The 55,545-nt window shown below is 73.1% G+C and carries 58 protein-coding genes (2 of these 58 only partly in view); 28 read left to right on the top strand and 30 right to left on the bottom strand.

Going from position 1 to position 55,545, the window contains the following annotated elements; genetic code table 11:
* Positions 1-485: the final stretch of an alkene reductase gene (locus tag V7S47_RS11965; RefSeq protein ID WP_336561757.1), read on the top strand. 586 nt of this gene lie to the left of the window's left edge; the window shows 485 of its 1,071 coding nt (coding positions 587-1,071); its start codon lies off the left edge, out of view; the stop codon is at positions 483-485.
* A gap of 1 nt (position 486) precedes the next feature.
* On the opposite strand, the gene V7S47_RS11960 is transcribed toward V7S47_RS11965, so the two are convergent.
* On the bottom strand, positions 487-1,398 hold the full coding sequence (locus V7S47_RS11960) for an MBL fold metallo-hydrolase (protein ID WP_336561756.1): 912 nt from the start codon (positions 1,396-1,398) through the stop codon (positions 487-489).
* Between the two features lie 67 nt (positions 1,399-1,465).
* Between V7S47_RS11960 and V7S47_RS11955 the strand changes: the two genes are divergently transcribed.
* From V7S47_RS11955 to V7S47_RS11905, 11 genes are all read left to right on the top strand, one after another.
* Positions 1,466-2,557, top strand: a complete 1,092-nt coding sequence (locus V7S47_RS11955; RefSeq protein ID WP_336561755.1) for an LLM class flavin-dependent oxidoreductase — start codon at positions 1,466-1,468, stop codon at positions 2,555-2,557.
* Positions 2,558-3,066: 509 nt separating this feature from the next.
* Positions 3,067-3,891 carry an amidohydrolase family protein gene (locus V7S47_RS11950; RefSeq protein WP_336561754.1) on the top strand — a complete coding sequence of 275 codons (825 nt, stop codon included), beginning with the start codon at positions 3,067-3,069 and terminating at the stop codon, positions 3,889-3,891.
* Between the two features lie 48 nt (positions 3,892-3,939).
* Entirely contained in the window at positions 3,940-4,464 is a 525-nt protein-coding gene (locus V7S47_RS11945) for an MSMEG_0572/Sll0783 family nitrogen starvation response protein (RefSeq protein WP_090855179.1), read from the top strand.
* A gap of 9 nt (positions 4,465-4,473) precedes the next feature.
* Positions 4,474-5,553: an MSMEG_0568 family radical SAM protein gene (locus V7S47_RS11940; protein WP_336561753.1), complete on the top strand. Its 1,080-nt coding sequence runs from the start codon at positions 4,474-4,476 to the stop codon at positions 5,551-5,553.
* A complete protein-coding gene (locus V7S47_RS11935; protein ID WP_336561752.1) occupies positions 5,550-6,983 on the top strand; it encodes an MSMEG_0567/sll0787 family protein in 1,434 nt (477 codons plus the stop codon). The genes V7S47_RS11940 and V7S47_RS11935 overlap by 4 nt, the downstream gene beginning before the upstream one ends.
* Positions 6,980-7,852 carry a carbon-nitrogen hydrolase family protein gene (locus V7S47_RS11930; protein ID WP_336561751.1) on the top strand — a complete coding sequence of 291 codons (873 nt, stop codon included), beginning with the start codon at positions 6,980-6,982 and terminating at the stop codon, positions 7,850-7,852. The genes V7S47_RS11935 and V7S47_RS11930 overlap by 4 nt, the downstream gene beginning before the upstream one ends.
* Before the next feature lies 1 nt (position 7,853).
* Positions 7,854-8,147, top strand: a complete 294-nt coding sequence (locus V7S47_RS11925) for an MSMEG_0570 family nitrogen starvation response protein (RefSeq protein WP_336561750.1) — start codon at positions 7,854-7,856, stop codon at positions 8,145-8,147.
* Complete coding sequence (locus tag V7S47_RS11920) at positions 8,144-9,418, top strand: MSMEG_0569 family flavin-dependent oxidoreductase (RefSeq protein WP_336561749.1); 1,275 nt, start codon at positions 8,144-8,146, stop codon at positions 9,416-9,418. The genes V7S47_RS11925 and V7S47_RS11920 overlap by 4 nt, the downstream gene beginning before the upstream one ends.
* A 10-nt stretch (positions 9,419-9,428) precedes the next feature.
* Positions 9,429-10,253, top strand: coding sequence for a carbon-nitrogen hydrolase family protein (locus V7S47_RS11915; RefSeq protein WP_336561748.1), 825 nt, complete (start codon positions 9,429-9,431; stop codon positions 10,251-10,253).
* Positions 10,250-11,359, top strand: a complete 1,110-nt coding sequence (locus V7S47_RS11910) for an MSMEG_0565 family glycosyltransferase (RefSeq protein WP_336561747.1) — start codon at positions 10,250-10,252, stop codon at positions 11,357-11,359. The genes V7S47_RS11915 and V7S47_RS11910 overlap by 4 nt, the downstream gene beginning before the upstream one ends.
* Positions 11,360-11,368: 9 nt before the next feature.
* Positions 11,369-11,752 (top strand): VOC family protein, encoded by a 384-nt coding sequence (locus V7S47_RS11905; RefSeq protein WP_336561746.1) that lies wholly within the window; start codon positions 11,369-11,371, stop codon positions 11,750-11,752.
* Position 11,753: 1 nt separating this feature from the next.
* Here the strand turns inward: V7S47_RS11905 and V7S47_RS11900 are convergent, their stop codons facing one another.
* The gene (locus tag V7S47_RS11900; RefSeq protein WP_336561745.1) at positions 11,754-12,677 is read right to left on the bottom strand and encodes a phosphotransferase family protein; all 924 of its coding nucleotides are present in this window, start codon (positions 12,675-12,677) and stop codon (positions 11,754-11,756) included.
* 2 nt (positions 12,678-12,679) lie between these two features.
* Complete coding sequence (locus V7S47_RS11895; RefSeq protein ID WP_336561744.1) at positions 12,680-13,084, bottom strand: VOC family protein; 405 nt, start codon at positions 13,082-13,084, stop codon at positions 12,680-12,682.
* 42 nt (positions 13,085-13,126) lie between these two features.
* On the opposite strand from V7S47_RS11895, the gene V7S47_RS11890 reads away from it, so the two are divergent.
* Positions 13,127-13,738 carry an Atu4866 domain-containing protein gene (locus tag V7S47_RS11890; protein ID WP_336561743.1) on the top strand — a complete coding sequence of 204 codons (612 nt, stop codon included), beginning with the start codon at positions 13,127-13,129 and terminating at the stop codon, positions 13,736-13,738.
* A gap of 10 nt (positions 13,739-13,748) precedes the next feature.
* Here the strand turns inward: V7S47_RS11890 and V7S47_RS11885 are convergent, their stop codons facing one another.
* The 10 genes from V7S47_RS11885 to V7S47_RS11840 all read right to left on the bottom strand — a co-directional run bounded on the left by V7S47_RS11885 (position 13,749) and on the right by V7S47_RS11840 (position 22,237).
* On the bottom strand, positions 13,749-14,153 hold the full coding sequence (locus V7S47_RS11885) for a carboxymuconolactone decarboxylase family protein (protein WP_336561742.1): 405 nt from the start codon (positions 14,151-14,153) through the stop codon (positions 13,749-13,751).
* On the bottom strand, positions 14,150-14,989 hold the full coding sequence (locus V7S47_RS11880) for an NAD(P)-dependent oxidoreductase (RefSeq protein ID WP_336561741.1): 840 nt from the start codon (positions 14,987-14,989) through the stop codon (positions 14,150-14,152). Before V7S47_RS11880 ends, V7S47_RS11885 begins: the two co-directional genes overlap by 4 nt.
* On the bottom strand, positions 14,986-15,720 hold the full coding sequence (locus V7S47_RS11875) for an SDR family oxidoreductase (RefSeq protein WP_336561740.1): 735 nt from the start codon (positions 15,718-15,720) through the stop codon (positions 14,986-14,988). Before V7S47_RS11875 ends, V7S47_RS11880 begins: the two co-directional genes overlap by 4 nt.
* 124 nt (positions 15,721-15,844) lie before the next feature.
* On the bottom strand, positions 15,845-17,296 hold the full coding sequence (locus V7S47_RS11870) for an aldehyde dehydrogenase (RefSeq protein ID WP_336561739.1): 1,452 nt from the start codon (positions 17,294-17,296) through the stop codon (positions 15,845-15,847).
* Complete coding sequence (locus V7S47_RS11865) at positions 17,293-17,913, bottom strand: hypothetical protein (RefSeq protein WP_336561738.1); 621 nt, start codon at positions 17,911-17,913, stop codon at positions 17,293-17,295. Before V7S47_RS11865 ends, V7S47_RS11870 begins: the two co-directional genes overlap by 4 nt.
* 1 nt (position 17,914) lies before the next feature.
* Positions 17,915-18,112 carry a ferredoxin gene (locus tag V7S47_RS11860; RefSeq protein ID WP_336561737.1) on the bottom strand — a complete coding sequence of 66 codons (198 nt, stop codon included), beginning with the start codon at positions 18,110-18,112 and terminating at the stop codon, positions 17,915-17,917.
* A 169-nt stretch (positions 18,113-18,281) separates the two neighbouring features.
* Entirely contained in the window at positions 18,282-19,619 is a 1,338-nt protein-coding gene (locus V7S47_RS11855) for a cytochrome P450 (protein ID WP_336561736.1), read from the bottom strand.
* Positions 19,616-20,401: an SDR family oxidoreductase gene (locus V7S47_RS11850; protein WP_336561735.1), complete on the bottom strand. Its 786-nt coding sequence runs from the start codon at positions 20,399-20,401 to the stop codon at positions 19,616-19,618. Before V7S47_RS11850 ends, V7S47_RS11855 begins: the two co-directional genes overlap by 4 nt.
* Positions 20,402-20,409: 8 nt before the next feature.
* Complete coding sequence (locus tag V7S47_RS11845) at positions 20,410-21,630, bottom strand: cytochrome P450 (RefSeq protein WP_336561734.1); 1,221 nt, start codon at positions 21,628-21,630, stop codon at positions 20,410-20,412.
* Between the two features lie 52 nt (positions 21,631-21,682).
* Positions 21,683-22,237, bottom strand: a complete 555-nt coding sequence (locus V7S47_RS11840) for a TetR/AcrR family transcriptional regulator (protein ID WP_336561733.1) — start codon at positions 22,235-22,237, stop codon at positions 21,683-21,685.
* 325 nt (positions 22,238-22,562) lie between these two features.
* Here V7S47_RS11840 and V7S47_RS11835 point away from each other — a divergent pair, with 325 nt between their 5' ends.
* Positions 22,563-24,077 carry an ATP-dependent DNA ligase gene (locus V7S47_RS11835; RefSeq protein ID WP_336561732.1) on the top strand — a complete coding sequence of 505 codons (1,515 nt, stop codon included), beginning with the start codon at positions 22,563-22,565 and terminating at the stop codon, positions 24,075-24,077.
* Positions 24,078-24,096: 19 nt separating this feature from the next.
* Here the strand turns inward: V7S47_RS11835 and V7S47_RS11830 are convergent, their stop codons facing one another.
* The 3 genes from V7S47_RS11830 to V7S47_RS11820 form a co-directional block, all read right to left on the bottom strand.
* Positions 24,097-24,339: a hypothetical protein gene (locus V7S47_RS11830; RefSeq protein ID WP_336561731.1), complete on the bottom strand. Its 243-nt coding sequence runs from the start codon at positions 24,337-24,339 to the stop codon at positions 24,097-24,099.
* Positions 24,340-24,861: 522 nt separating this feature from the next.
* Positions 24,862-26,499, bottom strand: coding sequence for an ABC-F family ATP-binding cassette domain-containing protein (locus V7S47_RS11825; RefSeq protein WP_336561730.1), 1,638 nt, complete (start codon positions 26,497-26,499; stop codon positions 24,862-24,864).
* 9 nt (positions 26,500-26,508) lie between these two features.
* Positions 26,509-26,979 carry a hypothetical protein gene (locus V7S47_RS11820; protein WP_336561729.1) on the bottom strand — a complete coding sequence of 157 codons (471 nt, stop codon included), beginning with the start codon at positions 26,977-26,979 and terminating at the stop codon, positions 26,509-26,511.
* A 57-nt stretch (positions 26,980-27,036) separates the two neighbouring features.
* Here V7S47_RS11820 and V7S47_RS11815 point away from each other — a divergent pair, with 57 nt between their 5' ends.
* Positions 27,037-27,702 (top strand): TetR/AcrR family transcriptional regulator, encoded by a 666-nt coding sequence (locus V7S47_RS11815; RefSeq protein ID WP_336561728.1) that lies wholly within the window; start codon positions 27,037-27,039, stop codon positions 27,700-27,702.
* A 54-nt stretch (positions 27,703-27,756) separates the two neighbouring features.
* On the opposite strand, the gene V7S47_RS11810 is transcribed toward V7S47_RS11815, so the two are convergent.
* Positions 27,757-29,037 carry an acetyl-CoA C-acetyltransferase gene (locus tag V7S47_RS11810; protein WP_336561727.1) on the bottom strand — a complete coding sequence of 427 codons (1,281 nt, stop codon included), beginning with the start codon at positions 29,035-29,037 and terminating at the stop codon, positions 27,757-27,759.
* 98 nt (positions 29,038-29,135) lie between these two features.
* Here V7S47_RS11810 and V7S47_RS11805 point away from each other — a divergent pair, with 98 nt between their 5' ends.
* The 3 genes from V7S47_RS11805 (at position 29,136) to V7S47_RS11795 (ending at position 32,927) form a co-directional block, all read left to right on the top strand.
* Complete coding sequence (locus V7S47_RS11805; protein ID WP_336561726.1) at positions 29,136-30,482, top strand: 3-oxoacyl-ACP reductase; 1,347 nt, start codon at positions 29,136-29,138, stop codon at positions 30,480-30,482.
* On the top strand, positions 30,479-31,318 hold the full coding sequence (locus V7S47_RS11800; protein ID WP_336561725.1) for a MaoC/PaaZ C-terminal domain-containing protein: 840 nt from the start codon (positions 30,479-30,481) through the stop codon (positions 31,316-31,318). Before V7S47_RS11805 ends, V7S47_RS11800 begins: the two co-directional genes overlap by 4 nt.
* A gap of 85 nt (positions 31,319-31,403) precedes the next feature.
* Complete coding sequence (locus V7S47_RS11795; RefSeq protein WP_336561724.1) at positions 31,404-32,927, top strand: malate:quinone oxidoreductase; 1,524 nt, start codon at positions 31,404-31,406, stop codon at positions 32,925-32,927.
* Here the strand turns inward: V7S47_RS11795 and V7S47_RS11790 are convergent.
* The 4 genes from V7S47_RS11790 to V7S47_RS11775 are packed head-to-tail and all read right to left on the bottom strand — an operon-like array spanning position 32,914 to position 36,052.
* Positions 32,914-33,318 (bottom strand): nitroreductase family deazaflavin-dependent oxidoreductase, encoded by a 405-nt coding sequence (locus V7S47_RS11790; RefSeq protein WP_336561723.1) that lies wholly within the window; start codon positions 33,316-33,318, stop codon positions 32,914-32,916. The two genes, V7S47_RS11795 and V7S47_RS11790, sit on opposite strands and share 14 nt — an antisense overlap.
* A 55-nt stretch (positions 33,319-33,373) precedes the next feature.
* Positions 33,374-34,231, bottom strand: coding sequence for an acyl-CoA thioesterase (locus tag V7S47_RS11785; RefSeq protein WP_336561722.1), 858 nt, complete (start codon positions 34,229-34,231; stop codon positions 33,374-33,376).
* An 11-nt stretch (positions 34,232-34,242) separates the two neighbouring features.
* Positions 34,243-35,121: an acyl-CoA thioesterase gene (locus tag V7S47_RS11780; protein ID WP_336561721.1), complete on the bottom strand. Its 879-nt coding sequence runs from the start codon at positions 35,119-35,121 to the stop codon at positions 34,243-34,245.
* 1 nt (position 35,122) lies between these two features.
* On the bottom strand, positions 35,123-36,052 hold the full coding sequence (locus tag V7S47_RS11775; RefSeq protein WP_336561720.1) for a PAC2 family protein: 930 nt from the start codon (positions 36,050-36,052) through the stop codon (positions 35,123-35,125).
* Positions 36,053-36,220: 168 nt separating this feature from the next.
* Between V7S47_RS11775 and V7S47_RS11770 the strand changes: the two genes are divergently transcribed.
* The 5 genes from V7S47_RS11770 (at position 36,221) to V7S47_RS11750 (ending at position 42,345) form a co-directional block, all read left to right on the top strand.
* On the top strand, positions 36,221-37,420 hold the full coding sequence (locus V7S47_RS11770) for a thiolase family protein (RefSeq protein WP_336561719.1): 1,200 nt from the start codon (positions 36,221-36,223) through the stop codon (positions 37,418-37,420).
* Complete coding sequence (locus tag V7S47_RS11765) at positions 37,420-39,480, top strand: 3-hydroxyacyl-CoA dehydrogenase NAD-binding domain-containing protein (protein WP_336561718.1); 2,061 nt, start codon at positions 37,420-37,422, stop codon at positions 39,478-39,480. Before V7S47_RS11770 ends, V7S47_RS11765 begins: the two co-directional genes overlap by 1 nt.
* Positions 39,481-39,680: 200 nt before the next feature.
* On the top strand, positions 39,681-40,451 hold the full coding sequence (locus tag V7S47_RS11760; RefSeq protein ID WP_336561717.1) for an inositol monophosphatase family protein: 771 nt from the start codon (positions 39,681-39,683) through the stop codon (positions 40,449-40,451).
* A 66-nt stretch (positions 40,452-40,517) separates the two neighbouring features.
* Positions 40,518-41,585 (top strand): hypothetical protein, encoded by a 1,068-nt coding sequence (locus V7S47_RS11755; RefSeq protein WP_336561716.1) that lies wholly within the window; start codon positions 40,518-40,520, stop codon positions 41,583-41,585.
* Positions 41,586-41,610: 25 nt separating this feature from the next.
* Positions 41,611-42,345, top strand: coding sequence for an SDR family oxidoreductase (locus V7S47_RS11750; RefSeq protein ID WP_336561715.1), 735 nt, complete (start codon positions 41,611-41,613; stop codon positions 42,343-42,345).
* 21 nt (positions 42,346-42,366) lie between these two features.
* On the opposite strand, the gene V7S47_RS11745 is transcribed toward V7S47_RS11750, so the two are convergent.
* Positions 42,367-42,618 (bottom strand): hypothetical protein, encoded by a 252-nt coding sequence (locus V7S47_RS11745; protein ID WP_336561714.1) that lies wholly within the window; start codon positions 42,616-42,618, stop codon positions 42,367-42,369.
* Positions 42,619-42,738: 120 nt separating this feature from the next.
* On the opposite strand from V7S47_RS11745, the gene V7S47_RS11740 reads away from it, so the two are divergent.
* Together V7S47_RS11740 and V7S47_RS11735 are read left to right on the top strand one after the other, a co-directional pair.
* Positions 42,739-43,296 (top strand): hypothetical protein, encoded by a 558-nt coding sequence (locus tag V7S47_RS11740; RefSeq protein ID WP_336561713.1) that lies wholly within the window; start codon positions 42,739-42,741, stop codon positions 43,294-43,296.
* A 21-nt stretch (positions 43,297-43,317) separates the two neighbouring features.
* Positions 43,318-44,277 (top strand): hypothetical protein, encoded by a 960-nt coding sequence (locus V7S47_RS11735; RefSeq protein WP_336561712.1) that lies wholly within the window; start codon positions 43,318-43,320, stop codon positions 44,275-44,277.
* Here the strand turns inward: V7S47_RS11735 and V7S47_RS11730 are convergent.
* Genes V7S47_RS11730 through V7S47_RS11720 form a run of 3 tightly spaced genes read right to left on the bottom strand, consistent with a single transcriptional unit; the run spans position 44,260 to position 48,247 of the window.
* Positions 44,260-45,771 carry an amino acid permease gene (locus tag V7S47_RS11730; protein WP_336561711.1) on the bottom strand — a complete coding sequence of 504 codons (1,512 nt, stop codon included), beginning with the start codon at positions 45,769-45,771 and terminating at the stop codon, positions 44,260-44,262. The two genes, V7S47_RS11735 and V7S47_RS11730, sit on opposite strands and share 18 nt — an antisense overlap.
* Positions 45,772-45,816: 45 nt before the next feature.
* Positions 45,817-47,235: a mycothione reductase gene (locus tag V7S47_RS11725; RefSeq protein WP_336561710.1), complete on the bottom strand. Its 1,419-nt coding sequence runs from the start codon at positions 47,233-47,235 to the stop codon at positions 45,817-45,819.
* Positions 47,236-47,263: 28 nt separating this feature from the next.
* Entirely contained in the window at positions 47,264-48,247 is a 984-nt protein-coding gene (locus V7S47_RS11720) for an AraC family transcriptional regulator (protein WP_336561709.1), read from the bottom strand.
* 149 nt (positions 48,248-48,396) lie between these two features.
* Here V7S47_RS11720 and V7S47_RS11715 point away from each other — a divergent pair, with 149 nt between their 5' ends.
* The gene (locus V7S47_RS11715; RefSeq protein WP_336561708.1) at positions 48,397-49,218 is read left to right on the top strand and encodes an alpha/beta hydrolase; all 822 of its coding nucleotides are present in this window, start codon (positions 48,397-48,399) and stop codon (positions 49,216-49,218) included.
* On the opposite strand, the gene V7S47_RS11710 is transcribed toward V7S47_RS11715, so the two are convergent.
* From V7S47_RS11710 to V7S47_RS11695, 4 genes are all read right to left on the bottom strand, one after another.
* On the bottom strand, positions 49,202-50,545 hold the full coding sequence (locus V7S47_RS11710) for a hypothetical protein (protein ID WP_336561707.1): 1,344 nt from the start codon (positions 50,543-50,545) through the stop codon (positions 49,202-49,204). The two genes, V7S47_RS11715 and V7S47_RS11710, sit on opposite strands and share 17 nt — an antisense overlap.
* Positions 50,526-52,430: a 1-deoxy-D-xylulose-5-phosphate synthase gene (gene dxs / locus V7S47_RS11705; protein WP_336561706.1), complete on the bottom strand. Its 1,905-nt coding sequence runs from the start codon at positions 52,428-52,430 to the stop codon at positions 50,526-50,528. Before dxs ends, V7S47_RS11710 begins: the two co-directional genes overlap by 20 nt.
* 168 nt (positions 52,431-52,598) lie before the next feature.
* Entirely contained in the window at positions 52,599-52,871 is a 273-nt protein-coding gene (locus tag V7S47_RS11700) for a hypothetical protein (protein WP_336561705.1), read from the bottom strand.
* Complete coding sequence (locus V7S47_RS11695) at positions 52,871-53,806, bottom strand: SMP-30/gluconolactonase/LRE family protein (protein WP_336561704.1); 936 nt, start codon at positions 53,804-53,806, stop codon at positions 52,871-52,873. The genes V7S47_RS11700 and V7S47_RS11695 overlap by 1 nt, the downstream gene beginning before the upstream one ends.
* Before the next feature lie 49 nt (positions 53,807-53,855).
* On the opposite strand from V7S47_RS11695, the gene V7S47_RS11690 reads away from it, so the two are divergent.
* Entirely contained in the window at positions 53,856-54,848 is a 993-nt protein-coding gene (locus V7S47_RS11690) for a glycosyl hydrolase family 18 protein (protein ID WP_336561703.1), read from the top strand.
* Positions 54,845-55,363 carry a GNAT family N-acetyltransferase gene (locus V7S47_RS11685; protein ID WP_336561702.1) on the top strand — a complete coding sequence of 173 codons (519 nt, stop codon included), beginning with the start codon at positions 54,845-54,847 and terminating at the stop codon, positions 55,361-55,363. Before V7S47_RS11690 ends, V7S47_RS11685 begins: the two co-directional genes overlap by 4 nt.
* Here V7S47_RS11685 and V7S47_RS11680 read toward each other — a convergent pair.
* Positions 55,360-55,545, bottom strand: the 3' end of a protein-coding gene (locus V7S47_RS11680; RefSeq protein ID WP_336561701.1) for a hypothetical protein. It continues 357 nt past the right edge of the window; only the last 186 of its 543 coding nucleotides appear in the window; its start codon lies off the right edge, out of view; its stop codon occupies positions 55,360-55,362. The two genes, V7S47_RS11685 and V7S47_RS11680, sit on opposite strands and share 4 nt — an antisense overlap.

Below are 55,545 nucleotides of genomic sequence, written 5' to 3'. Positions count from 1 at the left end.
GCTCGCCCGAGAACCGCGCCCGCTTCGCGATCGAGGTGACCCGGGCGGTCGCCGAGGCGATCGGCCCGGACCGGGTCGGCCTGCGGATCTCCCCCGCCCACAACATCCAGGGCGCCACCGAGGACGAGCCCGCGGACGTCGCGGCGACGTACACGACCTTCCTGGAGGCGGTGGCGCCGCTCGGCCTCGCCTACCTCAGCATCCTGGCCGACCCGAAGGCCGACCTCACCCAGGACCTGCGCCGCACCTTCGGCGGCGTCACGATCCTCAACAGCGGCTTCGGCGAGCTCACCACCCGCGAGTCGGCCCAGGAGATCCTCGACAAGGACCTGGCCGACGCCGTCGCCGTCGGGCGGCTCTTCCTGGCCAACCCCGACCTGCCGAAGCGGTGGCAGACCGGTGCGGAGCTCAACGAGCCGAACCCGGACACCTTCTACGGCGGCGGCGCCGAGGGCTACACCGACTACCCGGCCCTCGACGACTGACTCACGACCACGGATCCTCGCGCCGCCACAGCGTGGGGAACCGGACCCGGACCCCGTCACGGTGCGCCAGCTCGTCGAGCAGGCGCACCGTGACGTCGAGGTCGTCGCCCAGGTAGGGCAGGGCGCGCAACGGACGGTCGAGCGGGCGGAAGAAGTCGTCCCAGTGGACGAGCACCACCTCGCGGGCACCGACCGTCGCCACCGTCTCGTCCCAGTAGGTCCGCACGTAGTCCTCGTCCTGGACCCCGAGCTGGCCGACGCCCAGATAGGCCACCTCGGCGCGCCGTCCGGCGAGCGAGCCGGGCACGAAGCCGGCGCTGCCCTGGACCAGCGCGGTCCGGCCGCCGGCGTGCGCGACGAGGATCGACCACGCCTCCCCGCAGCGGTAGGCCCGTGCGCGAACCGGTGGTACGACGGGCGCCTCGATCGCCCCCGGGAACCGGTCCGGCGGGCAGTGGTGGGACTCGACGAACGTGAGCGCGAGGTCGCCGTACGTGACGGTGTCGCCGTCCGTCAGCACGCGGATCCGGTCGGCGGCCAGCCCGTGGCCGCGGCCGACGTTCGCCGCCGACCCGCCACCCAGCAGGTCGGCCCCGGTCAGGTCGGCCACCACGGCGGAGTCCAGCGCGTGGTCGAAGTGCGTATGCACCGGCGCCACCGCGGCCAGGCGGTCGATGCCCGCGCGAGCGAGCGCGGCGTCGATCCGGGCCCGGTCGGGGGCCACCTTGCCGAGGCCGACCTGCAGCAGCGGCGGTCGCGAGAAGAACCCGTCGGTCAGGACGGCCGTCGTCCCGTCGTCGACCAGCAGGCTGGCCACGCCCAGGAAGGTGACCGAGAGGCCGCCGGTCGCCTCGGGCACGTCGAAACGGTCGGCGTAGCGGCCCAGGTCGGGCCGTCCCAGCTTGAGTCGCATGCCGGGGACAGTAGTGGCCCTAGGAACCATTTATTTCTACTGAATTAGTAGCCTATGGTGGATCGGCATGAGCGCCGACCACCTCTGGTACCTGCCCAACGACGCGACGTCCGGCCACCGTGGCGACACCACCACGGTCAGCGACGGCTGGGGCACCCTCGACTACTCGACGGACCTCGCGCAGCGCTGCGAGCGCTCCGGCTGGGGCGGGGCGCTGATCGGGACCGGCTGGGGCCGCCCGGACACGCTGACCGTCGCCACCGCGCTGGCCGCCCGCACCTCGACCTTCCGGCCGCTGGTCGCCGCCCGGCCGGGCTACTGGTCGCCGGCGCAGTTCGCGGCCGCGGGCGCCACGCTCGACGCGCTCAGCGGCGGGCGGATGCTGGTCAACGTGGTCTCCGGGCAGGACGACCCCGCGGCGTACGGTGACGCGCAGGTCGACCAGCCGACCCGCTACGCCCGCACCGCGGAGTTCATGCAGCTGGTCCGGCGGCTCTGGACCGAGGAGGACGTCACCTTCCACGGCGAGCACTACCGGGTCGACCACGCGAGCGTCGTACCGCGCCCGCACACGGAGGGTGAGCGCCGACACCCGACCCTCTACTTCGGCGGCGCCTCCCCGGCCGCCGAGCGCACCGCGGCCGCGCACGCCGACGTCCAGCTGTTCTGGGGCGAGCCGTTGGCCGACATCGCCGAGCGGATCTCGAGGCTGCGCACCCTGGAGCGCGACCACGACCGGGTCGCGCCGCTGCGCTTCGGGCTGCGGATCACCACCGTGGTCCGGGAGACCACCGAGGAGGCCTGGCGCGACGCCGAGGCCAAGGTCGACGCGCTCGCCGGGCGGCCGGGCACCCCGACCAGCGAGCGGCACCGCGGGAAGGCCGTCGGCCAGCAGCGGCTCCTCGACCTGCACGAGCGCGGCGACGTGCTCGACACCTGCCTCTACACCCGCCCGGGCACGGTCGGCGGGGGCGGCGCCGGGACGACCTGGCTGGTCGGCTCGCCCGAGGACGTCGCGCTGGCGCTGGCGGCCTACCACCGGCTCGGCGTCGAGCAGTTCATCCCCTCCGACACGCCGTACCGCGAGGAGGTCGAGCGGGTCGGGCGCACGCTGCTGCCGCGGCTGCGCGAGCTGACGGGCGACCCGGTGACCGTCTGACGCAGCCGTCGACCACCGCCGGTGGTGGAGCAGGTCGCGCAGCAACCTTGACGGCACTCCCGCACCCGGGAGGCCTTGACCCGGGCCGACTCCCGGCTCACCGGGTTTCGAGGCTCGTCGCTAGCGCTCCTCACACCTCAACCAGCGCGTCCGCCGGCTCACCGGGTTTCGAGGCTCGTCGCTAGCGCTCCTCACACCTCAACCAGCGCGTCCGCCGGCTCACCGGGTTTCGAGGCTCGTCGCTAGCGCTCCTCACACCTCAACCAGCGCACAGCCCCACCCACGCTGGTTGAGGTGCGAGCGAAGCGAGCCTCGAAACCCGTCTTGTCGACAGACCACCCCGACCCGGGCCGACTCCCGGCTCACGGGTTTCGAGGCTCGTCGCTAGCGCTCCTCGCACCTCAACCAGCGGAGGGGCGCCGTCGGGTAACAGGATCCTTACGCGCTGGGTCGCACATCGCATTCCTGCCGTAACCAGTCGGAAACGACACCGGCGGAGCGTTGCCGCCATGCCCGTCTCCCCTCACGACGCCCACCGCCACATCGGCGTGCTGCCGGCGTACGCCTTCTACGGCGGGCCGCCGGTGAGTCCGGACACCACCGCGACCGCGACGGTGCAGGAGTTCCTGGCGACGCTGGACGCCGAGGGCGTGGGGCGGACGCTGGTGCTGCCGAACTACGGCGTGCCGGACCCGGACCTGGCCTTCGGGTTCAACCACCTGGCCGTCGAGGCCGCGCAGGCCGACGACCGGGTGCGGTGCGGGCTGTGGGTGAGCCCGAAGGCGTCCGACGGGGCCCGCAACGACGAGGCGCTGGCGCTGGCCGGCGAGGACGGGGTCCGGGCCCTGAAGACCAGCTTCCTGCTGGGCGGCAGCCCGACCGACCCCGACTGCGCCGAGCAGCTGGACCGGATCTTCACCACCGCCGCCGAGCGGGACCTGGTCGTGCACGTGCACACCTCCCCCGGCGCGGCGTCCGACCTGGACCAGGTCGGCCAGCTCGTCGAGAGGTACGGCGACGCCACCAAGATCCACCTGGTCCATCTGGGCGGCGGCATGAGCGGCCACCTGAAGCTGATCGGCCACCGGCTCTTCGACTGGATCGAGTCCGGCAAACGCGTCTACACCGACACCAGCTGGGCGATCGGCTTCGCGCCGACCTGGCTGGTCGCCGAGATCGAGCGCCGCGGGATCGGCCACGACCGCGTGCTCTTCGCCACCGACACCCCGTGGGGCGACTTCGAGGGCGAGCACGCCCGGCTCCGCGCCGCCGCCGGCGACGGCGACCTGGCCGCCGCCTTCTTCCACCAGAACTTCGAGGCCCTCTACGGCTGAGAGACGCACCACCCGAGAGCGACACCCACCACCACACCAGGAGATGCGATGCCCGCGTTCGACGACGAGATCCTCGCCAACATGCAGAAGTCGGTCAGCGAGATCCCCCACCCCTCGCAGGCCAAGGGGACCAACCTCTACGGCTCCACCAAGCTCTTCCCGGACTACCAGGCCAGCGAGGGCCAGGCGTGGCTGACCCTGGTCCACGGCATCCCGCACGAGTCCTCGGTCAGCTTCGTGGCGGTGCTGCAGACCACCCGCGCGCTGCGCAAGGGCTTCGACGCGACGCTCTACTTCTACGGGCCCGGCGCGCTGGCGTGCGCCGACACCCGCGGCTTCCCGACCACGGGCGACGTGGCCTTCCCGGGCAACCAGAACATGAACGACGCCATCAAGACCTTCATCAAGGAGGGCGGCACGGTGCTGTGCTGCCGCTTCGGGATGGCCCTGCACGGGCAGCGCGAGGAGGACCTGATCGAGGGCGTGATCCCCTGCCACCCGCTGGACGTGCAGGACGCGGTCATCCACTTCGCCAACAAGGGCGCCATCATCAACTCCGTCTACAACCTCTGAGGCCCTGAGATGGCCGCGCCGAACGACAGCACCCGCGTCGATGTCGCCATCCAGGGCATCCGGCTGCTCGACGCCCCCGTCTCGCGCCGCTCCGGCGCGGGTCCCAGCGACGACGGGCACGTCCTCCTGGACGGCGTCGGCGCGGCCATCCCCCTCAACCCGCGCTCGCCGTACTCGGTGCGCGGCGGCAAGCTCCTCCTGGACGGCGCCGACACCGGCATGGGGGTGGAGAGCGTGGCCCGCCCGCGCTTCTACGACCTCTCCACCGCCGACGGCGTCTCCTACGAGAAGATCGCCCGCCTGCACTCGTCGCACGTGCTCGCCACCACCGTCGTCCAGACCTGCGTCCGCTACGACGAGGCCGAGCGCTGCCGCTTCTGCGCGATCGAGGAGTCGCTCAACCAGGGCTCGACGGTCGCGGTGAAGACCCCGGCCCAGATCGCCGAGGTGGCCCAGGCGGCGTACGACCTCGACGGCATCACCCAGATGGTGATGACCACCGGCACCTCCAACGGCCGCGACCGCGGGGCCACCCACCTGGCCCGCTGCGTCCGCGCGGTGCGCGAGGTGCTGCCCGATCTGCCGATCCAGGTGCAGTGCGAGCCGCCCGGCGACCTGGCCACCATCCAGGAGCTGTACGACGCCGGCGCCCGCTCGATCGGCATCCACGTCGAGTCGCTCGACGAGGACGCCCGGCGGCGCTGGATGCCGGGGAAGGGCTCGGTCCCGATGAGCGAGTACCGCGCCGCCTGGGCCGAGGCGGTCCGCGTCTTCGGCTGGAACCAGGTCTCGACGTACCTCCTGGTCGGCCTGGGCGAGGACCCGGACGAGCTGGTCGCCGGCGCGATCGAGCTGATCGCGATGGGCGTCTACCCGTTCGTGGTCCCGTTCCGGCCGCTGGCCGGCACCCTGGCCACCGACGTCGACGGGGCCGAGGCGCCGGCCCGCGAGGTCCTGTACGACGTGACCAGCCGCGTGGCCGCCGCCCTCCGCGCGGCCGGCATGGTGGGCGCCGGTCAGGCCGCGGGCTGTGCCGCGTGCGGGGCGTGCTCGGCCCTCGGCGCCTGCAGCGAGCAGGACGCGTCATGACCGAGCTGCTCGACGACGTGGTCCTGCTCGGCGCCCGCCCCCTCCCCGCACCGAGCCTGGACGCCTTCGTGGTGGTCCGGGCGGACGGCACCGACCTCGCCGACTATCGCGCCCTGCGCCGCGAGGTGTTCGTCCGCGAGCAGGGGATCTTCTCCGGCTCCGACGCCGACGACGTGGACGACGACCCGCGCACGATCGTGCTGGTGGCCCGGGCGACCGACGGCGAGGTGCTCGGCGGGGTCCGCCTCCACCCGGCGCTCCCGGGTCGCGACATCGGCTGGTGGCGCGGCTCGCGGCTGGTGGTCGCTCCCGACGCCCGGGGTTTCGAGGCTCGCTCCGCTCGCACCTCGACCACCGTCGGGGGCGTCGGGGCCGCGCTGATCCGGGCCGCCTGCGCGACGGCCGAGGCCGCGGGGGCCCTCCGCTTCGAGGCCACCGTTCAGGCCCAGAACGAGCGGCTGTTCCGCCGCCTCGGCTGGGTGCCGCGCGAGCGGGTGCACCTGCACGGCCACCCGCACGTCGTGGTCGACTGGCCGGTCGCCCGCGTGCAGCGGCTGGCCGACAGCACCAAGGCCGCCCTCGGCGACCTGGTCGGCACGCTGGTCGACAGCGGCGCCGGGTTCCTCGGCGACGACGGCGCACCCGTCCCCGGCAGCGACCTGGTCGCCGCCTGCGACGCGATCCTGCCGGCCATGGTCGAGCGGGACCCCGAGTGGGCCGGCTGGTGCGCCGCGCTGGTCAACCTCAACGACCTCTCCGCGATGGGCGCCGCCCCGGTCGGGATGCTCGACGCGATCGGCGCGCGCGACGCGTCGTTCGCCCGCCGGATCGTCCGCGGCCTCGGCGAGGCCTCGCGGGCCTGGGGCGTCCCGGTCCTGGGCGGGCACACCCAGCTGGGGGTACCGGCCGCCCTGTCGGTCACCGCCCTCGGTCGCACGTCCGCCCCTGTCCCGGGAGGGGGCGGGCGCGTCGGCCAGGCCGTGCGGCTCACCGCCGACCTCGGCGGCTCCTGGCGCCCGGGCTACACCGGCGCCCAGTGGGACTCGTCCTCGCACCGCACCTCCGCTGAGCTGCGCTCGCTCGCCGGCGTCGTCCCGGGCCTGGCTCCGGCCGCCGCCAAGGACGTCTCCATGAGTGGCCTGGTCGGCACCACCGGGATGCTGGCCGAGGCCAGCGGCTGCCGCGCGGTCCTCGACGTCGCCGACGTGCCCGCGCCCGACGCGGCGTCGTACGGCGACTGGCTCACCTGCTTCCCCGGCTTCGCGATGATCACCACGGAGCGGGCGCCGGCCGAGGCCGAGCTGCCCGGCTTCCTCACCTCGCAGGTCTGCGGGGAGCTCACCCACGGCACCGGGGTCGGCCTGCGCTGGCCGGACGGCGTCGTCACCGAGGCGATCACCTCGCCCGTCACCGGATTGGGAGCAGCATGACCACCACGTCCGTCGCCGCCGTGGGCGGCAACTTCGGCCGGGACGTCGAGGAGAATCTCGCCCGGATCGGCACCCTGATCGACGACGCCCGCGCCCGGGGCGCGGCGCTGCTCGCCCTCCCCGAGGCCTGTCTCGGCGGCTACCTGTCGGTGCTGGGCAGCGGTCGCGACGGGAGCCACGACGAGGAGCCGGCCGACCTGCCCCCGGTCATGGACCTGGGCGGCCCGGAGCTGCGGCGGATCGCCGAGCTGGCGCGGGAGATGACGGTCGTCGTCGGCTTCTGCGAGGGCGACGGGCACGAGCGCTACAACAGCGCAGCGGCGGTCACCGGCGACGGCGTGCTCGGCGTCTACCGCAAGGTGCACCAGCCGCTGGGCGAGAGCCTCTACTACTCCCCGGGCCAGGAGTTCCGGGCCTTCGACAGCCCGATCGGCCGGATGGGCCTGCTGATCTGCTACGACAAGGCCTTCCCCGAGGCGGCCCGCGCGCTCGCCCTCGACGACGCCCGGCTCGTGGCCTGCATCTCCGCGTGGCCCGCCTCCCGGACCGCGAGCGCGACGTCCCTGGCCGACGACCGGTGGACCCACCGGTTCAACATCTTCGACCAGGCCCGCGCGCTGGAGAACCAGCTCGTCTGGGTGGCCGCCAACCAGACCGGCACGTTCGGGTCGCTGCGGTTCGTCGGCAACGCCAAGGTGGTCGGCCCGGGCGGCGACGTCGTGGCGACGACCGGCGTCGACGAGGGCATGGCCGTCGCCTCCTTCGACCTCGAGGAATCGCTCGACACGGCCCGCCGCGCGATGTTCCACCTGCGCGACCGGCGACCCGACCTCTACACCGCGACCGAGCGGGAGAACGTCCATGCCTGAAATGACCTTCTCCGTGCGCTGGCCCGACGGCCGGGTCGAGGACTGCTACTCGCCCTCGCTGGTGGTGCACGACTTCCTGGCCGCGGGCGCGTCGTACTCCGTCGCCGACTTCGCGCACCGCTCCGAGACCGCGCTGGCGATCGCCAGCGCTCGGGTCAAGGAGAAGTTCGGATTCGCCTGCACCTCCGCCGCAGCCACCACCGAGCAGGTACGCCGCTCGGCGGCGTCGTACGACCCCGACGCGCTCGTCCAGGTCCTCTCCCTCCACCCGCCCCTCCCGAAGGACCCGTCATGAGTCTCGACAAGCTCGACCACCGGCGGACGACGGTCGCGATCGTCGGCGGCGGCCAGGCCGGCCTGTCGACCAGCTGGTTCCTCACCCGCGACGGCGTGGACCACGTCGTCCTCGAGGCCCAGACCCTCGGCCACGAGTGGCGGGACCGGCGCTGGGACAACTTCACCCTGGTCACGCCCAACTGGCACTGCCGGCTGCCCGGCTACGCGTACGACGGGCCGGACCCCGACGGCTTCATGGGCCGCGACGAGATCGTCGCGTGGCTGTCCGGCTACGCGCCGACCTTCGACCCGCCCGTCGTCGAGCACACGGCCGTGACCCGGCTGACCGAGCGGGAGGGCGGTGGCTTCGTGCTCACCACCTCCGGCCCCGACGGCGAGAAGACGTGGGAGGCCGACCACGTGGTGCTGGCGACCGGCGGCTACCACCTGCCGATCGTGCCGTCATGGGCCAGCGCGCTGGACCCGTCGATCACCCAGCTGCAGTCGGCCGACTACCGCAACGCCGACCAACTGCCCGAGGGCGCCGTGCTGGTGGTCGGGTCCGGCCAGTCCGGCGCCCAGATCGCCGAGGACCTGCACCTCGCGGGCCGCCAGGTGCACCTCGCGCTCGGCGACGCTCCGCGAGTGGCCCGCTTCCACCGCGGCCGCGACTGCATGACCTGGTTGGCGGACATGGGGCTCTACGACACCCCGGTCGCGCAGTACCCCGGTGGCGTGGCCGCTCGCGAGAAGACCAACCACTACGTCACCGGCCGCGACGGCGGGCGCGACATCGACCTGCGGCAGTTCGCGCTGGAGGGCATGCGGCTCTACGGCCTGCTCGACGGCGGGCGCGACAGCGCGCTGTCGTTCCGGCCGACGCTCACCGCGGCGCTCGACGGCGCGGACGCGGTCTACAACTCGATCTGCCGCGACATCGACCGGCACATCGAGGCGCAGGGCATCGACGCGCCCGCGGGCGCGCCGTACGAGCCGGTCTGGGTGCCGGAGTCGGAGCCCACCTCGCTCGACCTCGCCGCGGAGGGCGTCACCTCGGTGGTGTGGGCGATCGGCTACCGCCCCGACTACCGCTGGGTGCAGGTCGGGGTCTTCGACGGCACCGGTCGACCGACCCATACCCGGGGCGTGACGTCCGTGCCCGGCCTGTACTTCCTCGGGCTCCCCTGGCTGCACACCTGGGGTTCGGGGCGCTTCCACGGCATCGCCCGGGACGCCGAGCACGTCGCGACCGCCATCACCGGCGCCTTCGACCGGGTGGCGGCCGGGTGAGGCGGTGCTCATGAGGTTGGGCGCGGTCGCCGCCCACTTCGGTCGCGACCTGGAACGGGCCCTGGCCAAGGTGGAGGGCATCATCGGCGACGCCCGGACCGCGGGCGTCGACCTGCTGGTGCTGCCCGACGCCACGCTGGGCGGCTACCTGTCCGACCTGCGGCACCCCGATCCCTACGCCCTGCCACCGGCGCTGGCCGAGGACTCGTTCGAGGTCGGCCGGATCGTCGCGATGGCCGGCCCGATGGTGGTCTGCTTCGGGTACGCCGAGGAGGCCGGCCCACTGCTCTACAACTCGGCCCTGTGCGTGTCCGGCGACGGTGTCCTGGGCCGCCACCGCAAGGTGCACCAGCCCGCCGGCGAGTCCCTCGTGTACGCCGCCGGCGACGCGTTCACCGCGTTCGACACCCCCGTCGGTCGGCTGGGCATGCTCATCGACTACGACAAGACCTTCCCCGAGGCGGCCCGGTCGCTGGCCCTGGACGGCGCGACGGTGCTGGCCTGCCTCTCGGCCTGGCCGGCGTCGGTGACCGACCGCGCGTCCCGGCTCCCGCAGGACCGCCAGTCGCGGCTGTTCGACCTCTACGACGCCGCCCGTGCCGCCGAGAACCAGGTCGTCTGGGTCTCCTCCAACCAGACCGGGGTGATGGGCGGGCTGCGGTTCCTCGGCCAGGCCAAGGTGGTCGGGCCGGGCGGCGACATCCTGGCCCGCACGTCGTCCAAGGGCGGGCTGGCCGTTGCGGAGATCGACGTCGTCGCGGAGGTCGCCCGGTCGCGGCGGGTCCTGCACCACCTGGACGAGCTGACGCCGTCGGCGTACCGGGCCCCCTCGTGAGGGTCGCGCTCCTCACCTACTCGACCCGGCCGCGCGGCGGCGTCGTGCACACGCTGGCGCTGGCCGAGGCGCTGGCCGCGCTTGGGGTCGACGTGCACGTGTGGACCCTGGGCCGCGGCGGCGACACGACGTTCTTCCGCCCGGTCGACCCGTCGGTGACCGTGCACGCGGTGCCGTTCGACGCACCCGACGCCGACGTCGGGCAGCGGATCGTCCGCTCGATCGCCGTCCTCCGCGAGGCGTTCGAGCCGCACCGATCGTCGTACGACGTGGTGCACGCGCAGGACTGCATCAGCGCCAACGCGGCGCTCCCGCGCACTCCCGACGAGCACTGCGTGCGCACGATCCACCACCTCGACACCTTCACCACCCCCGAGCTGGCCGCCTGCCACGAGCGCGCCGTGGTCGAGCCGAGCGCGCTGGTCTGCGTCTCGGCCGCGGTGGCGGAGGAGGTCGCGGCCGGGTGGGGGCTCGCGCCGACGGTGATCCCGAACGGCGTCGACGCGGCGCGCTTCGCCGCGGGCGCCTCGGACGTCGCCGGACGGGCGCGCTGGGCGGGTCAGCTCGGCCCCTACGTCCTCGCGCTCGGCGGCATCGAGCCGCGCAAGGGCAGCCTCGACCTGCTGGACGCGTTCGCCCGCCTCCGCTCCGCGCACCCCGACCTGGCCCTGGTCATCGGCGGCGGCGAGACGCTCTTCGACTACCGCGACTACCGGGCGGCGTACGACGCCCGCGCGGCCGAGCTCGGCATCGCGCCGGTCGTGCTCGGGACGCGCGCCGAGGACGAGCTGCCGTCGCTGGTGGCCCAGGCGTCAGCGCTGGCCATGGTCTCGACCAAGGAGGGCTTCGGGCTGGCGGCGATGGAGGCGCTCGCCGCCGGCGTCCCGGTCGTCGCCCGCGACCTGCCGGTGCTGCGCGAGGTGCTCGGAGCCTGCGTCGCGTTCGGCTCCGACCCCGCCTCGCTCGCGGCCGCGCTCGGCGCCGTGCTGGACGACCCGCCCGACCCCGGGCCGGGTCGCGCGCTGGCGGCGTCGTACACCTGGGAGCGCGCGGCGCGGGCGCACCTGGAGTTCTACGCCGCACTCCCCGTCGGCGGACGCGGCTAGCCTCCGGCCATGGCCACGCTCTGGACCCTGGGCTGCGACGCCCGCGACCCGCACGCCCTGGCCGCCTTCTGGGCGGCCGCGCTGGGCTACGTCCCCGAGCCCGGGTACGACGAGCCGCACGGCGCCTCGATCGTCGACCCGGACGGCCGCGGGCCGGCGATCGGCTTCCTGCGGGTGCCGGAGCCGAAGACCGCCAAGAACCGCGTCCACGTCGACGTCCGTCCGGCCGGGGAGCCGCCCTGGGACCTCGCCGAGCGGGCCCGCCTGATCCGGGCCAAGGCCGACGCGCTGGTCGTGCTCGGCGCCACCGAGGTGCGCGAGGAGCGGTACGACGACGAGCTCGGCCACGTCGTGATGCTCGACCCGGAGGGCAACGAGTTCTGCGTGGGGTGAGTCAGAGGCCGAGCACGTCGGCGGTGGCCGGGTCGGTCAGCTGGTCGACGCACCAGCGGAAGTGGCCGTCGTCCAGGTCCCGCCCGAAGAGCGTGCTGGTGGCGACCGCGTAGGCGGCCCGGTGCAGGACCAGGACGGCGGGGTCGTCGCCCAGCTGGCGGGCCAGCTCGGCGGTCAACAGGCGGGTGACCTGGGCCGCGTGCGGGCCGTACATGTCCATGATCCCGGCCGTGACGCCCGCGTCGAAGCGCGGGTCGCCGGCGGTGGTGAGGAAGCCGAAGTCGAGGACCGCGACCGCCCGGCCGTCAGGGTCGACGTGGAGGTTGGCGCCGAAGAGGTCGCCGTGCACCACCGTCTCGGCGGTCGGCCCGAGCCCGGCCAGCCGCGCCCCCAGGGCCTCGAGCCGCACGTCGAGGTCCGGCACGGCCGTCACCAGCTCCGGCACCGACGCCGCGGCCCGGCGCTCGACGAGCCCGGCCAGCGCACCTGGGAAGTCGTCGCCCGGGCTGCGGAACGGGGTGCGCTCGCCCAGCACCGGCAGGGCGCGGAGCGCCGCGGTCGACCCGACGGTCCGCAGCGCGGCCAGGGTCGCGACCACCGCGTCCACGGCCCAGCCGGGCAGCTCGTCCGCCGCGGGATCGAGCCGCTCCTGGAGCGACCTGCCGGGCAGCTCGTCCTCGACGGTCACCGTGCGGCCGTCCAGCACCAGGACGTCACGCACCATCGGGGTGCGGACCGCCGGCCGGGCCGCGGCGACGTCGTCGTACGCCCGGCGGAGCGGGGCGAGCTCCTCCGGGGTCCGGTCGTGCCAGACCTTGGCGACCACGCCGGGACGGAGGCGGTAGACGGCGCCCTCGGTCCCGCCGCCGAGCCGCTCGACGTGCCCGGCGGCGAGGTGCGCGAGGGCCTGCGGCCACGGGTCCACGGCTACCGCCCCGACGGCGGACCCAGCAGGTCCCAGGTGTTGCCGGCGACGTCGCGGAAGACCACGACGGTGCCGTACTCCTCGTGCCGCGGCTGCTCCAGGAAATCCACGCCGTGGGCGCTCATCCGGTCGTACGTCGCGGCGAAGTCGTCGACCTGCAGGAAGAACCCGACCCGCCCGCCGGCCTGCCGGCCGACCGCGGCCGCCTGGTCGTCGCCGTCCGCCCGCGCCAGCAGCAGCCCGGCGCCGCCACCGGGCGGCCGGACCACCACCCAGCGCTTGGGGCTGCCGTCGGACGCCGTCCCCCGCGGGGTGTCCTCGGCCAGCTCGAAGCCGAGCGCGTCGACGAAGAAGGCGATGGCGGGGTCGTAGTCCGGCACGACGAGGGTCACGAGATCGAGGCGCACCGCGCGAACCTACCGTGCGGCCGGGGCTGCCAGGATGGTGCGGTGGACGTCCGCGGCGGTTGGGTGCACCGAGCTCCCGGTGAGGAGGAGCGGGGGGACCTCGGGGTCAGCGAGGGCCTCGTCGTGGCCGGGTCCGGCGCACCCGGCCCTTCGATCGACGCCACGGGCGCGTCGGTCGTCCCGCTCCTGGTGGAGAGCGCCGTCGCCGAGCTCCCGCCCGACCGCACGGACGCGTGGCACCTCGTTCCCGGTCGCCCGGCCACGTTCGCCGTGGTCAGGGGTCGGGTGAGCGCCGACCAGGTCCGCCGGATGCTGGTCGTGCAGCCGCGCGACCTGATCGCCGCGGTGGTGGACGGCCGGGTCGTGGCCCGCGACGGCCGCCCGGTGCGCCCGGCCGACCCCGGGACGGAAGACGCCCCCGAGCACGCCGCCCGCCGGGTCGACTGGGTCGACCACCGGCGCGACATGGTCCAGCACCTGCGGGCCGACGGGCACTACAGCGAGACCCGGCAGGGCCGGCGCGACGCCTGGACCGGGTCGTACTGGCTGGACGGCGACCGGATCACCTACCTCGACGACTCCGGCTTCTGGGCCTTTGGGCAGTGGCTGGGCGAGCGGCTCCACCACGCCGGCTTCGTGCTGGAGCGACGCTGAGGCTCAGCCCTCAGTCCTCGGCCCTGGCCCGCTTGCGCGCCGCCTTGGCGATGGTGTCCTCGACGATCGCGTTGATCCGCGAGCCCATCGGCCAGCCGGCGTAGTGGCACATCAGGATGGTGATCTCGCGCAGCGCGTCGTCGTCCAGCTCGCCGGCGGCGTGCGCGGCGGGGATCTGGATGGTCAGCACGTCCTGGCCGCCGGAGCCGGCGAGCAGCCCGATGAGCAGCAGCCGGCGGTCCCGGTTGGAGAGGCCGGGCCGGTTCCAGATGTCGGCGAAGAGGTGGTCGGCGGTGTAGCGGAAGAAGTCGCCCACGCCGTCGGTCATCTCGAACCCGTAGACCTCCTCCATCTTCTCCAGCCCGCGCCGGCGGGTCTCGGGGAGGTCGTCGAACTTGCCGGCTCCGTCGGTCACAGACCGAGTCCTTTCGCGAGGTCGGCACGCGCGCGGCGCGCCAGGGGTACGTCGACGCCGAGCTCGTCGGCCAGTTCGAGGGCGAAGCCCAGGTCCTTGTCGCCGAGCGCGACCACGTGGGTCATCACGCCGTGCCAGAAGTCGGTCGGGTCGATCGGGTCCGTGGTGGTGCGCAGGATGATCGCGCCCGGGCCGCCGGTGATGGCGTCGGTGTGGCGGACCACGTCGCCCAGGTCCTTCAGCGACAGCCCGGAGGCCTCGGCCAGCCGCATCGCCTCGGTCGCCGCCGTGAAGGACACGAAATGCATCATGTTGCGCGCCAGCTTGAACCTGGTGCCGGAGCCGATCGGCCCGGCGTGCACGACCTTGGCCCCGAGTACGTCGAGCGCCGGCCGGGCGGCCGCGAACGCATCGTCGGTGCCGCCGACCATGATGGCCAGCGTCCCGTCGGCCGCCCCGGTCGGACCGCCGCTGACCGGCGCGTCGACCACGCGGACGCCGTGCCGGGCCGCGGTGTCCTCCAGCTGCGCGGGCGTCCCCGGGGCGACGGTCGAGTGGATGACCACCGTCAGCCGGTCCCCCGCCACACCCAGCACCTCGCCCAGCACCTCGCGGACCTGGTCGTCGTCGCGCACCATCACGCACAGCACGTCGACCGCCGCGGCCAGCTCGGCGACGGACCCGACCGCCGTGGCCCCGGCCGCCTCGAGCTCGGCGACCGGCTCCGGCGCCACGTCGTACACGAGGAGGTCGAGGTCGGAGCGCGCCAGGGTGAGGGCCATGGGCCTGCCGATCATGCCCAGGCCGACGAAGCCGACCGTCACGGGGGTGCTCATGCGCGGAAGGTCTGGCCGCCGTCGACCGCGATGATCTGGCCGGTCACCCACGACGACTCGCCGGAGAGCAGGAACAGGCAGGCGCCGACCATGTCCTCGGGCTGGCCCATCCGCTTCAGCGCGAGGTTCTTGACCAGCTCCTTCGACGCGTCGCCGGCCTGCGTGCGGGTGGCCGGGGTGTCGGTGGGGCCGGGGGCGATGGCGTTGACCCGGATGCCCAGGCCGCCGAGCTCGTGGGCCAGCTGCTGGGTCAGCCCGTTCACGCCGACCTTGGCCAGGCCGTAGAAGCCGGAGTAGAGGTAGGCCGCGGTCGACGACTGGTTGACGATCGAGCCGCCGCCCCGCTTCTGCATCGACCTCCACACGGCCCGGGTCATCACCAGGGCCCCGTCCATGTTGACGCTCATGAACTTCCGGTAGTAGTCCCAGTCGACGCTGATCAGCAGGTCGAACTGCATCTCGCCGTAGATCGCGGCGTTGTTGACGAGCCCGTCGATCCCGCCGTACGTCTCGCTCACCTGCGTGACCAGGGCCTCCGCCGACTCCGCCGACGACACGTCGGTGCGCACGAAGAGCCCGCCGATGTCGGCCGCGACCTTCTCCCCCGCCTCGACGTTGAGATCGGCCACCATGACCGACGCCCCCTCGGCCGCCAGGGCCCGCGCGTAGGCCTCGCCGATCCCCTGCGCCGCGCCCGTGACGACGACGACCTTGTCCTGGAACCTGCTCATCTGCTCTCTCCTGTCGGCCTGCGGGGGTCTCGATACACCGCTCGTTCCTCGCGGCTACTCGACCCACGAGTGCCTCGTCGGTCGAGTAGCCGTCGTGAGGGACGAGCGACGGCGCATCGAGACCTCACGCCGGCTCCGCGATCGTCTTGGTCTCCAGGTACTCCTCGAACCCGGCGACCCCCATCTCCCGGCCCAGGCCGGACTGCTTGTAGCCGCCGAACGGCGCGTCGGGGCTGAACCACACCCCGCCGTTCACCGCCAGCGTGCCGGTACGGATCCGCGCCGCGACCGCCTTGGCGCGCTCCAGCGAGCCGGAGTCGACCGAGCCGGAGAGCCCGTACGCCGAGTCGTTGGCGATCCGGACCGCGTCGTCGTCGCCGTCGTGCGGGATGACCACCAGCACCGGGCCGAAGATCTCCTCCTGGGCCAGCCGGGAGGAGTTGTCGAGGCCGGCGACCACGGTCGGCTGGACCCAGAACCCGTCCTGCTCGATGACCGCCCCGCCGGTGGCGAAGGTGCCGCCCTCCTCGACCGCGACCCGCAGGTAGTCGGCGACCCGGTCCCGCTGGACCTCGGAGATCACCGGTCCGCAGATGGCGCCCGGGTCGGCCGGATCCTTCGCGCCGATCGACTCCATCGTCGTCGCGGCCACCTGCACGGCCTCGTCGTAGCGGTCCCGGGGTACGACGAGCCGCGTGGTGATCGCGCAGCCCTGGCCGGCGTGGATGCAGGCGGTGAACGCCGTCGCGCCCGCCACCGCGGCCACGTCGGCGTCGTCGAGGGCGATGGCCGCCGACTTGCCGCCGAGCTCGAGGAAGACCCGCTTCAGCGTGGGGGCGGCCGCCGCCATGATCGCCCGGCCGGTGTCGGTCGACCCGGTGAACGAGACCATGTCGACCCGCGGATCGGTGGTCAGCTGCGCTGCGACCTCGTTGGACCGCGGCGTCACGACGTTGAACACCCCGGGCGGGATGTCGGTGTGCTCGGCGACCAGCCGTCCGAGCTCGGCGGCCACCCAGGGGGTGTCCGGCGCGGGCTTGAGCACGACCGTGCAGCCGGCGGCCAGCGCCGGGCCGGCCTTGGCCAGGTTGATCTGGGTCGGCACGTTCCACGGCGTGATGGCCGCGACCACGCCGACCGGCTCCCGTCGTACCGTCCGGCGCGACGCGATGCCCATCGGCGACGCGACGCCGAGGTCGGTCTCGAAGGCGTAGGACTCGACCAGGTCGGTGACCCACGCCAGCCCCTCGACCGGTACGTCGAACCCGGCCGCGCCCATCATGAAGCCGGGCATCCCGACCTCGGCCGTGGTCAGGGCGCGGAAGTCGTCGGCCACGTCGAGCAGCGCCGCGTGCAGCTGGCGCAGGCAGCGCACCCGCAGCTCGGTGTTCGTCGACCAGTCGGTCTCGTCGAAGGCCCGGCGGGCCGCGGCGATCGCGGCGTCGACGTCGATCGCCGTCGCGTCCGGCGCCTGCCCGATCTCGGCGCCGGTGGCCGGGTTGAGGATCGGGTACGACGCCCCGTCGCTCGCGCCGGTCAGCTTGCCGTCGATGAGCAGCTGCGCGGGCGCGGTCACCCGGTCACCTCGGGCGCCCGCTGCTGGGTCACGAACTGGCCGGCCTCGACCGGGGGCGGCCACACCGTCGAGGGCAGGTCGGCCGGCCGGTAGTGGCCGGGCACCTCGAGCCCGAAGACCTTCAGCCGCGCGTGCAGCGTGTCGGGCGCCTTCCCGGACTTCAGGACCGCGCCCATGGTGTGCGCCATCGCGCCGAAGTCGAACCAGTCGCGCTGCCAGGAGAACTTCACGTCCCCGTCCGGCTGCCGCTCGACCCCGAACCAGCTGCCACCGAGCCCCGGCACCTCGAACTCGGCGCCGGTCGCGTCGTCGGTGATCCCGGACCGCTGCTTCCAGAAGCCCACGATCATCGCGTTCTTCTCGTCGACGACGGTCGCCTGGTAGTCGTAGTGCCAGCCGTCGAAGCCGTCCATCTCGATGCCGATGGCCCAGTCCCGGATCTGCTCGCGCCCCACGGCCATGAAGTGCTCGTCGGGCGTGAGCATCCAGCCGTACGTCGCGTCCTCGGCGTACCAGTCGGCCATCACCCGCCAGTCGCCCGACTCCTCGGCCCTCCGGTTGATGTCGAGCCAGGTCTCCCAGAACTCGTCGATCTCTGCTCTGGTCAGAGCCGTCATGTCAGTCCTCCTCGATGGCCAGCGCCATGGCTGGGCAGTACGTGACCGCGGCCGCCACCTGGGACCGCAGGGAATCGTCGGGGTGCTCCTGGAGCACCGTCACCAGGTCGGCGTCGTCGTCGAACCCGAAGACCTCGGGGGCCTCGCCCTGGCACATCTGGTGCCCCTGGCACAGCCCCAGGTCGGCCACCACCCTCATGGCTCCCTCCCCGGGGGAACGCTGGTTGAGATGCGAAGCCGCGCTAGCGGGTGAGCCTCGAAACCCGGTGAGCCGTCCGTCGGCCTCAACCGGCGCCGACTCTCGGCAAGACGGGTTTCGAGGCTCGGGCCTAGCGGCCCTCGCGCCTCAACCAGCGGCGGGACGGCGTTCATCGCTGCCGCCGCTTGTAGCGCACCCGGCAGGGCTGCTGGAGCTGGATCACCATCTTCGAGACGTCGTCGCGGTAGTCCTCCGACGGCTGCGCCATCTCGAACTCGTAGTCGCGCAGGATCACCGAGAAGATGGCCTTCATCTGCATCATCGCGAAGGCGTTGCCGACGCAGCGGTGCTTGCCGGCCCCGAAGGGGATCCAGGTCCAGCGGTTCTGCAGGTCCTCCTGGCGCGGGTCGAGGTAGCGGCCCGGGTCGAAGGCGTCGGGCTGCGGGAAGTCCTCGGCGATCCGGTTCGAGACCCGCGGGGACGCGGCGACGACGGTGCCGGGCGGGATGGTGTGCCCCGCCAGCTCGATCGTTTCCTGCACGACCCGCATCAGGATGATCAGCGGCGGGTGCAGCCGCAGCGTCTCCTTCAGCGCGGCCTCCAGCCGCGGGATGGACCGCAGCGCCTGGAACGACACCTCGCTGCCGTCGGCGTACAGGTCGTCGAGCTCGGCGACGACGTCCTTCATCGTCTCCGGGTGGCGCATCAGCTCGATCAGCGCCCAGGACGCCGTACCGGACGACGTGTGGTGCCCGGCGAACATCATCGAGATGAAGATGCCGGTGATGTAGTCGGCGGTCATGTCGATGGAGATCAGGACGTCGAGGAGGTCGCGCTCCTCCTTCGGCACCGTCCCCCGCGTGACGCGCTTGTCGATGATCCCCTGGACCAGTGCGACCAGCTGCTCGCGTGCGGCGTCGCGGATCCGGAACGACTCGATGTCGAGGTAGGGGTCGACGTAGGCGAGGGCGTCGGTGCCGCGCTCGAGGTCGTGGTAGTGGTGGGCGAAGGAGGAGTCGAGCTCCTCGCGGAACGGCTTGCCGATCAGGCAGGCCGAGGTCGTGTAGATGGTCAGCTCCGCGAACCAGTCGAGCAGGTCGATCTCGCCCTCGTCGCCCCAGTCGGCGACCATCCGGTTGATCTCGGCCTCGATCGTCGCCGCGTGGCCGCGCATCATGTCGCCGCGCAGCGCCTGGTTCTTCAGCATCTGCTGGCGCTCCTCGGGCGAGGCGTCGAAGACGACGCCCTTGCCGAAGATCGGCGTCATGAACGGGTACGCCGCGGCCTGGTCGAGGGTCGAGTCCGGGGCCCGGAAGAACTGCTCCTGGGCCTCCGCGCCGTAGACCAGCACCACGTCCTGGTCGGCGAGCCGGAACCGACCGATGTCGCCGCACTCGTCGTACACGCGCTGGAACAGGCCGATCGGGTCGACGCGCATCTCGGCCAGGTGGCCGTGCCCGTCGTCGTCGACGGCGTAGGAGACCTCGGGGATCTGCTCGGTGCTCAACGGTCCTCCAGGGGTGCCTCGGGCGAGACCTCGACGAGGTTCAGGTGGACGCCGCGCGGGACGTTCACCACGGTGGTGATCGCGTCCGCGACGGCGGTGGGCTTCATGAAGTGCGGGTGCCGGGCCAGGCCGAAGCGGACCCACTGGTTCAACACGTGGGCGGCCTCGTCGACGTCCCAGTCGGTGCCCATCTCGCTCCAGGTGGGCCCCGGGCGAACGATCGACGCGCGCACGCCGGTGCCCTCGAGCTCCATCTGCAGGGCGTGGGCCATCCCCTCCAGGCCCCACTTGCCGGCGGCGTACGACGACATGAACGGCCTCGCCCGCACAGCGACGTCGGAGGAGACGAACACGAAGTCGCCGCGCTGACGCTCGACCATGCCCGGCACGAAGGCCCGCACCAGGCGCTGGGCGCCCGTCAGGTTGAGGTCGATCTCGCAGGCGAACCGCTCGGGGTCGACCTCGTAGATGGTGCCGGGCGCGACGGCGCCGGCGTTGCTGACGACCACCTCGACGTCGCCCAGGTCGCCGGTGACGCCCTTCGCGAAGGCCTCGACCGAGTCGCCGTCGGTCAGGTCGAGCGGGTGCACGACCGCCTCTCCCCCGGCCTCGCGGACCGCGGCGGCGACCTCCTCGCACTTCTCGGTACGACGGGCGCCCAGCGCGACCGGATGGCCGGCCGCGGCGAGGGCGAGGGCCGTGGCCGCGCCGATCCCGGAGGAGGCGCCCGTGACGACCGCCGGTCGCCGGGTGGGCTGGGCGTACTTCTCGCGGCTGCTCACGGGGTGATTCATCGGGGCACCACCGTCATCGGGGCGACCGCGAAGCCGCGGACGTTGACCGAGTGCACCCGCCGGCACGCGTCGTGGTCGATCTCGATCGAGCGGGCCCGCTGGACCAGCGCCGTCAGCGCGACCCGCGCCTCCAGCCGGGCCAGGTTGGCGCCCAGGCAGAAGTGCCGGCCGCCGCCGAAGGAGAGGATCTTGGCCAGCTCCTCCGGATCACGCGTGATGTCGTACTCCGTCGGGCGGCTGAAGACCGACTCGTCGCGGTTGGCCGAGCCCAGGCAGAGCAGCAGCTTGGACCCCTGGGGCGCGACCCGGCCGTGCAGCTCGACGTCTCGGAGCAGGTAGCGCGCCAGCAGCTGGCTGGACGTGTCGTAGCGCAGCGTCTCCTCCACCCAGGGCGCCACCAGGTCGGTGTTCCCGTCCCCGCCGAAGACCAGGTCGTGCTGGTCCGGGTGCCGGGTGAGATGGAAGGCGGCGTGGCCGAGCAGCTTGGTGGTCGTCTCGTTGCCGGCGACCACCATCAGGAAGAGGAAGGCGATGACGTCGTCGTCGGTGAGGCGCTCGCCGTCGACCTCGGCCTCGATGAGCGCGCTGGTGAGGTCGTCGCTCGGCTGCCTGCGCCGCTGGGCGACCATGTCCAGGTAGTAGGAGACCAGCCACAGCGAGGCCTCGGCGCCGGCCTGCGGGACGTCGTACACGCCGTCCTCGCGGTGGACGACGACGTCGGCCTGGCGTCGCACCTCGGCCCGGTCCTCCTCGGGGACGCCCATCATCTCGGAGATCACGTCCATCGGGAGCTTGCCGGCGAAGTCGGCGATCCAGTCGAAGCTGCCCCGCTCCAGGCACTCGCCGAGGTAGCGGTCGGTGAGCTCCTGGATGCGCGGGAGCAGGTCGTGAACGCGGCGCGGGGTGAAGCCGCGCGAGACCAGGGAGCGCAGCCGCTTCTGTCGCGGCGGGTCCATGCCAAGGATCGACATCACCTTGTGGGCGTCCGGGCCCCACGCGGACTTCTCGATCGCCACGCCGTAGGAGTTGGAGTAGGTGCCCTCGGTGCGCAGCGCCTCGGCGATGTCCTCGTGCCGGGTGAGCGCCCACAGGTCCAGGTCGGGGTTGTGGTGCAGCGGCTCGTGCTCGCGCAGCCAGGAGTAGACCGCGTAGGGGTCGTTCTGGAACGTGTAGTCGTAGGGGTCCAGCACGGTGGGCGTGCTCTGCAGGACGCTCATGCCGGGGCCCCCGCGGAAGCGCGAGCGCAGCGAGCGGTTTCGTGGGGAAAGCTCATGCATTGCCTCTCATGATGGTGGCGACGACCGCGTCGAGCCGCTCGCCCATCTCGGTGTAGGTCAGCAGGCCCATGCCGGCCTGGAGCAGGGCGCCGGAGAACGCGAGCGCGAGCGTCTCGACGAGGACGTCGTCGGCCGCGTCACCGATGGCCGCGCGGAACCGCGCGGCGAACTCGGCGCCGATCCGCAACCGCAGCCGGGCGACGTCGGCGTCGGTGGCGAGCAGCGCCGCCGTGGTGCCGGCGGCCAGCTCGGGAGACGCGGCCAGCAGCGCGGTCAAGTGCCGGGTCACGCCGCAGACCCGCTCGACCGGGGTCGCGCCGACCGGCGCCGGCTGCGGATCGGTCAGCACCGCGCGCCAGAACAGCTCGGCGAAGAGGTGGTTCTTCGACGCGAAGTAGGTGTACGCCGTCGCCGGGCTGACGCCCGCGCGCCCCGCGACCGTGCGGATCGTCAGCGCCTCCGCCCCCGTCGCGCGCAGCTCCTCGGCGCCGGCCGCGAGCAGCCGCTCGACGGTCTCGGTCTGCCGGGCGGTCATGGAACTGGACACGTGTCCAAGTTAGAACGTGTTCTGGTCGTCGCGCAAGCGTTTCGGACGAACTCCGTCCGAACCGGTGGCTGAGCAGGTTGCGCCAGCACCGTGTCGGGCGAACTCCGTCCGCACCGGTGGTTGAGCAGGCCGCACCAGCAACCACGTCGGGCGAACTCCGTCCGCACCGGTGGTTGAGCAGGTTGCGCTAGCAACCGTGTCGAAACCCCCGCAGCCCACGAGCGACGTCGCTCGAGGTCATGGAGATTTCGCACCCCACGCCCTGCATCGTCGCCGGCCGGAGACGTCGCGGATGGCTGTCGGCGCCTCCGGGCACCATGGGTCCATGCTGCTCGCCGACCTCGTCGCCACCTCCGCGGCCGTGGCCGCGACCCGCTCCCGCAAGGCCAAGGTCGCGGCCATCGCCGAACTGCTCGCCGCGGCCGCGCCCGACGAGCGGCAGGTCGTCACGTCGTACGTCGGGGGCGCGTTGCTGCAGCGCCGCACGGGCCTGGGCTGGCGCGGCCTGACCGACCTGCCCGCGCCGGCCGGGTCGGGCTCGCTGTCCGTGCTCGACGTGCACGAGGCCTTCGACGCGATCGCGGCCATCGCGGGGGCCGGCTCGCAGGCGGCACGCGCGGCGGCGGTCGCCTCGCTCTTCGGGAGGGCGACCGTCGAGGAGCAGCCGTGGCTGCGCGGGGTGGTCACCGGCGAGGTCCGCCAGGGGGCGCTCGACGCCCTGGTGCAGGAGGCGGTGGCCGCGGCGGCCGACGTGCCTCTCGCCGCGGTGCGGCGCGCCGCGATGCTCGCGGGGTCGACCGTGGCGGTCGTCGACCTCGCGTTCGACGGCGGCTCGGACGCCCTGACCGAGGTCGGACTCGAAGTCGGCCGCCCGGTGCTGCCCATGCTCGCCTCGTCGGCGAAGACCCTGGCCGAGGCGATCGAGAAGGCCGGCGGCGGCACGGTCGCGGTCGACACCAAGCTCGACGGCATCCGGATCCAGGTGCACCGCTCGGGCGACTCGGTGCGGATCGCCACCCGCTCCCTCGACGACATCACCGACCGACTGCCCGAGGTGGTCGAGGTCGCCCGCTCCCTGGACGCCACGGACTTCGTGCTCGACGGCGAGGCGCTCGCGCTCGACGACGAGGGCCGCCCGCGGGCGTTCCAGGACACCGCGTCCCGCACGGCCCAGGCCGACGGCGTCCGGGTGACCCCGTTCTTCTTCGACGTCCTCCACGTCGACGGCCGCGACCTGCTCACCATCCCCGGCGACGAGCGGCTGGCCGAGCTGGAGCGTCTCGTCCCCGAGCCGTTCCGCGTCCCCCGCGTCGTCACCGACGACCCCGCCGTCGCCGAGGCCTTCGCCGCCGACGCGCTGACCGCCGGCCACGAGGGCGTGGTGGTCAAGAAGCAGTCCGCGCCGTACGACGCCGGCCGCCGCGGCGCCGCCTGGGTCAAGGTCAAGCCGGTCCACACCCTCGACCTGGTCGTCCTCGCCGTCGAGTGGGGCTCCGGCCGCCGCTCCGGCTGGCTGTCCAACATCCACCTCGGCGCCCGTGACCCCGCCAGCGAGACGGGGTTCGTGATGCTCGGCAAGACCTTCAAGGGCATGACCGACGAGATGCTCGCCTGGCAGACCGAGCGCTTCACCGAGCTCGCCACCTCACCGACCGACCGCTCGTCGTACGTCGTCGAGGTCCGGCCGGAGCAGGTCGTCGAGATCGCGTTCGACGGACTGCAGAGGTCGACCCGCTACCCCGGCGGGCTCGCGCTCCGCTTCGCGCGGGTGCTGCGCTACCGCGACGACAAGACCGCCGACGAGGCGGACACGATCAAGGCGGTGCGTGCCTACCTCTGACTCTCGGCGTCCGGCGGACTCACCGGGCCTCCGTCGGCTCCACGGCCCGGGCCCGACAGACCGCCCGGGTCTGCACCAGACCCAGCGCCCAGCAGGTCGGACAGCCGCGAAGCAGGACCACCCCCACCAACGCGAGCAGCAGCGTCAGCGGACCCCAGACCGGGATCAACGCGAAACCAGCGACCAGCGCCGCCAGACCGAGCACGCCGCGGACCAGGTGCCGCGGCACCGATCTGCTCGCGAACATCGTGTCGGGATCCATGCGGCCAGTGTGTCGCACGTCCGGGTACGTCCCGCGGCGGAAGGCGACACTCCCGCCTGGCAGGTGTCGGATCTCGTACGCCGGGTCGCGGATCCGCCGATGACGTCGCGGCAGCCGTCCGGTCGTCACGCCGATGCTCCCGCCGGGGTGCCCGAGGTGGAGGGGTCCGACCACCGGCTCTCGCCTCAGGTCCTCCAAGCCGATCGCCAGGACGACGAACTCGACGAACGCCCGGCACGGGCGAGAATCGTGGAGCGGGACACGTGCCTGATGCGTGCTGGACTCCACGATCAGGCAGGGCCCAAGCCGCCACCCGGCCGCACGCCCACGGACCTCACCCCATAGCCGGCCGAGACGGCGAGCCGAGCGGACTCGCAGCCCGTCGGACGACAGGACGGCCCACTCGACGCCGTACGTCTTCTCGCCGGGTTTCGAGGCTCAGGCCTGGCGGCCTTCGCACCTCAACCAGCGGGGGCCGAGGTATCGCCCTCGCGCCTCAACCAGCGCGGAGGCGGGAGACGCTCAGAGCTGGGTGACCCGCCCACCCTCGACATGCCAGCGCTGGTCGAGCGCGACGTTCTCGAGCAGCCGGCGGTCGTGAGAGACGAGCAGCAGCGCGCCGTCGTACGACGTGAGCGCCTCCTCGAGCTGCTCGATCGCGGGCAGGTCGAGGTGGTTGGTGGGCTCGTCGAGGACGAGGAGGTTGACGCCGCGGGCCTGCAGCAGGGCCATCGCGGCGCGGGTGCGCTCCCCCGGCGACAGCTTGCCCACCGGTGAGGCGACCTGATCGGCCTTCAGCCCGAACTTGGCGAGCAGGGTGCGGACGTCGGCGGGGGTCCAGGTCGGGACGGCGAGCTCGAAGGCGGTGCCGAGCGGCTGGTCGTCGGGGAGGCCGGTGCGGGCCTGGTCGATCTCGCCCACCGCGACGGAGACGCCGAGGGAGGCGGAGCCGGAGTCGGGCGCGACCCGGCCGAGGAGGAGCGAGAGCAGGGTGGTCTTGCCGGCGCCGTTGGGTCCGGTGATGCCGATCCGGTCCCCCGCGTTGACCTGCAGCGACGCGGGCCCGAAGTCGAACGAGCCACGGCGGACGGCCGCGGAGTTGAGGGTCGCGACCACCGACGACGAGCGCGGAGCGGCCGCGATGGAGAACTGCAGCACCCACTCCTTGCGCGGCTCCTCGACCTCGTCGAGCCGGGCGATCCGCGACTCCATCTGGCGGACCTTCTGGGCCTGCTTCTCCGACGACTCCGACTGCGCGCGACGGCGGATCTTGTCGTTGTCGGGGCTCTTCTTCATCGCGTTGCGGACACCCTGCGAGCTCCACTCCCGCGTGGTCCGGGCCCGCGAGACCAGGTCCGCCTTGGTCGAGGCGAACTCCTCGTAGGCCTCCCTCGCGTGCCGGCGCGCGACGGCCCGGGCGTCGAGGAAGGCGTCGTACCCGCCGTCGTAGACCGCGACCTGGTGCTGGGCCAGGTCGAGCTCGACGATCCGGGTCACGCAGCGGGCCAGGAACTCACGGTCGTGCGAGACCAGGACGACGCCGCTGCGCAACCCGCGGACGAACGACTCCAGCCGGGCCAGCCCGTCGAGGTCGAGATCGTTGGTGGGCTCGTCGAGCACCACCAGGTCGAAGCGGCTGAGCAGCAGCGCGGCCAGCGCGGCGCGGGCGGCCTGGCCGCCGGAGAGGCCGGTCATCAGCGCGTCCGGACCGACGTCGAGGCCGAGCTCGGCCAGCACCGACGGCAGCCGGTCGTCGAGGTCGGCGGCGCCGCTGGCCATCCAGTGGTCGAAGGCGGCGGCGTACGCGTCGTCGGCTCCCGGGACGTCCGAGCCCAGCGCGGCGGCGGTGGACTCCATGGCCTCGGTGGCCGCGGTCGCGCCGGTACGACGGGCGACGTACGCCGCCACCGTCTCGCCCGGGATCCGGTCGTGCTCCTGCGGCAGCCAGCCGACGAACGCGTCCGACGGCGCTCGTGACACGGTCCCGCCCATCGGCTCGGCCTCGCCGGCGAGCAGCCGCAGCAGCGTGGACTTGCCCGCGCCGTTGGCGCCGACCACGCCGACCACGTCGCCGGGGGCGACCGTGAGGTCGAGGTTCTCGAAGAGGATGCGATGCCCGTGGCCGCCGGCCAGGTCCTTCGCCACGAGGGTCGCGGTCACCGGAGGATCCTAGGTGGTCGGCGGGCCCTCCCCGTCCACCAGCGCCTGCAGCCCGAGGACCAGCAGGAGGAGGGCGAGCATCAGCGTCCCGCCGAGCGCCACCACGTTGCCGACGACGTCGATCGCGTCGAAGCCGCCGAGGTGGTGCAGGTGGTAGGTCAGATGCACCGTGGCGAAGGCGGTCCAGGCGCCACCCAGCATCACGGTCGCGGCCGGCTCCTGCCGGACCAGCGCGACCAGTCCCGCGACCGCCAGGGCGAGGTAGAGACCGCCCACGTCGCGGACCAGGTGCTCGTTGAACGGACCGTCGACCCCGACCCACACCCGGTGCAGGCCGGGGAAGGCGTCGTAGAACGAGCGCGGCGCGAAGGCGGCCCACGGTCCGACGTACAGGGCGGACGCGGTGAGCGTCCCGGTGGCGAGGAGGTAGCGGCGACGGTGCACACCCCAGGGACGGGACCGGGCCGCCGTCTGTGACACCGCCCGATCCCGTCACAGTCGTGCAACTCGGAGTTACACCAGGGCTAGCATCGGGCCATGCCCACGCGCGCACCCGAGACCGACGGCCGTCGTTCCGCTGCCGCCGCCCGGCGCCGCAAGCGGGAGGCCGAGATCATCGCGGCCACCCGCGCGCTCTTCGACGAGCGCGGCGTCCGCGACGCCCAGATCGAGGACGTCGCTCGCGCGGTCGGCATCAACCGGGCCATCGTCTACCGGCACTTCTCCGGCAAGGAGGAGCTGTTCGCGCTGGTGCTGGTCGGCTACCTCGACGAGCTGCGCGACGATCTCGACGCCGCCACCGGCGACGACCCCCGCGCGCGGCTGGCCGCGATCGTCGGCGCGTTCGTCGACTACGGCCTGGCGCACCCGGCGTTCGTGGACTGCGCCCAGGCGCTGATGCGTCGCTCGGGGCCGGAGCTGCTCGACGAGATCTCCGAGGGCGCGCTCTTCCGGCTCGGCCGCAGCATCTCCGCCTGCCTGGCCGTGCTCGGCTCGGCCCTGGAGGAGCTCGGCGTCGACGACCCGACCCTGCTGGCGAACACCCTCTACGCGAGCGGGCTCGGCGCGCTCCAGCTCGCCCGGGTCGGCATCCTGGTCAAGGAGGCCTCCCCGGGCATCCCCACCGTCGGGCAGATCTCACCCGAGCAGGTCCGCGACTACCTGGTCACCTCGGCCCTGGCCCTCGCCACCCCCGTCGAGTGACGCCAGATGGCTCGTCAAGACACGTCTTGGCGACCATCTGGCGTCTCTCGACGGTCAACGCTCGAGGATCGCCACCACGCCCTGGCCACCAGCGGCGCAGATGCTGATCAGCCCGCGGCCCGAGCCCTTCTCGGCGAGCAGCTTGGCCAGCGTGGCGATGATCCGCCCGCCCGTGGCGGCGAACGGGTGGCCGGCGGCCAGCGAGGAGCCGTTGACGTTCAGCTTGGAGCGGTCGATCGACCCCAGCGGCGCGTCGAGGCCGAGCCGCTCGCGGCAGAAGACCGGGTCCTCCCAGGCCTTCAGGGTCGAGAGGACCTGCGAGGCGAACGCCTCGTGGATCTCGTAGTAGTCGAAGTCCTGCAGGGTCAGGCCGTTGCGCGCCAGCATCCGCGGCACGGCGTACGCCGGGGCCATCAGCAGCCCTTCGTTGCCGTGCACGTAGTCGACGGCTGCGGTCTCGGAGTCGACCAGGAACGCCTGCGGCTCGAGGTCGTGCGCGGCCGCCCACTCCTCCGAGGACAGGAGCACGACGGACGCACCGTCGGTCAGCGGCGTCGAGTTGCCCGCGGTCATCGTGGCGGCCTCGCCGCGGCCGAAGACCGGCTTCAGCTTGGCCAGCTTCTCGGCCGTCGAGTCCGCCCGCAGGTTGTTGTCGCGCTCGACGCCGCGGAACGGCGTGACCAGGTCGTCGAGCCAGCCGGCGTCGTACGCCGCGGCGAGGTGCTGGTGGGAGAGGGCGGCCAGCTCGTCCTGGTCCTCGCGGGTGATCTGCCACTCCAGCGCGGTCAGCGCGGCGTGCTCTCCCATCGATAGCTTGGTGCGGGGCTCGCCGTTCTGGGGGATCTCCAGGCCGATGTCACCGGGGCGGATCGCGCCGAGCGCCTTCAGCTTGCCGGCCGTGTCGCGCGACGCGTTGACCTTCATCAGCTTCCTGCGCAGCCGGTCGCTGATCGCGACCGGTGCGTCGGAGGTGGTGTCGGTGCCGCCGGCCACCCCGGCGTCGATCTGGCCGAGCGCGATCTTGTTGGCGACCTGGATCGCCGCCTGCAGCCCGGTGCCGCAGGCCTCCTGGATGTCGGTCGCGGGGGTCTCGGGCGCGAGCTTCGAGCCGAGCACCGCCTCGCGGGTCAGGTTGAAGTCGCGTGAGTGCTTCAGCACGGCGCCGGCGACGACCTCGCCGAGCCGCTCGCCGTCCAGGTGGAAGCGGGTGACCAGGCCGTCGAGGGCGGCGGTCAGCATGTCCTGGTTCGACACGTCGGCGTAGACGGTGTTGGACCGGGCGAAGGGGATGCGGTTGCCGCCGAGGACGGCGACGCGACGGATGCTGGTGACCATGCGGCCAGTGTTCCCCGCGGGGTACCACTTACCAACAGCATGAGGGCCACGTCACGAAATGTGGACACCGAGTTACACCACTAGTTACATGGAGTGTCATGAGCGACCGCTATCAGGACTTCGTCTCCTCGCCGATCGGCAGCTTCCTCGCGAAGAACCTCGGCCTCCCCGCCCCCACCAAGCTGGAGCGGTACGACGAGGGCGCGCCCCTGGTCGACGGCACGGTCGCCGTCGGCGGCCGCGGCCGGCTCGCCGAGTCGCTGCCCGGCCTGCTCGACGAGCTCGGGATCGCCAGCACCCAGGACGCCGACCCGCAGCAGCGGTTCAAGGGCCTGGTCTTCGACGCCACCGGGCTGAGCTCCTCGGCCGACCTGGTCGCCCTGCGCGACTTCTTCACCCCGCTGCTGCGCAGCCTCGACACCTGCCCGCGGATCGTCGTGCTCGGCACCCCGCCGCAGTCGGTCGCAGGCGGCGAGCGGGTCGCCCAGCGGGCCCTTGAGGGCTTCACCCGCAGCCTCGGCAAGGAGGTCGGCCGCGGCGGCACCGTCCAGCTGGTCTACGTCGCCGACGGCGCCGAGGGAGCGGTCCTCTCCACGCTCGGCTTCCTGCTCTCGCCGAAGTCGGCGTACGTCTCGGGCCAGGTGGTGCGGATCGGCGACCACGGGGCCACGACCGCCGGCGAGGTCGTCGACTGGACCCGCCCGCTCGAGGGCAAGGTAGCGCTGGTCACCGGTGCCAGCCGGGGCATCGGCGAGCAGATCGCCCGCGTGCTGCACCGCGACGGCGCCACCGTCGTCGGCCTCGACGTGCCGCAGGCCGCGAGCGACCTCCAAGTGCTGATGAAGGAGCTCGACGGCGACTGGCTGACCCTCGACATCACCGGCCACGACGCGCCCCAGCGGATCGCCCATCACCTGACCGAGAAGCACGGCGGCGTCGACGTCGTCGTCCACAACGCCGGCATCACCCTCGACCGCAAGCTCGCCAACATGTCGGCGAACGACAAGGGCGATCGGTTCGCCAAGGTCATCGAGGTCAACCTGACCGCCCCCGAGCGGATCACCCGCGAGCTGCTCCAGCAGGGCACGATCAACGACAACGGCTCGATCGTCGGCGTCGCGAGCATCGCCGGCATCGCGGGCAACGTCGGCCAGACCAACTACGCGGCCTCCAAGGCCGGCGTCATCGGCCTCGTCGACTCGCTCGCCGACGAGCTGGACCGCGGCATCACGATCAACGCGGTCGCCCCGGGCTTCATCATCACCCAGATGACCGCGGCTGTGCCGTTCGCGACCCGCGAGGTCGGCCAGCGGCTCAACGCGATGTCGCAGGGCGGCCTGCCGGTCGACGTCGCCGAGACCATCGCCTGGTACGCCTCCCCCGGCTCGACCGCCGTCAACGGCAACGTGGTCCGGGTCTGCGGCCAGATGATGCTGGGCGCATGAACGCCCTCCTCAGGGCGGCGCTCCCGAGCATCCCGCTCGTCAACCAGCTGCCCGGGATCCGCAAGGCGCCGGCCGAGGACTTCAGCGGCCTGCGTCTGACCCGCCCTCCGGTCACCGCCGAGCGCGCCCACGTCGAGCGGTACGCCGCGGTCTGCGGCTTCCCGGTCAAGGACACCGTGCCGGTGACCTACCCGCACCTGCTGGCGTTCCCGCTGCACCTCGCGATCATGGGCGACCAGGCGTTCCCCGCGCCCGCGATCGGGAGCGTCCACGTCGAGAACTCGATCACCACCCACCGGCCGGTCGCCGTCGGCGAGACCCTCGAGGTCGAGGTGGCGGTCGGGGCAGCGCGGCCGCACGCGAAGGGCACGGCCTACGCGTTCGCGACCACGATCTCGGCCGGGGGCGAGACGGTCTGGGAGAGCATCTCGACGTACCTCCGCCGGGGGAAGGGGGACGAGTCCGCGGCCGGCGGCACGTCGTACCCCGACGCGCCATCGCACGGCATCACCTGGCGACTCCCGGACGACCTCGGACGGCGCTACGCCGCGGTCTCCGGCGACCACAACCCGATCCACCTCTACCCGCTCACCGCCAAGGCCCTGGGCTTCCCGCGCCAGATCGCCCACGGGATGTGGACCCTCGCGCGCAGCGTCGCCGCGCTGGAGAACCGGCTCCCCGACGCCGTCCGCGTCGACGCCGCGTTCAAGAAGCCGGTCCTGCTCCCGGGGACGGTCGCGTTCGGGTCCGCACGGCTCGACGACGGGTACGCCTTCTCGCTCTCGCGGCCGCGCGACGGGGCCCCGCACCTGGTCGGGCGCACGACCGCACTCTGAGACGCGTGTGAACCACGTCTCTCCTGCTCAGGCCGGGAAAGACCTGCCGATCGGTGTCGTGAGAGCAGCGCCTAACTTCGTGCGCGTGCGCGACACCGATCAGGAGACCAGCGTGAGCGGCCCGGACAGCGAGACCACCTTCCAGTACGACGCCCTGCTGGTCGGCGGCGGCATCATGTCGGCCACCCTCGCGACGCTGCTGCACCAGGTGGAGCCGAGCTGGTCGATCGCCATCGTGGAGCGGCTCGACGAGCTGGCCCTGGAGTCCTCCGGCCCGTGGAACAACGCCGGCACCGGCCACGCGGCGCTCTGCGAGCTCAACTACTCCCCCGAGCTCCCCGACGGCACCGTCGACGTCAGCAAGGCGATCGGCGTCAACGAGCAGTTCCAGCTCTCGCGACAGCTGTGGGCGTTCCTGGTCGAGAGCGGCCGGATCCCGGACCCGACCTCGTTCGTCCACCCCAGCCCGCACCTCAGCTTCGTCTGGGGCGACGAGAACGTCGCCTACCTCCGCAAGCGGTACGACGCCCTCGCCGCCCACCCGCTCTTCGCCGGGATGGAGTACACCGAGGACCCCGCGCTCGTCGAGGAGTGGGCCCCGCTGCTGATGGCCGGCCGCGACCGCGACCAGCCCGTCGCCGCGACCCGGTCGCTGTCCGGCACCGATGTCGACTTCGGCTCGCTGACCCGCCAGCTCGTCGCCGGCCTCGCCGACCGACTGACCACCGAGGTCGTCACCGGCATCGAGGTCAAGAAGCTCGACCGGATCGACGGCGGATGGCGAGTGCGCGGCAAGCGCCTCGACGGCGGCGAGCGCTACGAGAGCACCGCCCGGTTCGTCTTCGTCGGCGCCGGCGGTCAGGCCCTCACCCTTCTGCAGCGCTCGGGCATCCCCGAGATCCGCGGCTTCGCCGGGTTCCCGGTGAGCGGCGAGTTCTGGCGGACCACCGACCCGGCGATCGTCGCCCGCCACCAGGCCAAGGTCTACGGCCGCGCCGCAGTCGGCGCGCCGCCCATGTCCGTGCCGCACCTCGACACCCGGATGGTCGACGGCACGCCCAGCCTGATGTTCGGCCCGTACGCCGGCTTCAGCCCCCGGTTCCTGAAGAACGGCTCGCTGCTCGACCTGTTCCGCTCGATCCGCCTGCACAACCTGTGGCCGATGCTCCAGGTCGGCTTCCGCAACCTCAGCCTGGTCGTCTACCTCGTCGGCCAGCTGCTCGCGGGCAAGCAGGCCCAGCTGAACGAGCTGCGGCAGTTCTTCCCCGACGCCGAAGCCGACGACTGGGAGAAGATCGTCGCCGGGCAACGGGTCCAGGTCATCAAGCGGGTCCCCGGCCAGGGCGGGGTGCTGCAGTTCGGCACCGAGCTGATCGCCGCCTCCGACGGCTCGATCGCCGGCCTGCTGGGCGCCTCCCCGGGCGCGTCCACCGCCGTCCCGATCATGCTCGACGTGCTCGCCGAGTGCTTCCCCGACAAGGTCGAGGACTGGCGACCGGCGCTGGAGAAGATGATCCCCAGCTACGGCGTACGGCTCTCGGACGACCCGGAGCTGGCCGCCGACGTGCTGCGCGACACCGCCCAGACGCTGGGTCTCAGCGCGGCGTGAGCGCGAGGACCGGGATGACCCGGTCCGTCTTGGCCTCGTAGTCGGCGAAGCCGGGATAGAGCGCGGCCTGCTCGGCGTACTTCGCGTCGCGCTCGGCGCGTGGCAGCTCCTCCGCCCGGACGGCGATCGTGTCGTCGCCGACCTCGATCGTGGCGTCGGGGTGGGCGATCAGGTTGTGGTACCAGGCCGGGTTGGTCGGCGCGCCCGCCTTGGACGCGAAGACCAGGTACCGCTCGCCGTCGGGCAGGTACATCATCGGGCTGACCCGCTCCTCGCCGCTCTTGGCGCCGGTGGAGTGCAGGAGCAGCAGCGGCGCTCCCTCGAAGTTGCCGCCCACCTTGCCGTGGTTGGCCCGGAACTCGGCGATGACCTGGTCGTTGAAGTCGCTCATGCGGCCATCGTGCACCCCGCGTCGGTCGAGGTGCGAGCGAAGCTCGCCTCGCACCTCAACCAGCGTCGACCCGCGGCCGGATCAGTCCCTCCTGGGCGAGCGTGGCGACGAGCGTGCCGTCCTCGAGGAAGACCCGGCCGAGCGAGAGCCCGCGGGCTCCCGAGGCCGACGGCGACCACTGGTCGTAGAGCCACCACTCGTCGACGCGGAACGGCCGGTGGAACCAGATGGTGTGGTCGAGCGAGGCCATCTGGGTCTTCACCGGGTTGGCGTCGTGGGCGGAGAGCGAGGCGCCCAGCAGGCTGACGTCGCTGGCGTAGGTGAACGCGGCCAGGTGGACCACCGGGTCGGCGGGCAGCTCCTCGCGGATCCGGATCCACATCTGGGCCTGCGCACGGTGCCGGGGGTGCTCGGGCAGGCCGGTGCGGGAGTTGCCGAGGTAGCGGACGTCGAGCGCCGACCACTCCTTGCCGAGCGCGTCGGCGTCGGAGTTCCCGCGGGCGCGCATCAGGTCGACCAGGTCGAGACCCTGGTCGGGCGCGCCGACCTGAGGCATCGCGTCCTGGTGCTCGTAGCCGTCCTCGGGCCGCTGGAAGTCCAGCGTCTGGTAGTAGATCGGCCGGCCGTGCTGGCGGGCGACCACCCGGCGGGTCTGGAAGGAGCGCCCGTCGCGGATCCGCTCGACGTCGTACACGATCGGGACGGCGTAGTCGCCGCCGCGCAGGAAGTAGGAGTGCAGCGAGTGCACGGCGTACGACGGGTCGACGGTCCGGATGCCCGCGACCATGGCCTGCGCGGCCACCTGGCCGCCGTAGACCCGGGCCCGCGCCGACTCCGGCTGGGCGCCGCGGAACAGGTCGGGCTCGATCTGCTCGAGGTCGAGGAGCCGCACGAGCTCGGACACGTCGCTCACGCCGGACTCACTCATGCCTGGCTCCGGGTCGGGTCGAACTTCCGCATCAGCGCCTCCTGGGCGACGGTCGCGACGAGGGTGCCCGCCTCGGTGAACACCCCGGCGGTGACCAGCCCGCGCCCGCCACCGGCGAACGGCGAGGTCTGGTCGTAGAGCCACCACTCGTCGGCGCGGAAGGGCCGGTGGAACCAGATCGCGTGGTCGAGCGAGGCGATCATGTGGGTGCCGTCCTCCGGCCGCGCGCCGTGCGGGGCGAGCGCCGCGCCCATCAGCGTCATGTCGGAGAGGTAGGTGAACGCCGCGACGTGCAGGAACGGGTCGTCGGGCAGGGCCGAGGAGACCCGCAGCCAGACCCGCTGCAGCGCGGGGTGCTCGGCATCGGGCGCCAGCAGTCCGTCGCCGGAGCTGCCGACGTAGCGCAGGTCGGCCACGTCCCACTCGCTGTCGGCGCTGGTGTCGCGGTCGGGGTAGAGCTCGGCCAGCACCTGCCGCGGGTCGAGCGAGTCGGCGGGCTTGGTCACGTCCGGCATCACGTCGTGGTGGTCCCAGCCCTCCTCCGCGACCTGGAAGTTCGCCGTCAGCGCATAGATCGGCCGGCCGTGCTGACGGGCCAGCACCCGACGGGTCCCGAAGGACCGGCCGTCGCGCAGCGTCTCGACGTCGTAGACGATCGGCGCGCGGGTGTCGCCGGGCTGCAGGAAGTAGGAGTGCAGCGAGTGCACGGCGTACGACGGGTCGACGGTGCGGGTGCCCGCGACCAGCGCCTGCGCGGCGACCTGGCCGCCGAAGACCCGGGGCAGCGCCGAGGGCTCCTGGGCACCCCGGAACAGGTTGTCGTCGATGCGCTCGAGGTCGAGCAGCGCCAGCAGGGCGGCGGCGTCCTTCGGCACGTCAGCTCCCCGACTTGTCGTCGTCGGGGCCCTCGAGGCCGGCCAGGAACTGCTCGAACTGCTGGCCCAGCTCCTCGCCGCTCGGCAGCGGCTGGTCGGGGGCCAGCAGGTTGCTGCCCGACTCCTCGGCGCGCTCGAAGGCGTCGTACTGCCGCTCGAGGGCGGCGACCACCTCGCCGAGCTCCGCGTTGGCCTCCAGGTAGCGGGCGATCTCGACCGCCCGGTCCTCGGCCTCGGCCAGCAGGCCGGACAGGTCGATCGTGAGCCGGCCCCCGATCTCGACCTGCTCCAGGAGCGACGCCGAGGCCTGGGGGAAGTCCAGCTGGGCGAGGTAGTGGGGGATGTGGGCGACGAAGCCGAGCGCGGCGTGGCCCCACTCCCCCAGCCGGATCTCGAGCAGGGACTGGGCGCTGCTCGGGATCCGCAGCTCCCCGCGCCACGGGCTCTCCCCGGTGATCAGCGACGGGTCGTTGGCGTGCGAGGTCAGCGCGATCGGGCGGGTGTGCGGGACGGCCATCGGCACCGAGCCCATCGCCACGGTGCGGGTCACGCCGAAGCGCTCGACGACCTCGCGCACCGCCCGGCAGAACGCCTCCCAGCGGTTGTCGGGCTCCGGCCCGTTCAGCAGCAGGTACGGCGTACCGCCCGTGTCGTGGAGCAGGCGGACGACCAGCCGCGGCGCGTCGTACGCCTCGTAGTGGTCCTGGACGAAGGACATCGCGGGCCGGCGGGCGCGGTAGTCGTGGAACTGGTCGACGTCGAACGTCGCCACCACCGAGCCCCCGTCGTCGAGGTCGCTCAGGTGCTGCGCGGCCCGGGCGGCGGCGTTGCCGGCGTCCAGGAAACCGTCGAGCACCAGCACCAGCGTGAGCTCGTCGACGCCGTCCAGCTCCGCCACGTCGTCGACGATGTGCACCAGGCGATCGGCCACGAACCCTCCTCGGTCAGGGGCCGTCCGGCGTGGTCGGCCCGAGGGTCAACCGTAGTGGGGTCCGCGCTTGTTCCGCGCACGGCGTGGTTTCCGCGCACGGCGTGCCGAGCCGTTGTTACCGTGGGGTAACCTGACGGCACCGATCCTGATCCACCACCGAGGAGACCTGTGTCCCGACAGCTGCGAGAGGTCGTCTTCGTCGACGGCGTGCGCACCCCCTTCGGCAAGGCCAAGGGCCAGTACGCCGAGACCCGCGCCGACGACCTCGTCATCAAGTGCATCCGCGAGCTCATGCGGCGCAACCCGTCGCTCCCGCCTGAGCGCGTCGACGAGGTGGCCGTGGCCGCCACCACGCAGATCGGCGACCAGGGCCTGACCATCGGCCGCACCGCCTCCCTGCTGGCCGGGCTCCCCCAGAGCGTCCCCGGCTTCGCCATCGACCGCATGTGCGCCGGCGCCATGACCGCCGTGACCACCACCGCCTCCGGCATCGCCTTCGGCGCCTACGACGTGGCCATCGCCGGCGGCGTCGAGCACATGGGCCGACACCCGATGGGCGAGGGCGTCGACCCCAATCCGCGCATCCTCTCCGAGCGCATCGTGAACCCCGATGCGCTGGTGATGGGCAAGACCGCCGAGAACCTGCACGACCGCTACCCCACGATCACCAAGGAGCGCGTCGACGCCTACGCCGTCCGCTCCCAGGCGAAGACCGCCGCGGCGTACGACGCCGGCAAGATCCAGCCCGACCTGGTGCCGGTGGCGACGAAGTCGGCCGAGCTCGGCTGGGGCCTGGCCTCCACCGACGAGCCGATGCGCCCGGGCACCACGATGGAGACCCTGGCCGCGCTGAAGACGCCGTTCCGCTCGCACGGCAACGTGACCGCCGGCAACGCGGCGGGCATCAACGACGGTGCGACCGCGTCGCTCCTCGCCGACGAGGAGACCGCGCGCGAGCTCGGCCTCCCGATCCGGATGCGGCTGGTGTCGTACTCCTACGTCGGCGTCGAGCCCGAGGTGATGGGCGCCGGCCCGATCCCGGCGACCGAGAAGGCCCTCCGGCAGGCCGGGCTGACCATTGACGACATCGGGGCCTTCGAGGTCAACGAGGCGTTCGCCGTCCAGGTGCTTGCCTTCCTGGAGCACTTCGGCATCGCCGACGACGACACCCGGGTGAACCCCTACGGCGGCGCCATCGCGATGGGTCACCCGCTCGCCTCCTCCGGCGTCCGGCTGATGACCCAGCTGGCGCGCTCGTTCGAGGAGCGGCCCGAGGTCCGCTACGGCCTGACCACCATGTGCATCGGCATCGGCATGGGCGGCACGGTCATCTGGGAGAACCCGCACTGGAACGGAGAGGCCGCCTGATGGACGACCTGCTGACGAAGGCCCAGGAGATCTCCTCCGACGCCGAGCGCGTGACCCAGGCCCACCTGCGCAAGGTCACGCTGCCCCTCGGGGCGGGCGTGCTGGGCCTGATCACCCTCGACAACGGCGAGGACCACACCAAGCCCAACACCTTCGGCCCGCGCTCGCTGCTCGCGCTGAACACGGCGATCGACGCGGCCCTGGCCGACGAGTCGATCTCGGCGATCGGCGTCACCGGCAAGCCCTTCATCCTGGCCGCGGGTGCCGACCTGACGTCGATCGCGGGCGGCGGCCCGGACGCCGTACGCGTCGTGGCCGAGCTGGGGCACGCGGTCTTCCGCAAGCTCCAGGACGGCGGCAAGACGTCGTTCGGGTTCGTCAACGGGCTCGCCCTCGGCGGCGGCCTGGAGGTCGCCCTGCACTGCGACTACCGGACCGTGATCGACAGCGCGCCCGCGCTGGGCCTGCCCGAGGTCATGCTCGGCCTGGTCCCCGGCTGGGGCGGCGCCTTCCTGGTGCCCAACCTGGTCGGCGCCGAGAAGGCCGTCACGGTCATCCTCGAGAACCCGCTCAACAACGGAAAGACCCTCGGCGGGCAGGCGGCCTTCGAGCTCGGCCTGGCCGACGCCGCCTTCTCGGGCGCCGACTACCTGGAGCAGTCGCTGCTCTGGGCCGCGCAGGTGCTGACCGGCGCGGTGCGCGTCGAGCGGCCCGAGGTCGACCGCGGCGACGGGTGGGACACCGCCGTCGCGCGCGGCCGGCAGATCGTGGCGGGCCGCACGGGCGGTGCCAGCCCGGCCGCCGCGCTGGCCGTCGACCTGATCGAGGCCGCCCGCGACGGTGATCGCGACGCCGGCTTCGCCCGCGAGGACGACGCCCTCGAGGCGATGTCGCGCACCCCGGAGCTGATCGCCTCGCTCTATGCGTTCGACCTGGTGCAGAAGCGGGCCAAGCGGCCCGCCGGCGCGCCCGACCGCTCGCTAGCGCGTCCGGTGACCAAGGTCGGCATCGTCGGTGCTGGCCTGATGGCCTCGCAGCTGGCGCTGCTCTTCGTCCGCCGCCTCGAGGTCCCGGTCGTCCTGACCGACCTCGACCAGGAGCGGGTCGACAAGGGCGTCGGCTACGTCCACGCCGAGATCGACAAGCTGCTCGCCAAGGGCCGGATCAACCAGGACAAGGCCAACCGCCACAAGGCGCTCGTCAGCGGCTCGGTCGACAAGGCCTCGTCGTTCGGCGACGCGGACTTCGTCATCGAGGCCGTCTTCGAGGAGATGTCGGTCAAGAAGTCGGTCTTCGCCGACGTCGAGAAGGTCGTCTCCCCCGAGTGCGTCCTGGCCACCAACACCTCGTCGCTGTCGATCACCGAGATGGCCACCGACCTCGAGCACCCCGAGAGGGTCGTCGGCTTCCACTTCTTCAACCCGGTCGCGGTGATGCCGCTGCTGGAGATCGTCCGCGGCTCCGCGACGTCCGACGAGACCCTCGCGACCGCGTTCGCGACGGGCAAGGCCCTGAAGAAGACCACGATCCTGGTCAACGACAGCCCGTCGTTCATCGTCAACCGGCTCCTCGGCCGGTTCATGAGCGAGGTCTCGAGGATCGTCGACGCCGGCACCCCGATCGACGTCGTGGACGGCTCGTTCGGCGGCGTCGCCCCGATGCCGCCGTTCACGCTGATCGCCCTGGTGGGTCCGGCCATCGCGCTGCACAACACCGAGACCCTGGCCGGGGCGTTCCCCGACCGGTTCTACGTCTCGCCCGCGCTGCAGCGGGTCGTGGAGGCGCGGAAGTCGGCGTACTTCGGTCCCGACGGGACCCTCGACCCCGAGGTGGCGGAGCTGCTCGAGAAGCCCGCGTCGCCGGTGGTGCTGTCGCCGGACGAGGTGCGCACCCAGGTGCTCACCGGCCTCGCCGAGGAGGTGCGGATCATGCTGGACGAGGGGGTGGTCGCCGCCGCCGAGGATCTCGACCTGGCCATGATCACCGGCGCCGGGTTCTCGTTCTGGAACGGCGGCCTGACCATGCTGCTCGAGCGCGAGGGGCTCGGCTCGTTCCACTGAGCCGTCGTAGCCGGACGTTCACGAGGCTCAGCCGGGAGAGCGTTCCACGCTCCGACCCCGGGCTCAGCGCCCTCTTGTGTACGTCCGGCTACGAGCACGACACCGGATCCGCCGCGCGTCGGCCGGCGCGTCGCGCCTGGGGCCGCCCCGGGGCCGACCCCGGGGCCGTCGCCCGCCCGTGCTGCTAGCGTCCCCGGGTCATGGACAGCGCCGAGGACCTCCGGCTCGCCCTCGACGTCTCCGACCGGGCCGCCGAGCTCGCGCTGCGCCACTTCGAGGCCGGGGTCGCCACCACGACGAAGGACGATGGCACCCCGGTCACGGAGGCCGACCGGGCCGTCGAGCGGTTGATCCGGCAGGAGCTCGAGTCCGCCCGGGCGGGCGACGCACTGCTCGGCGAGGAGCTCGGCGTGCGCGGGGACTCCGCGCGGGTCTGGATCATCGACCCGATCGACGGCACGTCGTTCTTCTCCCGCCACGACCCGCACTGGCGCGTGCACCTCGCCCTGCAGGTCGCCGGGCGCGTCGAGGTCGCCGTGGTCACGGCCCCGGCCCTCGGTCGCCGCTGGTGGGCGACCCGCGGCGGCGGCGCCTTCGAGTCGGCCTGGCCACCCGTCGCGGCCGCGACGGACCGGCTCTCGGTCAGCACCACCGCCACGGTGTCCACGGCCCGCGTCGACGCCCTGGACGTCGCCTCCCGGGACCGCCTCCGGCCCGGCGTCGGGCCCGCGCCCGGCAGCCCCCTGCCGCTCGTGGAGCTCGTGCGCGGCGAGATCGACGCCTTCCTGGTCGAGGGCTTCCACCTGTGGGACCACGCGCCCTGGATCCTCCTGGTCGAGGAGGCCGGCGGCCGGTTCACCGACCGGACCGGCGGCGCCGCCGGAGACCGCGGCGGTGGGCTCTACTCGAACGCGGCGCTGCACCCGCAGCTGCTGGCTGCCCTCGGGTACCCGGCCTCACCGCAGCGCTGAGATGCGTCGGCCACGGATCCCCCGGTTCCCCGGGCAAGGGGCGCGGATGGCGGCCACCTTCCGTCCATGCTGACTCGGGCCGCCGTCCTCCTCCTGCTCGTCCTCGCGTACCTGAGCGGGCCCGTGACCGGGGCGAGCGCCCAGGATCCCGGGACCGCTCCGTCGTACGACGAGCTGCCGGTGGGGGCGCCCACGACCCTGCCGTGGTGGCAGGCGGGCCGGCTGCACGTAGGCGACACCGTGCTGCGGACGCGACGCAGTGACATCGTCTCCCGCGGTGGCACGACCCTGGTCGCCACCGGCGAGGAGGACCGTCTCGGACGCGACACGCGGTGGTTCCTCGTCCAGGGCTCCCGGCTCCGGAAGCTGCCCATGCACACCCGCGCGCAGCAGCCCCTGGTCTCCGCCGACGGCCGGTGGATCGCCTGGCGAGAGGTGCGCGCGCCACGGACGGACGCCTACGAGCGCTTCGAGCGCTACCGCGTCGTCCTCTACGACGTCCGGCGGCACCGCGTCGCCAACCGCTTCCGCGACCGCCGGCTGGTGGAGTGGGAGGACGGGGGCAACGGTATCTGGCTGCGCACCCTCAGCAACCGGGGACGCCTCGTGCTGTCCCGCGGCTCCGACGGCGTGCAGGTCCTGTCACCACGCGGCCGGCCGGTCCGCTTCCGCGGCCCGCAGGTCGGGAACGGAGTGGAGCCCGACGGCTGGCCGGGCGGCACCACCGTCTACCGGTCCCGGAGCGAGACCAGCGTGTACGGGGAGGTCCGCCGCAACGGCCGGTTCACGCGCGTCGGCCGGACGACGGCGCCCTTCTCCGGGCTGTGGTCGACCCGCGGCAGCGGCTATGCCTACGAGGTCGACGGGTACGACGCGGACGGCGACCGCACCTCGTCGTACCGGGTCCGGCCGCTGCGCGGCGCGACGGTCCGGCTCCGCGTGCCGGCCGACGACCACGGATTCCGCGTCGTCGGCTGGGAGACCGACGAGGACCTGGTCCTCTGGTCCTTCGACGACGGGTCGGAGGCCCCGGCATCGCGGCTCGTTCGGTGCTCCGCGACGAGCGGTGCGTGCGAGCGGGTCACGGGCGGCCCGCGGGACGACGCGCCGGCCACGATGTCGTCGCGCTACTGACCGGGCGCGCCCCTAGGGTGACCGCATGACCACTCCCGGAGTCGCGATCATCACCGGTGCCTCACGCGGGCTCGGGGCGGCGATCGCGCTGCGCCTCGCGGCCGACGGACGCCCGGTCGCCGTCAACTACCTCCGCGGCCGGGAGGGCGCGGAGGCCGTGGTCGCCCGGATCCGGGAGAGCGGCGGGGTCGCCGAGGCCTACGGCGCCGACGTCGTCGCCGAGGACGGGGTCACCGCCCTGGTCGACGAGGTGACCCGGACCCTCGGCCCGGTCACCGCGGTCGTCGCGAACGCCACCGGCCCGCAGCCGGAGATCGGCATCGACGACCTGACCTGGCAGGCCCATCTCGACCAGCTGGAGTTCTTCGTCAAGAGCCCCACCCTGCTCGTCCGGGCCGCACTCCCGAGCATGCGCGCGGCCGGCGGTGGGCGGGTCGTCCTCATCGGCTCCGACCTGGCGGACCGGGCCGCGCCGCTGATGTCGGCGTACGTCGCCGCCAAGAGCGCCCAGGTCGGCCTGACCAAGGTCTGGGCCAAGGAGCTCGGCCCCGACGGCATCACGGTCAACCTCGTCCAACCCGGCTGGATCCCCGTCGAGCGGCACGCCGGCATCGACTCCGCCGCCTACGAGGCCGAGGTCCCCCTGCGGCGGATGGGCACGCCGGAGGACGTGGCCGCCATGGTGGGTCACCTGGTCTCCGACGCCGGTGGGTTCGTCACGGGGCAGCGGATCACGGTCAACGGCGGGCACGTCATCTGAGCGGGACGTCGACGCTGGAGATCAGGCGTCCTCCGTCTCGCGACGCGGGTCGGCCGAGGAGGGAGCACGCCCGTCGAGCACCTGCACGAACAGGCAGAACACCACCAGGGCCGCTCCCCCGCACAGCACCCAGAGCAGGTGCTGGACGGCAGCGTCGGCCTCGGTGGTGGCGTCTCGTCCGAGGAAGAACGTGACCACCGCGAGGTACGCGGTCAGCACGATCGAGACGATGAGGGGGAACGGCGACGGTCGGTCCTGGGGACGTTGCTGCATGGATCTCCTCCTGCTGCCTCGGCCGGCACTGTCGTGCCGGTCGTCGGTTGGTGGTCAGGCCTGGACGGGTGGTCGCCCATCCTCCAGTACCCCGGGGGCGCACTGGGAGGATCTGTCACCGTGACCACGCGCTGGTGCTCGATCGAGCTCCCGCACGGCCTGACCGCCGAGATGGTGGACGCCGTCGCGGGCGCGCGTCCCTGGCGTCGCTGGCTCAGTGTCAGCCCCCAGATCCGGATCAAGCGGTCGCGGCCGGGAGAGGCCTGGCGGCTCGTGATCGTCGAGGCTCCGAGCACGGATCTGCCGACGACCTGCCGTATCAGCGTGGAGCTGGACGGGTCGGGTCGGCGCCTGGTCGGCACCAGCAGCATCACCGTCTCCGGTCACGTCGTACTGCCGGCCGTCCTCGGGCTGGCCGTGGCCTCGCTCAGCGTGCTGCTCGCCACCAGCGCCGAGGCCGCCTGGTGGTGGTGGCTCCTGCCGATCGCCGCCCTCGTGGTGCTCGTCGGTCCTGCGTGGTGGCAGGCGACGACCCTGGCGTCGGACGAGGAGCGCCTCGCGGACCATGCGGTCGAGGCCCTCGTCGCGACAGTTCGCCAGCGCCACCCGGACCTGCCCGCGTGGCCGTCCGACCCGACGGGCGATCGTCCGAGGTACGTCGCCGCCGTACGCCGCTGAGCCGCGTCGTACCCTGCCGGCGTGAGCGACCACTCGACGCCCGGTGCCGACGTGCACCGCGACCTGACGGACGCCCTCGAGGCCGTCGCCGAGGACCGCCGCCTCAACGCCCGGATCACGCGTGCCGAGAAGGCGCTCGCGGAGGCCTCGGCCGCTGCCCGCCAGGCACGGGCCGACCTGAGCCGCGAGACGGACGACGTCCGAGCCCTGGAGTCCTTCAGCCCGGCCCGGATCTGGGCCACCCTGCGCGGTGAGCGGGCGACCCGGCTGAGCACCGAGCAGGCCGAGCAGCAGGCCGCCGAGTACGCGGCCGCGCGGGCCGAGGCAGCGGTCTCCTTCGCCCGCGAGGAGCTGGACGCCGCCCGCGCGGCGCTGGGCGCACTGGGTGACGTCGAGGCTCGGCTCGCGGCCGCGCTCGACGCGACGGAGCAGCGGCTGCGGGACGCCGGCGGACCGCTGGCCGAGGAGCTGACCGCGAACGGCGCCGAGCTGGGCACGGTCCGCAGCGAGCGGACCGAGGTCGGTGAGGCCGAGGACGCGGCGACCGCAGCGCTCGAGCAGCTGGAGCAGGCCTCCCAGATGCTGCGCCGGGCCAAGGACTGGTCGACGTACGACACCTTCTTCGGCGGCGGGATGCTGTCCAGCGCGATGAAGTACGAGCGGGTCGAGGACGCCGAGGAGCTGCTCCGGGCCGCCGACCGTGCGCTGAAGCGACTCTCGGTGGAGCTCGCCGACGTCGGGCTCGCCGACACGCCGCGGCTCGCGGTCGAGGGGATGACGCGCACCTTCGACGTGTGGTTCGACAACATCTTCACCGACTGGTCGGTCCGCGACCGGATCAACCGGATGCACGACGACACCCTCGACGTCATGCGCCTCGTGGTGCGGATCCGGCTCGGCCTCCGGGCCCGCTACGAGGAGCTCGTCGACCGTGAGGACGCCGCCACGGCCCGCCGCGAGGAGCTACTGCTCCCCCGCTGAGCCCGCCGACCGCCCGGCCGCGGCCTCCTCGCGCTCGCGCTCGGCCAGCCGGCTGTGCTTGCGGCCGTAGAGGGCGTACACGACGACGCCGATCGCCATCCAGATGGCGAAGCGGAGCCAGGTCTCGCCGGACAGGTTGAGCATCAGGTAGAGGCACATCAGCGTCGCCAGCACCGCCACCACCCAGACCGCCGGCGTGCGGAAGGAGCGCGGCAGGTCGGGGCGGGTACGACGGAGGATCGCCACCCCGATGCTGACCAGGATGAAGGCGAACAGCGTGCCGATGTTGACCAGGCTGGCCAGCGTCTGCAGATCGACGAAGCCGGCGATCGCGGCGACCACGACGCCCGTGATCAGCGTGATCCGGTACGGCGTGCCGTAGGTCGGGTGCACCTTCGCCAGGCCCCGGGGCAGGAGGCCGTCGCGGGCCATCGCGAAGGCGACCCGGCTCTGGCCCATCATCAGGATCATCGCGACGGCCACCAGGCCGACGCAGGCGCCGACCGAGATCAGGTCGCCCATCCAGCTGACCCCCGCCGCGTTGAAGGCGGTGGCGAGCGGGGCGGCGTCGGACGGGTCGATGTCGCGGTAGTCCTGCACCCCGGTGACGATCAGGCTGACCGCGGCGTACAGGACCGTGACGACGGCGAGCGAGCCGAGGATGCCGATCGGGACGTCGCGCTGCGGGTTCTTGGCCTCCTCGGCGGTGGTCGCGACCACGTCGAAGCCGATGAACGCGAAGAACACCACGGCCGCGCCGGCGACCATCCCGGCGACGCCGAAGACGGCCGGCTCGATCCCGAGCAGGCTGGTGATGAGCGGGAGCTGGAGGAACCCACCCTCGGTGTCCGGGGTGGGCTGCGACTCGGGGATGAACGGGACCCAGTTGCCCGGGTCGACCAGGGTGATCCCGACGACGATGACGGTCGCGACCACGGCCAGCTTGATGGCGACGATCACCTGGTTGAAGCGGCTCGACAGCTTGGTGCCACGGATCAGCAGCACCATCACGACCAGGGCGATCACGACCGCCGGCAGGTCGATGAAGCCGCCGGACGCCGACCCGATCTGGGCGGGCACCTCGACGGGCGTCCCGGCCAAGAGCTCCTGCAGGTAGCCCGAGAAGCTGACCGACAGCGCGGACGCGCCGATGGTGAACTCGAGGGCCAGGTCCCAGCCGATGATCCAGGCCACCAGCTCGCCGAAGCTGGCGTAGCTGAAGGTGTAGGCGCTGCCGGCCACCGGCACGGTCGAGGCGAACTCGGCGTAGCAGAGCCCGGCCAGGGCGCACGCCACGGCGGCGATCAGGAAGGACAGCGCCAGCGCCGGCCCGGAGTTGGACGCCGCCACCGTGCCGGTCAGCACGAAGATGCCCGCGCCGATCAGCACGCCGATGCCGAAGACCACCAGGTCCGCGGCGCCGAGGTCCTTGCGGAGCCGGGTCTCCGGTTCGTCGGTGTCCTTGATCGCCTGCTCGACCGACTTGGTGCGCATCACACTCATACGGCGCCGCTACCCCGAGGACGCCTTTCCCACGCCTCAGGCGGTGTCGGGGCCGGACTCCAGGTCCTGCTCCAGCTCGATCAGCGCGTTCTCGACGACCTCGGTGAGGGCGGGGTGGATCCAGTACTGGGCGCGGGCCAGGCCGCGGACCGGCGTACCGAGGGCCATCGCCTGGACGAGCGGCTGGACCAGGATCGCCGCCTGCTCCCCGATCAGGTGGGCGCCGACGAGCAGACCGGTACGACGGTCCGCGAGCAGCTTGACCAGTCCGGCCGCCTCGACCGCGTCGTCGTCGGGGTCGTGCTGGAGGGCCCAGCCGAACGCGACGTCGGCGTACTCGCGGCGGCCGACGGCGAGGTCGATCCCCTGCTCACGGGCCTGGGCCTCCGTCAGCCCGACGGAGGCGACCTGCGGGTGGGCGAAGACGGCGTTCGGGACGTGGTCGTGGTCGGCGCTCCGGAGGTCGTCGGGGTGCAGCAGGTTGTGGTGCACGACCCGGGCGTCGGCGTTGGCGACGTGCTTGAGCGGGACGTCGCTGGAGAGGTCGCCCAGCGCCCAGACGCCCTCGGCGGTGGTGCGCAGGTGCTCGTCGACCACCACCCGACCGTCCTCGGACACCGCGACCCCCGCGTGCTCCAGCCCGAGCCCGTCCGAGGCCGGCTTCCGGCCGACCGCGACCAGGATCGCGTCGACCTCGACGCTGCTGCCGTCGGAGAGGTGCATCGTGTGCGGTCCGGTGCCGCTGACCCGCTCCAGCGACGTCTCCAGCCGGACGTCCCGGCGCTCGCGGACCGCCGCGGTGAAGCGCTCGGAGATCTCCGCGTCCTGGTTGGTCAGCAGCATCGGCGCGGAGTCGACCTGCGTCACCCGCGCGCCGTACGACGCCAGCACATGGGCGAACTCGGACCCGACGTAGCCACCGCCGAGGACCCCGACGCGGTCCGGGAGCCGCTCGGTCCGCATCACGTCGTCGCTGGTCAGGTAGCCCGCGTCGGCCAGGCCCGGGATGTCGGGCACGACCGGGTGGCTGCCGGTGGCGAGCACGACCCGGTCGGCGGTCATCTCGACGTCGCCGTCGGCCAGCGTGACGACCAGACGGCGCTCGCCGGTGAACCGGGCGGTGCCCTTCAGGACGGTGACGTGCGGCTTCTCGGCGTAGGTCTCCTCGCCGTCGCGGGACGCAGCGTCGACGCGGCCGATCACGCGGTCGCGCACCGCCGTCCAGTCGACGCCCTCCGCCGTCGAGCGCACCCCCAGCCGTGGGCCGTCGTGCGCGAGGACGGCGACGTCGGCGGGGTGGACGAACATCTTGGACGGGATGCAGCCGCGGTTGAGGCAGGTGCCGCCGAAGTCGGCGCGCTCCACGACGGCCACCCGCCAGTGCGACAGCGCGTCGTCGACCACCGCCTCGCCGGAGCCGGCGCCGATCACGACCAGGTCGAAGTGCTCCCCCATGGCGGTCCGGTAACCGGAGCCAAACGGGTCACCCCGGACGCCTCACGGCCTGCTGCCACTCGCGGGGCAGCAGGCCGAAGGCGGTGCGGAAGCGGCGCGAGAAGTGGGTCGCGTCCTTGAACCCCCAGGCGTGCGCGACGCGGGCGACGCCGCGACCGGAGCGGGCCAGCTCGGCCCGGGCTCGCTCCAGGCGCCGCTCGATGACGTACTGCTCGAGGCTGAAGCCGGCCTCCCGGCAGGCCCGGAAGAGCTGACGCCGCGAGACCGCGAGCGCCGCGGCCACGTGGTCGGCGCCCAGGTCGGGGTCGCGCAGGTGCTGCGCGACGTAGGCCCGGACCTGGTCGGCGAGGGTGGTGTCGGCGACCTCGTCCGGCACCCGCCCCCCGGCGGCCGCGCCCGCGAGCAGCGCGCGCAGGAGGTGCAGGCTCGCCGTCCCCGCGTCGACGGCGGCGGGCGAGGAGCCCAGCGCGTCCGCGTGCCGCGTGAGGTCGCGCAGGTGGTGGGCCATGGTGCCGTAGAGCGGACTGCTCGCCAGCCGGGTCGAGGCCCGGGACACCACGTCGGGTGCGAGCCCCAGGTCGGCCACCGGCACCATCATCGAGCTGGACGACCCGATGCCGCTCCAGGCGAAGGAGTACGGGCGGGTCAGGTCGACCACCATCAGCTCGCCCGGGAAGACCCGCCGCTGCAGCGGTCCGGCGTCGTACCGACCGGCGCCGAGCTCGTGCACCGCCACCGCGACGTACTCCGGGAAGTCCAGCCGCGCCGCCCGGGACCCACGGGTCATCCGTACCCCGGTGCTCCAGGTGCTGAAGAGCTGCACCGGGCCGACCGGCGAGAGCTCCATCCGGGCGGCGGCCCCCTGCTCCTCGTGCTCGAGGTCGACCCGCGTGGAGCCGGTCATCGCCTGCATCGTCGTGCGGAAGGCCTCGGCCCGGTCGCGCGCGGGCAGGCGCGCCGTGTCCAGCAGCACCGACACCCGCCACCACCTCGCCCGATCCAGGTCCGTCATCCGACGGTACGGCGGCTCACAGCCACCGCGCATGACCCGCCTGGGGCATCTTCGGCACCCAGGGCCGACCACCCGTCCCCCAGGGCCGACCGGCCGGACCCGACCCGGTCCTAGCCTCCGAGGTCCCCCCATCGCCAAGGAGATCTCTCATGAGCGCACCCGACACCATCGTCCTCGTCCACGGCCTGTGGGTGACCCCGCGCAGCTGGGAGCACTGGGTCACGTACTACGAGGCGAAGGGCTTCACCGTCCTCACCCCCGCCTACCCCGGCTTCGAGGTGGAGGTCGAGGCCCTGCGCGCCGATCCGAGCATCATCGCCGAGTGCGACATCAAGGAGACCCTCGCGCATCTGATCTCGGTGGTCAGCGCCGTCGAGAACCCGCCGATCATCATGGGCCACTCCTTCGGCGGCATGTTCACCCAGCTGCTGCTCGCCCGCGGCCTCGGGGCGGCCGGTGTCGCCATCGACTCCGCCCCGCCCGAGGGGGTCCGCACCAACCCGCCCTCGCAGCTGAAGTCGCTGTGGCCGGCCCTCAACAACCCGGCCAAGCGGCACCAGGCGGCCGGGTTCACCGAGAAGCAGTTCCACTACGCCTTCACCAACACCCTCGACGAGGACGCGGCGAAGGCGGCGTACGACCGGTACGCCATCGCGGCGCCGGGACGCTGGGTCTGGGACTACGGCCTGATCGCGAACTTCAAGCCCGGCCACCAGGAGACCTGGGTCGACTACGACAACGACGACCGGGCCCCGCTGCTCTTCATCGCCGGCGGCGCGGATCACATCATGCCGGCCTCGGTGAACCGCTCGAACATGAAGAAGTACAAGAAGTCGGCCTCGCTCACCGACTTCCAGCTCTTCGAGGGACGGTCGCACTGGACCTGCGCCGAGCCCGGCTGGGAGCAGGTCGCGGACGCGGCGCTCGAGTGGGCCCTCGCGAACGCCGCCCCGGTCACCCAGCCGGCGTGACCTCGGGCGCCGGCGTCCCGGCCGGGTCGGCGCCGGGACCCGCCGGCGTCGGAGGTACGACGGGCGGCGGGTCGCCGTACTCGGCGACGATGAGCTCGCCGGCGCGCTGGGCCAGCCGCTTGGGTCCCACGCGGAGCTGGTCGCGCAGCAGCTGGTCCGCGTCGACGCCGCCGGCGCCGAGCTGGTCGAGCAGGGACCACAGCGTCGCCTCGTCGAAGCTCCGGGCGAGGTACTCGCAGGCGAACCAGGCCAGGGCGTAGTTGGTCTCGGACTCCTCGCCACCGTTGAACGAGTCGTCGGCGGGGAGTGCGTCGAAGCCGACCTCGGCGGCCCGGACCGCCCGCGCGGGCACCCGGCGGTCCTGGGGAGCCATCGGCTGCGCGGAGACGTACTCGGCCAGACCCTCGCTCAGCCAGACCGGGGCCTGGTCGTCGCGCGCCCCCAGGGCGACGTGGGTGAGCTCGTGACGGACCAGCCGGTCGCGGGCCGCCCCGCGGCGGTCGAGCATCCGCGGGTGCAGGGCGAACCGGTACGCCGCCGACGCCTCCTCTCCCGGCGCCGCCGTGACCGGGAACGCGACCCCGTCCAGGTCGTCGGGGTCGCCCCCGGGCACGTCCGGGATGCTGGCCAGGAAGGTCGGGTCCGAGAGCGCGTAGACCACCACGGAGCGCGACCACTCGTAGGGCACCACCGCAGCGACGTCGTCGATGCCACGCTCGACGGAGCGGACCAGCGGTCCGGCGTCCGGCAAGCTCCCGGCGTCGAAGATCCCGAGCACGCCCGCGCCGCTGCGGACCTCGACCGGCCCCAGGTCCCAGGGCTGCGGGCGTACGCCGTTGTCGCGCTCCCAGGCCTCGTCGGTGACCGAGGTGAGCACCATCCGGTCGGGGTTGCGGCGGCTCGGGCGGAAGCGGTAGCGGTCGCGCGAGACCACCGGGACGGCGTCGTACCCGGACAGGCGCAGGTGCTCCTCGACCACGACCCAGTAGTCGTCCCCGTCGCGCAGCAGCGCGCCCGGGTCGACGGTGTAGCTCAGCTCGCCGACCGGGAGCTGGCGCAGGTTGGCGAACCAGCTGCGCTGCTGCTCGCGGAACCCCGCCTCGCCGCGGACCCCACGGTCGAAGGCCTCCGGGTTCGCGTCGACCACGGCGCGGGCTCGACGGCGCAGCGCCTGCTCGACGCCGGCGACGACATCGGGCGGGGCGGCGTACGACGACGTGCTGGGCGCGGGTGGGACCGGGTCGTCGCCGCCCGCCAGCGAGCAGCCCGGGAGCGCCAGCAGCGCGGCCAGGACTCCCGGGAGCAGGCTAGATCGGACGATCGGCATCGACCGGAGAACGATCCTCGGCCATCGAGGTCATGTCCTCGACGATGCCGAGGGCCAGGGCCTGCGGCGTCAGTCCGATCCGCTCGAGGATCGCGGCCCGCTTGGCGTGGCCCAGGAACTCCTGCGGGATGCCGTGCAGCCGGAACGGCGTGGTCACGCCGGCGTCGTTGAGCGTCTGCAGGAGTACGGCGCCGACTCCGCCGACCCGGCCGTTGTCCTCCAGGCTGACCACCAGGCGGTGCTCGCGGGCCAGCTCGACGATCGCGGAGTCGACGGGCTTGACCCAGCGCGGGTCGACGACGGTCACGCCGATGCCCTGGGCGACCAGCCGGTCGGCGACGTCGACGGCGGTCTCGGCCATCGCGCCGACGGCCACGACCAGGACGTCGCGCGGGCCGTTGCGCACCAGCACGTCGGCGCCGCCGGCCCGGCCGATCGCCGGGATGTCGGCGGGGGGCGGGCCCTTCGGGAACCGGACGACGGTCGGCGCGTCGTCGACCTCGACCGCCTCGTCGAGCAGCTCGCGCAGGCGGGCGGCGTCGCGGGGGGCGGCCAGGCGCAGGCCCGGCACCAGCTGGAGGAAGGACATGTCCCACATGCCGTTGTGGCTGGCCCCGTCGTCGCCGGTGACACCGGAGCGGTCCAGGACGAAGGTGACGCCGCACTTGTGCAGCGCGACGTCCATCAGGACCTGGTCGAAGGCCCGGTTGAGGAAGGTCGCGTAGACCGCGACCACCGGGTGGAGCCCGCCGAGCGCGAGGCCGGCGGCGGAGGTGGCCGCGTGCTGCTCGGCGATGCCGACGTCGAAGGTGCGCTCGGGGAACCGGGCCTGGAAGGTGTCGAGGCCGACCGGGTGCATCATCGCCGCGGTGATGGCGACGACGTCGGGACGCCGCTCGCCGATCTCGACGATCGCGTCGGAGAAGTGGTCGGTCCAGATCCGGCCCTTGGGCTTCTCCGCTCCGGTCTGCACGTCGAACGGCCCCGGCGCGTGGAACTGGTCGGCCTCGTGCCGCTCCGCCGGGTCGTAGCCGTAGCCCTTGCGGGTGATCGCGTGCACGATGACCGGCCCGTTGAACTTCTTGGCCTGCGCGAGCACCTGCTCCATCGCCCCGCGGTCGTGTCCGTCGACCGGGCCGACGTACTTCAGGCCCAGGTCCTCGAAGAGGCCCTGCGGCGCCAGCGCGTCCTTCAGGCCGCGCTTCATGGCGTGCAGCGCGTCGTACGCCGCGGGGCCGACGCCGGGGACGGCGTTGAGCCGCTTCTTGACCAGGTCGAGGACCTGCTCGTAGCGCGGGTTGGTGCGCAGCGTCGTGAGCGCGTTCGCGAGACCGCCGATGGTCGGCGTGTAGGAGCGGCCGTTGTCGTTGACGACGATGACCAGCTTGCTGTCCTTGGCGATCGCGATGTTGTTGAGCGCCTCCCAGGCCATGCCGCCGGTCAGCGCCCCGTCACCGATGACCGCCACGACGTGCCGGTCCTCGCCGCGGATCGTGTAGGCCTTGGCCAGGCCGTCGGCGTAGCTCAGCGCGGTGGACGCGTGGGAGTTCTCCACGATGTCGTGGTCGGACTCCTCCTGGCTCGGGTAGCCGCTCAGCCCGCCCTCGCGGCGCAGCGTCCCGAAGTCGCCGACCCGGCCGGTGACCAGCTTGTGCACGTAGGACTGGTGACCGGTGTCGAAGACGACTCGGTCGCGCGGCGAGTCGAAGATCCGGTGGATCGCCAGGCTCAGCTCGACCACGCCCAGGTTCGGGCCGAGGTGGCCGGTGTTGGTCGCCACCGTGCGGATCAGCAGGTCCCGGATCTCCGCCGCCAGCGTCACCAGCTGGTCGTCCGAGAGCCCGCGCAGGTCGCGGGGGCTCGTGATCGACTCCAGAAGACCCATGGATCGATAGTAGGACGTCCTGGGTCGGGGACCGATTCGGCCGGCCGGGGTGGTGGGGAGGGTCTGGTGGGGCCGCCCGGATGATTCACCGGCTGACCGGGGAAGCTGGCACTGGGCGGCCGAAGTCTCGGCCCCCCCCAGTGCCGACTTCACCCGACAGCCTGCCGGTCAGTCGCCGCGGACCGACTGGAAGGGGCCGTGCACGACGTACTGCTCCTCGCCGTTGCCGGGGTCCATGACGCACTCGTACCAGAGCGGCTTGAGCTCCTTCGAGACCGCGCGCTGGTTCTCGTAGCCCGGGGGCGTGGCGTCGCAGCGCTCGCTCTCCAGGGCGAGCTGGAGGTAGCCCCGGAAGGCCAGCACGAGTAGGACGAGCGCGCCGCCGATCCCCGCGACCAGCACCAGCCGGCGGAGGCGGGAGCGCGGTCGGGCGCCGGTCATCACACGTCCAGCACCGCGATCGCCGGCTCCTCCAGCGATCCCATCCAGACCCGGCCCTCGTGCTCGCGCACGCCGGTGACCATGTGGTAGCCGTCGGGGTTGTCCGAGGCCGGCACGTCGAGGTCGTGGACGAGGGTGCCGCGGTCGTCGTACGCCTGGACGCGGACGGTCGCCTGCGGCTTCGGCTGGAGGCGGGCCGGGATCTTGGTGACGGCGCGACGGAGGGTCAGCGGGCCCTTCTGGAGTCGCTCGACGAGCGGATCCTTCGGGCTGGCGATGGTGACCCAGATCAGGCCGTCGCTCCCGCGAGAGATGTTGTCGGGGTAGCCCGGGAGGTCCTGGCAGAGCAGGTCGCGCATCCCGGCGCGGTCCCCCGTCAGCCAGCGTCGTACGACGGTGCGCGCCCCGCTCTCCGCGACGCAGACGAAGTCCTCGTCCTGGCTCAGCGCGACCCCGTTGGCGAACGCCAGCTCGTCGATGACGACGTGCACGCTGCCGTCGGTGTCGAGGCGGAGCAGCCGGCCGGTGCGGGTGTTCTGGACGAAGTCGTCCTTCCAGCGCTCGATGCCGTACTTCGTCGAGGAGTCGCTGAACCAGACGGTGCCGTCGGAGGCCACCGCGGCGTTGTTGCAGAAGACCATCCTCGTCCCGCGCACCGAGTCCGCGACCTGCTCGACCGCGCCGCTGGCGGTGTCGACCCGCAGCAGCCCGCGGTGCGCGTCGCAGACCACGAGCCGGCCGTCGAGGTCGAGCTCGAGGCCGAGAGGGCGCCCGCCGGTGTGGGCGACCCGGTCGACGTGCGACCCGTCGTGGCTGACCCGGAAGATCCCGCCGTCCGCCGTACCGGTGAACACGGCGCCCTCGTCGCGGCCGCTGGTGCCGACCACGACGTCCTCGGCGCCGTCGGCGGGGACGGGGATCACGGTGAAGGTCATCGCGCCACCGTAGCGGTCGGCCCGACCTGTGCGTGGCAGGGTGGAACGCATGCGCCGAGCCCTCGTCGTCCTCGTGACCGCCACCGCCCTGGCGGCCCCCGCCACCGCCGTCCACGCGTCCGGGCCGGAGGTGACCGGCTACGCCCTCCCCGGCCTCCCGCACCGGGTCCTGGAGCGCAACGCACCCGGGCTGACCACGCTCACCGTGGTGGGTGCATCGATCACCGCCGACGGGCGGCGGGCCGTCCGGCCGCCGGCGGACTCGGTGCGGCTGGGCCGGAAGGCACGCCGCGAGGGGCTGCGCACCGAGCTGCTGGTGAGCAACTACAGCGACCGGATCGGCGACTTCGACACCCGGGCGGCCGGTCGGCTGCTGCGCAGCCCCGCGAACGTACGACGGGTCGCGCGCCAGCTGGCGTCGTACGTCGAGGCCGGTCGGTGGGACGGCGTGAACCTCGACCTGGAGGCGCTGCAGCCGCAGGACGGCCCGGGACTGGTCCGGCTGGCCGCGGCCCTGCAGCGGCGGATGCCTGCGGCGCGGACCGTGTCGGTCGACGTGTCGGCGAAGGGCTCGGTGCGGGACTACCGGCGGGCCGGCTACCGGCTCGGCGCGCTCGGCCGGGCCGTCGACCTGGTGCAACTGATGGCCTACGACCAGCACGGCCCCACGTGGAGCGGTCCGGGGCCGATCGGCGCGCTGCCCTGGCAGCGCCGCACCCTGGGCGCCCTGCTGACGCAGGTCCCGGCCGCGAAGGTCGACCTCGGGGTGGCCGGCTACGGCTACACCTGGCCGCGCCGCGGCACCGGCGGGCCGGTCACCGTTGCCCAGGCCCGCAAGCTGGTCCGGCGCGACGGGGCCCGCGCGACCTGGGACGCCCGCGCCGGCGAGTGGCGCGCGCGGCTCGACGACGGGACCGCCCTGCGCTGGTCCGACCGCCGCTCGCTGCGGCTGCGACGCGCGCTGGCGCGCGAGCAGGGCCTGCACGGCCTGGCGATCTGGCGGATCGGCTCGGCCGACACCGTGCCGGCGGGCCGGCCGTGATCGCGCTGCGCCCGCCCTCGGCCGACCTGTACGACGCGTGGCTGGCCTGCGTCCGCGACTTCGGCGACGGTCCGCGCGACGGCTCCGGCGACTGGCAGGTCCCCGATTTCGGCCCCGACCCGACGACCTTCGCCGCGCTCCTGGAGATCACCACGGCCGAGGCCGACACGTCGCGCGAGCTGCCGGAGGGGCACGTCCACTGCGACTACTTCTGGGTCTTCGCGGACACCGAGATGATCGGCTTCGTTGCCGTCCGGCACGCGCTCGACAACGAGTTCCTGCGCACGCTCGGCGGGCACGTCGGCTACAGCGTGCGGCCGTCGTACCGCCGACGGGGCCACGCGACCGCTGCCCTCGGCCTGGCCCTCGACCGGGCTCGCGAGCTCGGGCTGGAACGGGTGCTCCTCACCTGCGACGTCGACAACGTCGGCTCGGCGCGCACGATCGAGAGCCAGGGTGGGGTGCTGGAGGACGTCCGGCAGGGCAAGCGGCGCTACTGGATCGCGGTCCGCTAGGCCCGCCCCTGGAGGCCGGCCGCCCAGTCGACGACCGCCGCGCAGAGCACGTCGACCGGGAGGGCGCTGTCCAGGCGCAGCACCGGGCGGTCCAGGTCGTCCAGCCACTCCTCGTGCCGGACGCGGGACCGGCCGTCGAAGCCGGGGTCGTCGTACCCGCGGGCCCAGGCGAGGAACACGGA

This window comes from Nocardioides sp. CCNWLW216 (genome assembly GCF_037120545.1).
Classification (GTDB): domain Bacteria; phylum Actinomycetota; class Actinomycetes; order Propionibacteriales; family Nocardioidaceae; genus Nocardioides; species Nocardioides lianchengensis.
This window is presented reverse-complemented; position numbering and strand designations above follow the sequence as displayed.

Coding starts and splice junctions, on each gene's coding strand:
- V7S47_RS11730 (WP_336561711.1), bottom strand. CDS start 45,771: ATGCGCACCAAGTCGGTCGAGCAGGCGATCAAGGACACCGACGAACCG.
- dxs (WP_336561706.1), bottom strand. CDS start 52,430: ATGGGTCTTCTGGAGTCGATCACGAGCCCCCGCGACCTGCGCGGGCTC.
- V7S47_RS11960 (WP_336561756.1), bottom strand. CDS start 1,398: ATGCGACTCAAGCTGGGACGGCCCGACCTGGGCCGCTACGCCGACCGT.
- V7S47_RS11830 (WP_336561731.1), bottom strand. CDS start 24,339: ATGGATCCCGACACGATGTTCGCGAGCAGATCGGTGCCGCGGCACCTG.
- V7S47_RS11715 (WP_336561708.1), top strand. CDS start 48,397: ATGAGCGCACCCGACACCATCGTCCTCGTCCACGGCCTGTGGGTGACC.
- V7S47_RS11880 (WP_336561741.1), bottom strand. CDS start 14,989: ATGAGCACCCCCGTGACGGTCGGCTTCGTCGGCCTGGGCATGATCGGC.
- V7S47_RS11940 (WP_336561753.1), top strand. CDS start 4,474: ATGGCCGCGCCGAACGACAGCACCCGCGTCGATGTCGCCATCCAGGGC.
- V7S47_RS11845 (WP_336561734.1), bottom strand. CDS start 21,630: ATGAGCGTCCTGCAGAGCACGCCCACCGTGCTGGACCCCTACGACTAC.
- V7S47_RS11835 (WP_336561732.1), top strand. CDS start 22,563: ATGCTGCTCGCCGACCTCGTCGCCACCTCCGCGGCCGTGGCCGCGACC.
- V7S47_RS11935 (WP_336561752.1), top strand. CDS start 5,550: ATGACCGAGCTGCTCGACGACGTGGTCCTGCTCGGCGCCCGCCCCCTC.
- V7S47_RS11915 (WP_336561748.1), top strand. CDS start 9,429: ATGAGGTTGGGCGCGGTCGCCGCCCACTTCGGTCGCGACCTGGAACGG.
- V7S47_RS11930 (WP_336561751.1), top strand. CDS start 6,980: ATGACCACCACGTCCGTCGCCGCCGTGGGCGGCAACTTCGGCCGGGAC.
- V7S47_RS11945 (WP_090855179.1), top strand. CDS start 3,940: ATGCCCGCGTTCGACGACGAGATCCTCGCCAACATGCAGAAGTCGGTC.
- V7S47_RS11865 (WP_336561738.1), bottom strand. CDS start 17,913: ATGACGGCTCTGACCAGAGCAGAGATCGACGAGTTCTGGGAGACCTGG.
- V7S47_RS11745 (WP_336561714.1), bottom strand. CDS start 42,618: ATGCAGCAACGTCCCCAGGACCGACCGTCGCCGTTCCCCCTCATCGTC.
- V7S47_RS11950 (WP_336561754.1), top strand. CDS start 3,067: ATGCCCGTCTCCCCTCACGACGCCCACCGCCACATCGGCGTGCTGCCG.
- V7S47_RS11755 (WP_336561716.1), top strand. CDS start 40,518: ATGCTGACTCGGGCCGCCGTCCTCCTCCTGCTCGTCCTCGCGTACCTG.
- V7S47_RS11720 (WP_336561709.1), bottom strand. CDS start 48,247: ATGACGGACCTGGATCGGGCGAGGTGGTGGCGGGTGTCGGTGCTGCTG.
- V7S47_RS11760 (WP_336561717.1), top strand. CDS start 39,681: ATGGACAGCGCCGAGGACCTCCGGCTCGCCCTCGACGTCTCCGACCGG.
- V7S47_RS11750 (WP_336561715.1), top strand. CDS start 41,611: ATGACCACTCCCGGAGTCGCGATCATCACCGGTGCCTCACGCGGGCTC.
- V7S47_RS11815 (WP_336561728.1), top strand. CDS start 27,037: ATGCCCACGCGCGCACCCGAGACCGACGGCCGTCGTTCCGCTGCCGCC.
- V7S47_RS11800 (WP_336561725.1), top strand. CDS start 30,479: ATGAACGCCCTCCTCAGGGCGGCGCTCCCGAGCATCCCGCTCGTCAAC.
- V7S47_RS11860 (WP_336561737.1), bottom strand. CDS start 18,112: ATGAGGGTGGTGGCCGACCTGGGGCTGTGCCAGGGGCACCAGATGTGC.
- V7S47_RS11765 (WP_336561718.1), top strand. CDS start 37,420: ATGGACGACCTGCTGACGAAGGCCCAGGAGATCTCCTCCGACGCCGAG.
- V7S47_RS11905 (WP_336561746.1), top strand. CDS start 11,369: ATGGCCACGCTCTGGACCCTGGGCTGCGACGCCCGCGACCCGCACGCC.
- V7S47_RS11710 (WP_336561707.1), bottom strand. CDS start 50,545: ATGCCGATCGTCCGATCTAGCCTGCTCCCGGGAGTCCTGGCCGCGCTG.
- V7S47_RS11805 (WP_336561726.1), top strand. CDS start 29,136: ATGAGCGACCGCTATCAGGACTTCGTCTCCTCGCCGATCGGCAGCTTC.
- V7S47_RS11790 (WP_336561723.1), bottom strand. CDS start 33,318: ATGAGCGACTTCAACGACCAGGTCATCGCCGAGTTCCGGGCCAACCAC.
- V7S47_RS11925 (WP_336561750.1), top strand. CDS start 7,854: ATGACCTTCTCCGTGCGCTGGCCCGACGGCCGGGTCGAGGACTGCTAC.
- V7S47_RS11955 (WP_336561755.1), top strand. CDS start 1,466: ATGAGCGCCGACCACCTCTGGTACCTGCCCAACGACGCGACGTCCGGC.
- V7S47_RS11920 (WP_336561749.1), top strand. CDS start 8,144: ATGAGTCTCGACAAGCTCGACCACCGGCGGACGACGGTCGCGATCGTC.
- V7S47_RS11810 (WP_336561727.1), bottom strand. CDS start 29,037: ATGGTCACCAGCATCCGTCGCGTCGCCGTCCTCGGCGGCAACCGCATC.
- V7S47_RS11700 (WP_336561705.1), bottom strand. CDS start 52,871: ATGACCGGCGCCCGACCGCGCTCCCGCCTCCGCCGGCTGGTGCTGGTC.
- V7S47_RS11875 (WP_336561740.1), bottom strand. CDS start 15,720: ATGAGCAGGTTCCAGGACAAGGTCGTCGTCGTCACGGGCGCGGCGCAG.
- V7S47_RS11695 (WP_336561704.1), bottom strand. CDS start 53,806: ATGACCTTCACCGTGATCCCCGTCCCCGCCGACGGCGCCGAGGACGTC.
- V7S47_RS11690 (WP_336561703.1), top strand. CDS start 53,856: ATGCGCCGAGCCCTCGTCGTCCTCGTGACCGCCACCGCCCTGGCGGCC.
- V7S47_RS11725 (WP_336561710.1), bottom strand. CDS start 47,235: ATGGGGGAGCACTTCGACCTGGTCGTGATCGGCGCCGGCTCCGGCGAG.